At 31.6% G+C, this 42689-nt stretch carries 44 protein-coding genes (1 of these 44 only partly in view); 22 read left to right on the top strand and 22 right to left on the bottom strand.

Features of this window, described 5'->3' with window-relative positions; translation table 11 throughout:
- Positions 1-1112: 1112 nt before the first annotated feature.
- From IEV15_RS09595 to IEV15_RS09570, 6 genes are all read right to left on the bottom strand, one after another.
- On the bottom strand, positions 1113-1361 hold the full coding sequence (locus IEV15_RS09595) for a hypothetical protein (protein WP_188362307.1): 249 nt from the start codon (positions 1359-1361) through the stop codon (positions 1113-1115).
- A 25-nt stretch (positions 1362-1386) separates the two neighbouring features.
- Complete coding sequence (locus tag IEV15_RS09590; RefSeq protein ID WP_188362306.1) at positions 1387-1998, bottom strand: hypothetical protein; 612 nt, start codon at positions 1996-1998, stop codon at positions 1387-1389.
- Positions 1991-2485 (bottom strand): hypothetical protein, encoded by a 495-nt coding sequence (locus IEV15_RS09585; RefSeq protein ID WP_188362305.1) that lies wholly within the window; start codon positions 2483-2485, stop codon positions 1991-1993. The genes IEV15_RS09590 and IEV15_RS09585 overlap by 8 nt, the downstream gene beginning before the upstream one ends.
- A 5-nt stretch (positions 2486-2490) precedes the next feature.
- Positions 2491-2769 (bottom strand): helix-turn-helix domain-containing protein, encoded by a 279-nt coding sequence (locus tag IEV15_RS09580; protein ID WP_188362304.1) that lies wholly within the window; start codon positions 2767-2769, stop codon positions 2491-2493.
- Between the two features lie 73 nt (positions 2770-2842).
- Positions 2843-3439, bottom strand: coding sequence for a hypothetical protein (locus tag IEV15_RS09575; RefSeq protein ID WP_188362303.1), 597 nt, complete (start codon positions 3437-3439; stop codon positions 2843-2845).
- 11 nt (positions 3440-3450) lie between these two features.
- Positions 3451-4773: a tyrosine-type recombinase/integrase gene (locus IEV15_RS09570; RefSeq protein WP_188362302.1), complete on the bottom strand. Its 1323-nt coding sequence runs from the start codon at positions 4771-4773 to the stop codon at positions 3451-3453.
- 353 nt (positions 4774-5126) lie between these two features.
- Between IEV15_RS09570 and IEV15_RS09565 the strand changes: the two genes are divergently transcribed.
- The 11 genes from IEV15_RS09565 (at position 5127) to IEV15_RS09515 (ending at position 17905) form a co-directional block, all read left to right on the top strand.
- Positions 5127-6746 (top strand): OstA-like protein, encoded by a 1620-nt coding sequence (locus IEV15_RS09565; RefSeq protein WP_188362301.1) that lies wholly within the window; start codon positions 5127-5129, stop codon positions 6744-6746.
- 63 nt (positions 6747-6809) lie between these two features.
- On the top strand, positions 6810-7997 hold the full coding sequence (locus IEV15_RS09560; RefSeq protein WP_188362300.1) for an aspartate aminotransferase family protein: 1188 nt from the start codon (positions 6810-6812) through the stop codon (positions 7995-7997).
- A 184-nt stretch (positions 7998-8181) separates the two neighbouring features.
- Complete coding sequence (locus IEV15_RS09555) at positions 8182-9579, top strand: tetratricopeptide repeat protein (RefSeq protein ID WP_188362299.1); 1398 nt, start codon at positions 8182-8184, stop codon at positions 9577-9579.
- Between the two features lie 72 nt (positions 9580-9651).
- On the top strand, positions 9652-10617 hold the full coding sequence (locus IEV15_RS09550) for a DUF368 domain-containing protein (protein WP_188362298.1): 966 nt from the start codon (positions 9652-9654) through the stop codon (positions 10615-10617).
- Positions 10617-11630 carry a DUF368 domain-containing protein gene (locus IEV15_RS09545; RefSeq protein ID WP_188362297.1) on the top strand — a complete coding sequence of 338 codons (1014 nt, stop codon included), beginning with the start codon at positions 10617-10619 and terminating at the stop codon, positions 11628-11630. The genes IEV15_RS09550 and IEV15_RS09545 overlap by 1 nt, the downstream gene beginning before the upstream one ends.
- The gene (locus tag IEV15_RS09540) at positions 11605-12363 is read left to right on the top strand and encodes a shikimate dehydrogenase family protein (protein ID WP_188362296.1); all 759 of its coding nucleotides are present in this window, start codon (positions 11605-11607) and stop codon (positions 12361-12363) included. The genes IEV15_RS09545 and IEV15_RS09540 overlap by 26 nt, the downstream gene beginning before the upstream one ends.
- Before the next feature lie 156 nt (positions 12364-12519).
- Positions 12520-14673: a DUF349 domain-containing protein gene (locus IEV15_RS09535; protein ID WP_188362295.1), complete on the top strand. Its 2154-nt coding sequence runs from the start codon at positions 12520-12522 to the stop codon at positions 14671-14673.
- A gap of 98 nt (positions 14674-14771) precedes the next feature.
- Complete coding sequence (locus tag IEV15_RS09530; protein WP_188362294.1) at positions 14772-15116, top strand: hypothetical protein; 345 nt, start codon at positions 14772-14774, stop codon at positions 15114-15116.
- A 92-nt stretch (positions 15117-15208) separates the two neighbouring features.
- Positions 15209-15697, top strand: coding sequence for a hypothetical protein (locus IEV15_RS09525; RefSeq protein WP_188362293.1), 489 nt, complete (start codon positions 15209-15211; stop codon positions 15695-15697).
- Positions 15698-15866: 169 nt separating this feature from the next.
- On the top strand, positions 15867-17225 hold the full coding sequence (gene hemN / locus IEV15_RS09520) for an oxygen-independent coproporphyrinogen III oxidase (protein WP_229734129.1): 1359 nt from the start codon (positions 15867-15869) through the stop codon (positions 17223-17225).
- Between the two features lie 71 nt (positions 17226-17296).
- Complete coding sequence (locus tag IEV15_RS09515) at positions 17297-17905, top strand: hypothetical protein (RefSeq protein ID WP_188362291.1); 609 nt, start codon at positions 17297-17299, stop codon at positions 17903-17905.
- A gap of 57 nt (positions 17906-17962) precedes the next feature.
- Here the strand turns inward: IEV15_RS09515 and IEV15_RS09510 are convergent, their stop codons facing one another.
- The 9 genes from IEV15_RS09510 to IEV15_RS09470 form a co-directional block, all read right to left on the bottom strand.
- Positions 17963-20092: an elongation factor G gene (locus tag IEV15_RS09510; RefSeq protein WP_188362290.1), complete on the bottom strand. Its 2130-nt coding sequence runs from the start codon at positions 20090-20092 to the stop codon at positions 17963-17965.
- Between the two features lie 156 nt (positions 20093-20248).
- Complete coding sequence (locus IEV15_RS09505) at positions 20249-20953, bottom strand: sulfite exporter TauE/SafE family protein (protein ID WP_188362289.1); 705 nt, start codon at positions 20951-20953, stop codon at positions 20249-20251.
- A 76-nt stretch (positions 20954-21029) separates the two neighbouring features.
- Positions 21030-21476 (bottom strand): FixH family protein, encoded by a 447-nt coding sequence (locus IEV15_RS09500; protein ID WP_188362288.1) that lies wholly within the window; start codon positions 21474-21476, stop codon positions 21030-21032.
- A 19-nt stretch (positions 21477-21495) separates the two neighbouring features.
- A complete protein-coding gene (ccoG, locus tag IEV15_RS09495; protein ID WP_188362287.1) occupies positions 21496-22914 on the bottom strand; it encodes a cytochrome c oxidase accessory protein CcoG in 1419 nt (472 codons plus the stop codon).
- Between the two features lie 56 nt (positions 22915-22970).
- Complete coding sequence (locus IEV15_RS09490) at positions 22971-23906, bottom strand: cbb3-type cytochrome c oxidase N-terminal domain-containing protein (RefSeq protein WP_188362286.1); 936 nt, start codon at positions 23904-23906, stop codon at positions 22971-22973.
- A gap of 21 nt (positions 23907-23927) precedes the next feature.
- Positions 23928-24101 carry a CcoQ/FixQ family Cbb3-type cytochrome c oxidase assembly chaperone gene (locus IEV15_RS09485; protein ID WP_188362285.1) on the bottom strand — a complete coding sequence of 58 codons (174 nt, stop codon included), beginning with the start codon at positions 24099-24101 and terminating at the stop codon, positions 23928-23930.
- Between the two features lie 2 nt (positions 24102-24103).
- Entirely contained in the window at positions 24104-26296 is a 2193-nt protein-coding gene (gene ccoN / locus IEV15_RS09480; RefSeq protein ID WP_188362284.1) for a cytochrome-c oxidase, cbb3-type subunit I, read from the bottom strand.
- A gap of 2 nt (positions 26297-26298) precedes the next feature.
- The gene (gene ccoS, locus IEV15_RS09475; RefSeq protein ID WP_188362283.1) at positions 26299-26493 is read right to left on the bottom strand and encodes a cbb3-type cytochrome oxidase assembly protein CcoS; all 195 of its coding nucleotides are present in this window, start codon (positions 26491-26493) and stop codon (positions 26299-26301) included.
- A 58-nt stretch (positions 26494-26551) separates the two neighbouring features.
- On the bottom strand, positions 26552-28975 hold the full coding sequence (locus IEV15_RS09470; RefSeq protein WP_188362282.1) for a heavy metal translocating P-type ATPase: 2424 nt from the start codon (positions 28973-28975) through the stop codon (positions 26552-26554).
- Between the two features lie 105 nt (positions 28976-29080).
- On the opposite strand from IEV15_RS09470, the gene IEV15_RS09465 reads away from it, so the two are divergent.
- From IEV15_RS09465 to IEV15_RS09450, 4 genes are all read left to right on the top strand, one after another.
- Positions 29081-29761 (top strand): Crp/Fnr family transcriptional regulator, encoded by a 681-nt coding sequence (locus IEV15_RS09465; protein ID WP_188362281.1) that lies wholly within the window; start codon positions 29081-29083, stop codon positions 29759-29761.
- Positions 29762-29835: 74 nt separating this feature from the next.
- Positions 29836-30516 carry an ion channel gene (locus tag IEV15_RS09460; protein ID WP_188362280.1) on the top strand — a complete coding sequence of 227 codons (681 nt, stop codon included), beginning with the start codon at positions 29836-29838 and terminating at the stop codon, positions 30514-30516.
- Between the two features lie 3 nt (positions 30517-30519).
- Positions 30520-31506 (top strand): bestrophin family protein, encoded by a 987-nt coding sequence (locus tag IEV15_RS09455; RefSeq protein WP_188362279.1) that lies wholly within the window; start codon positions 30520-30522, stop codon positions 31504-31506.
- A 17-nt stretch (positions 31507-31523) separates the two neighbouring features.
- Positions 31524-32153 (top strand): carbonic anhydrase, encoded by a 630-nt coding sequence (locus IEV15_RS09450; RefSeq protein ID WP_188362278.1) that lies wholly within the window; start codon positions 31524-31526, stop codon positions 32151-32153.
- A 20-nt stretch (positions 32154-32173) separates the two neighbouring features.
- On the opposite strand, the gene mazG is transcribed toward IEV15_RS09450, so the two are convergent.
- The 5 genes from mazG to IEV15_RS09425 form a co-directional block, all read right to left on the bottom strand.
- Positions 32174-32953: a nucleoside triphosphate pyrophosphohydrolase gene (gene mazG / locus IEV15_RS09445; protein ID WP_188362277.1), complete on the bottom strand. Its 780-nt coding sequence runs from the start codon at positions 32951-32953 to the stop codon at positions 32174-32176.
- Between the two features lie 71 nt (positions 32954-33024).
- A complete protein-coding gene (locus IEV15_RS09440; RefSeq protein ID WP_188362276.1) occupies positions 33025-33447 on the bottom strand; it encodes a DUF5606 family protein in 423 nt (140 codons plus the stop codon).
- 53 nt (positions 33448-33500) lie between these two features.
- A complete protein-coding gene (gene def / locus IEV15_RS09435; RefSeq protein ID WP_188362275.1) occupies positions 33501-34088 on the bottom strand; it encodes a peptide deformylase in 588 nt (195 codons plus the stop codon).
- Between the two features lie 97 nt (positions 34089-34185).
- Entirely contained in the window at positions 34186-34602 is a 417-nt protein-coding gene (gene ruvX / locus IEV15_RS09430; protein WP_188362274.1) for a Holliday junction resolvase RuvX, read from the bottom strand.
- 77 nt (positions 34603-34679) lie between these two features.
- Complete coding sequence (locus IEV15_RS09425) at positions 34680-35528, bottom strand: copper resistance protein NlpE N-terminal domain-containing protein (protein ID WP_188362273.1); 849 nt, start codon at positions 35526-35528, stop codon at positions 34680-34682.
- Positions 35529-35653: 125 nt separating this feature from the next.
- Here IEV15_RS09425 and IEV15_RS09420 point away from each other — a divergent pair, with 125 nt between their 5' ends.
- On the top strand, positions 35654-36469 hold the full coding sequence (locus tag IEV15_RS09420) for a 2,3,4,5-tetrahydropyridine-2,6-dicarboxylate N-succinyltransferase (RefSeq protein ID WP_188362272.1): 816 nt from the start codon (positions 35654-35656) through the stop codon (positions 36467-36469).
- 51 nt (positions 36470-36520) lie between these two features.
- Here the strand turns inward: IEV15_RS09420 and IEV15_RS09415 are convergent, their stop codons facing one another.
- On the bottom strand, positions 36521-37333 hold the full coding sequence (locus IEV15_RS09415) for a glycosyltransferase family 2 protein (RefSeq protein ID WP_188362271.1): 813 nt from the start codon (positions 37331-37333) through the stop codon (positions 36521-36523).
- 197 nt (positions 37334-37530) lie between these two features.
- Between IEV15_RS09415 and IEV15_RS09410 the strand changes: the two genes are divergently transcribed.
- Positions 37531-38499 (top strand): stealth family protein, encoded by a 969-nt coding sequence (locus IEV15_RS09410; RefSeq protein ID WP_188362270.1) that lies wholly within the window; start codon positions 37531-37533, stop codon positions 38497-38499.
- 301 nt (positions 38500-38800) lie between these two features.
- Entirely contained in the window at positions 38801-39580 is a 780-nt protein-coding gene (locus IEV15_RS09405) for a glycosyltransferase family 2 protein (protein WP_188362269.1), read from the top strand.
- On the opposite strand, the gene IEV15_RS09400 is transcribed toward IEV15_RS09405, so the two are convergent.
- Positions 39577-40341 carry a lipopolysaccharide kinase InaA family protein gene (locus IEV15_RS09400; protein WP_188362268.1) on the bottom strand — a complete coding sequence of 255 codons (765 nt, stop codon included), beginning with the start codon at positions 40339-40341 and terminating at the stop codon, positions 39577-39579. The two genes, IEV15_RS09405 and IEV15_RS09400, sit on opposite strands and share 4 nt — an antisense overlap.
- 87 nt (positions 40342-40428) lie before the next feature.
- On the opposite strand from IEV15_RS09400, the gene IEV15_RS09395 reads away from it, so the two are divergent.
- The 4 genes from IEV15_RS09395 to IEV15_RS09380 form a co-directional block, all read left to right on the top strand.
- Entirely contained in the window at positions 40429-41298 is an 870-nt protein-coding gene (locus tag IEV15_RS09395; protein WP_229734128.1) for a glycosyltransferase, read from the top strand.
- A 23-nt stretch (positions 41299-41321) separates the two neighbouring features.
- Positions 41322-41888 carry an L-threonylcarbamoyladenylate synthase gene (locus IEV15_RS09390; protein ID WP_188362266.1) on the top strand — a complete coding sequence of 189 codons (567 nt, stop codon included), beginning with the start codon at positions 41322-41324 and terminating at the stop codon, positions 41886-41888.
- Positions 41889-41922: 34 nt separating this feature from the next.
- Positions 41923-42297: a GxxExxY protein gene (locus IEV15_RS09385; protein ID WP_188362265.1), complete on the top strand. Its 375-nt coding sequence runs from the start codon at positions 41923-41925 to the stop codon at positions 42295-42297.
- 66 nt (positions 42298-42363) lie between these two features.
- Positions 42364-42689, top strand: the beginning of a protein-coding gene (locus IEV15_RS09380) for a CCA tRNA nucleotidyltransferase (RefSeq protein ID WP_229734127.1). The gene runs 1129 nt beyond the window's last position; 326 of the gene's 1455 nt are visible here — the first part of the coding sequence; the start codon lies at positions 42364-42366; the stop codon falls past the right edge of the window.

The raw sequence follows: 42689 nt of genomic DNA, 5'->3' as shown, positions 1-42689 counted from the left end.
CTAAATAGTTGCCACTAATTATGATATTGGTTCCCGGCACACTCTCAATGAGCATGACTCTAAATAGTAGTAACTAATTGTGATATTGGTTCCCGGCACACTCTCAATGAGCATGACTCTAAATAGTTGCCACTAATTATGATATTGGTTCCTGGAACGATCTGAATGAGCATGACTCGAAATAGTTGCCACTAATTGTGATATCGGTTCCCGGCACACTCTCAATGAGCATGACTCGAAATAGTTGCCACTAATTATGATATTGGTTCCCGGCACACTCTCAATGAGCATGACTCTAAATAGTAGTAACTAATTGTGATATTGGTTCCCGGCACACTCTCAATGAGCATGACTCTAAATAGTTGTAACTAATTGTGATATTGGTTCCTGGAACGATCTGAATGAGCATGACTCGAAATAGTTGCCACTAATTATGATATTGGTTCCTGGAATATTCTGAATGAGCATGACTCGAAATAGTTGCCACTAATTGTGATATTGGTTCCTGGAACGATCTGAATGAGCATGACTCGAAATAGTAGTAACTAATTGTGATATTGGTTCCCGGCACACTCTCAATGAGCATGACTCGAAATAGTTGCCACTAATTGTGATATTGGTTCCTGGAACGATCTGAATGAGCATGACTCGAAATAGTTGCCACTAATTATAATATTGGTTCCTGGAATATTCTGAATGAGAATGACTCGAAATAGTTGCCACTAATTGTGATATTGGTACCCGGCACACTCTCAATGAAATTGACTTAAGAAATAAAACTTATACCATAGAAATATAATGCATACCCCCCCTACATTTTTATTCTCTGAGTAAAATCTTGACTAAACAGCGATGTACAACATTTAAAAGTTGTAGAGATTTTACCCCATATCCCCTTAATACTGACTGGAATTTTTTATCTTTGAAACGGTTTTAATCATTGCCAGTATTAAAACTATTTTGAACAAAAAAGAGAGAGCATTTTAAATACTCTCTCTTTTTATCTTCTATTTATTTTATATTCTAATATGTAGAAATAAACTTCATACCCCCTTAGAAATAAACTTCATACCCCCTTAGTAATTAATTTCTATGGTTGTCTATATTTTAACCTACATTGAATAGATAACCTTCAAAGTTTGTTTAAACTCTAAATAGTTACTAAATCGAGTTTCTCCAAAGTACTGAAGATATAATTCATTCACTTTAGAAAACGCATCTTCTTTAGTTGCACTACTTTTTAAATGACTAAAATAATATTGAATAAATCCTTTTGCGGTTGCAAGTTGTTTCATTAATTGAATTTCATTTTCTTTAATCTGAATTGATTTGATCAGGTTTGTAATTTCGTTTGTGTTCATAATTTTATTTATTTAATGTTAATATTTAGTGAGGCCTTCCTTTTAATTTATTTCTTTTACAAGTTTCTAAATACTTATAAAGACTACTTGCAACATCTTTTAAATTTTCGGTTCCGCTCCTATTTTCTTGAGCATCAAAAGAAGATACCCAAAGTTTAAATTCATTTTCATTTCCAAAATCATTTTCAATTGTTTGCCATAGATTTTTTTTAAATCTTTTTAATTTATCAATGATTGTGAAATTTTCATCAGTAATATTCCATCCATTTAAAATAAAATCATTAACCTTTAGATACCTACAATTTTTATTTTCGATATGCCTTTTCAACATTCCTAAACGTTCCAATTTATTAATCATATTTCCAATTTGCCGGGAACCAATTCTAAAAAAAATCAAATTATTTATTATAAAATTATTCATGATAAAAAAATATTGTTCATTGTCAATAAAAATTGATTTACAATAGTTTAACCTTGAAACATTTACAATAAAAGATATTAAACAAATTTCATTTTGATTAATTTCTTTAGTTGTTAATCCTATATTCAAAAGATACTCCAGTATAATTTTTTGATTTATTGAAAAGACAAATTGAAAATTCTTCACTTCATTATTATCAATTTTAATTTCATTCATGATCTTCAAATATTTTATTTGAATAATGTTTTTGAAAATGTTCATCAATAAAAATTTTCAATAACTTTTTATCATGAATGTAGAAATTTTTAAAAACATCAATAATCAACTTTTCAAAATCATTACTTTGATTTACAATAATTAAATGTTGCTCAGTTTCATAGTTTTTCCCTTTGAAATTTTTAACATGAAGATGTAATTCTTTTGAAATATTTCCCTCAAAAAAATCCTTCAAACTCGTTTTAGCTAGTCCGGTTTTACGACATCTTTTCCAATTTGTATCATTTCTAAAGTATAACCAATAGTCAAAATTTCTACTTCGATCATGAAAACCGTTATCCTTTTCAACTCTTATTTTATCATAGAAATATGAATTTTTAAACGTTGTTTTTAAAGATGTAATTTCATAATCAAAAATTACATCTTTTTCATTTTTTGAAATTCTGAAATATTCAGCTCTTTCAAATTTTACTTTGCCAGTTTCCATGATAACTACTTGTTTGAGTTATACATTTTTTCAGTCAATTCTTTTCTACTGAAATAAGTTCTATTACCCATCTTCATAGGTTTAATTATTCCAGTATTACTCCATTGGTGCAAAGTAACTAAAGAGATTTTCAAAAGTTTTGCGGTTTCATTCCGGCTCAAAAATTCCTCCGGCTCCTTAGGTGCAAAGTTTCTTTTTAAATCTTCTAATTGAATTTTAATTTTTTCATCAATCAAATTTGCCAAAGAATTTGGAGATGTTTCGATAAATTGAATTTTTTCCATAACTGAATGTTTTTAAGTTTTTAAATTACATTCAGCAAAATTCAATTATGAAAAACTCAAAATAAACTCAGTTCTACTCAATAGTATTAAGTTTTAAAAAATCGTTATACAATAAAGTTAATTCTTGTTCGTTTTTGATAAACTTTTCATTTCTATATTCTAAAAAATCCAGTCTAGAGAATTTTATTTTTAAGTTACAATATTCCTTTACAAACTTTAAATATTCTATTCTTGAACATGCTAACAATGTTTTATTATTTAAAAAATGAAATATAATTGTATATTTTGTAGTGGGTGCCTTTTCTTTATTAAATTCAGTATTCAAATAATCAAATAATTTGAGGCCTGGACTAAAGAATAATTTTTGATATTCATCTTTTTTAATCTTATTTTCAATACTTTTTTCAATCAATACTTTTAAATTTTCTAGATCATAGTAGTTAAATAATTGATAAGTATTTGAAGCTGCATATTCAAATGTTTCGTGTGGACAAGCTATTAATCTATTATTAACCGTACTTAAAATACTATATATTCGTTTACCAATATCAACTAATAATTCCCTTTTAGTAACATTATCAATTCTATTTAAACGTTCTGGTATTTCAAAAATAAGTTGTAAAGTTTTTTGTAATTCAAAATCACTCGTTTGTATATCTTTACTTGACATCTTCAATCGTTTTAATTATTTACAACATCATTTAAAATTACCTCCATTACTGGTGCCTTTTGATTTTTTAATTTGTCCTGGACTTGCCAAAAATCGTTTAAAACATCCGCATTATCTTTAGCAGTTTTCCCCACATATTTTAAAAATTGTGCCTCCGTTGTATGCCCGGTAACGGCCATTATTACCGGTGTAGGTAGTTTTCCATAGTGATTAGTCGCAAATGATCTTCTACAAATGTGAGTACTTACTAATTCATATTTTTTAAATTCTCCTTTTGTTTTTCTCCAAACTTTCTCTTTAATTTTGGTTTGTTTTGCACCTAGTACAACATTCTCAATTTTTGCATCTTGACAAACTAATTTAATATAATCATTAAACTTCTGGTTTGAAATTTGTTTTGGAAATTCTCCATTCAATCTTTCAAGTATTTCCTTTACTTGTGGGTGTAATGGTAAAACTATTTTTTGATTGGTTTTTATTGCGGTGTATTCAATAAATCCATTTGAAACATTCTTTTTTGTAAACTTCAATAAATCACTAACACGTGCCCCAGTCCAAACTCCAATTATTAACCAGTTTCTAGCATTTTCTAAATAAGGTGTTTTTTTAAAATCATGATTGAAAATAGTTTGAATTTCATCTTCATTCAAAGTGATAAAAGATACTTTTTCCTTTGTTGGCCTAAAGTCTTCTTTCTCAATATCTGGATTTATTTTTAATCCGTACTTTTTTGCATCTAAACAAATAGTTTTAACAAAAACTAAATATTTTCCAGTAGTGTTAAAATTTAATTGTTGAACATCATGTAAAAAATGAATGAAATCTTTATGAAATTTTAAACCTATATCAATAAGTTTTACTTTTTTCTTTTTGTACTTTTCAAAATCCTTTACTTTATTTATGATCGTTCTGTACTTTTTTTCGGTTGCAATAGTAACCCCAGTAACCCCAGTTTTTTGGACTTTGTTTTTTAAGTTTGTATGAAAGTATTCAGCATAATCAACAAAATAGTTAAAATCAACATCTTCACTTTGATTAAAAAACGATTTTATAGTATCATTTAACCATTCAGAATTTATTAAAACTCCATTTGCATAACAATTGTTGAAAGAATTTAAAACGTGGTTCGAAAGATCGTTTAAATCATTTTTTAAGTTTAATTTATTTTCAAATTCCGCAATTTGTCGAATTTCTCCTTTTTTATTATTCCAGTAATTAGAATTAATCAATAAAGAAGTTGATTTTTTTAAATCCACATTACGACCTTGCACCAGTCTTAAATAAATTGTAGAAATATTACTATTTCCTTTGATGAAATATTTTAAAGTTGCCATTTTATTATATTTTGAACATTCAAATATAATAATTTTATTTTACGGGTGCCGACCGGGTGCCGACATTTTGCTAATTTATTCTTATTTTATCTTACTTAGTCTTTCTATATTATTTTATTAAACATCTGAAAGTAGTAATAAAATAAGGCATTTAGCTATTAAAATACTGATTTAAAAAATTAACTAAATTAAATAGGTTCGATTCTCTCCGACTCCACAAAAAAGTCTGAAATTTATATAGTTTCAGACTTTTTTTATGCAAGGTTGTTTTAAATTAGAAGGTTTAGCCTAAATAATTCTTAACAAATCTTGTACTTCTTTCAATTTTAGTAATTTTGACAAAAATTTCACGTTTGAAAAAAATTGTAATACTGCTGCTTTTATTCGTTGTTCCGATAGTATCGGCTCAACAAGCAAAAAAGATTATCGTTGAATACTCCGAGTTTTTTAATGTCGATCAGGATGAAGTTCCTGATGCCGTACTATTATATGGTAATGTTAGAGTATCTCATGATGGTGTTTTGATGTATTGCAATAAAGCCTATTGGTTTCAAAAAGAAAATTATATCAAAGCCTTTGGTGATGTTCGAATGATTCAAGGAGATACGATCACGCTGACCAGCACTTATGCAGAATATAATGGCGAAAATAAACAAGCTTATGCTTCCGGAAATGTGATTATGACCTCACCAAGTTCTACATTAAGATCGGAAGTAGTTAATTTTGACCGTAATTCACAACAAGCTTTTTACAGAACGGGTGGAACTATCAACGACAAAGAAAATGTATTAGTCAGCCAAGCCGGGACTTATATTGTAGAGCGAAAAATGTACCAGTTCCGAAATGCCGTTACAATCACAAATCCTAAATATGTGATCAAAACCAACCATTTGGATTATTATGAAAATGTGGGTCACGCTTATCTCTTTGGACCATCAACCATTACGAGTGATGAAAACTTCATTTATACTGAAAAAGGGTTTTATGACACCAAGAGGAATTTTTCACATTTTGTAAAGAATTCATACATCAAATACAACAATCGTTTGATTGAAGGAGACAGTCTCTACTATGACCGTAACAGAGAGTTTGCCTCAGCTACACGAAATGTAAAAGTGACTGATTCTATTAACAAAAGTGTAGTAAAAGGACATTATGGCGAAGTATATCGCCTTAAAGATTCGCTAATGATGACCCATCGGGCAGTAGCGATGACTTTGGTTGAAAACGACACCTTATACATACACGGAAAAAAATTAATAGTTACCGGAAAACCGGAAGATCGTGTGGTACGAGCATTTCCTAATGTTCGATTTTATAAAACAGACATGAGTGGAAAATGTGATTCGTTGCACTCCTCAGAAAAAGTGGGCATTACTAAATTGATTGGACGTCCTGTAATGTGGAATTATGACAACCAAATGACCGGTGATGTGATGCACCTCATTTCAAATAAAGAAACCGAAAAGTTAGATTCATTAAAAGTATTGAACAATACTTTCATAGCTTCAAAAGACACCATAGGAACAGGATACAATCAAGTGAAAGGCCAAAATCTGTTCGGAAAATTTCGCGATAATAAATTATATGAAGTAGACGTGGTCAAAAACACCGAAGTGATTTATTACATGCGAAACGACGAACAGGAGTTGATTGGAATCAATAAAAGTGCCTGTAGTAGTATCAACATGATTTTAGACGGCAATCAAATTGAAACCATCACTTTTTTCACGCAAGTAGATGGTGATATTTATCCCGAAACTGAACTCCCCGAAAACGCAAGAAAATTGAGAGGTTTTATTTGGCGAGGCGATGAACGAATACAATCGAAAGACGATATTTTTCCCGAAGAAGAAAATGTTTATGATCTTAAAATGAAAAAAGAGACCGAAGAAGAGAAAAAGAAGGAAGACACACCTCTAGAGGTCAGAAAAGAAACTTTGGAAGTTGATGATAAAAAGAAAAGTAGTTAAAAGTACTATGTTTTTAATAAACCCTTTTACCTTTTACCCATCACCTTCCAGTAATCACCCACAATGAAACAAGATTTCCTTAAATACCAAGCTCAAACCTCACCTTATCCCCTTGCGATGGAAGTTTCCCATGCAAAGGGTTCTTATATTTTTGATACTAATGGTAAAAAATATTTGGATTTTGTGGCTGGAGTTTCCGCTTGTAGTTTAGGTCATCAACATCCCAGAGTGAATCAAGCCATTAAAGACCAACTGGATAAATATTCACATGTCATGGTTTATGGCGAATACGCCCAAGATCCTGCAGTTGCTTTTTGTCGTCTTTTGGCTGAATTAATGCCGGAACCTTTGAACAAAACCTATTTGGTGAATTCTGGAACTGAAGCAACTGAAGGAGCTTTAAAATTAGCCCGAAGAGTTACCGGAAGAAGTCAGTTTATATCGTGTCACAATGCCTATCACGGAAACACAATGGGTTCCATGAGCGTGATGGGATTTGAAGAGCGAAAACAAGTGTTTCGACCATTACTACCCGATGTTGATTTTATCACATTCAACAACGAAGAAGATATTGCAAAAATTACAACCCGAACAGCCGGAGTCATTTTAGAAAGTATTCAAGGCGGAGCTGGTTTCATTCAACCTGAAAACGGATTTTTAACAAAAGTAAAAAAGCGTTGCGAGGAAGTAGGAGCACTTTTACTAGTCGATGAAATTCAACCCGGCTTTGGCAGAACAGGAAAATTATTTGGTTTTGAAAACTATAATGTGGTTCCTGACGTAGTTATTATGGGAAAAGGAATGGGTGGCGGAATGCCGGTTGGAGCTTTTACAGCCAAATCGGATTATATGGATTTGTTGAGTGACAATCCGAAATTAGGACATATCACCACTTTTGGCGGACATCCTGTCATAGCGGCAGCCTGTTTGGCAACCCTGCGTGAAATAACAGAAACCGACCTGATTTTGCAGACTTTAGTCAAAGAAAAATTATTTCGAGAACTTTTGGTACATCCTTTGATTAAAGAAGTTAGAGGGAAAGGATTAATGTTGGCGGCCATGGTAGAAACACCGGAAATTACAAATGAAGTAATTTTTAAATGTCAAGATAAAGGTTTGATTTTATTTTGGCTTTTATTCGAAGGTAAAGCTATCCGAATTACACCACCACTAACCATTTCTGAAGAAGAAATTAAAGAAGGTTGTGCATTGATTATTGAGGCATTGGATGAAATTCATCTAAAGGGGTAATAGGTTAAAGGCAATGGGCAATAGGTAGTTGCCTTTACGAAAAATAGGTTACCCATCACCAATTACCCATCACCAATTACCAAAAAATTGTTAATTAAATTGTTCACAACATATCTTCTTTTTCCTATTTTCAATATAAACCTTGACTAATTTTAGAAAAGGATAATTTTAAAAAATACTGAGTATGCATTTAAGTCACGAAGAAGACGATTACAACGTATCCTTATCCAAATTTGAATCAATGTTGAAGACCAATAAAGTCCTCTTTTTTGATTCCGAGGAATTTGAAGAAATCATTCTTCATTATCTGGATATGGGCAAGGCATCTCTGGCAAAAAAGGCCTTAAAATTAGCTCTCGAACAACATCCCAAATCTACCGGTTTAAAATTGGTACACATTGAAATGTTGATTTATGACGACAAGCTTGATATAGCAGAAAAAATGCTTAATGAATTGTATGCTATCGAGCCTCACAATGAAGAAATCTACATTCAAAAAGCTAACATTTTCTCGAAGCGAGACCAACATGAGTTAGCCATACAAGAATTAGAAAAAGCATTAGAATTTACTGAAGATTTTGCCGATGTTTACAACTTGATAGGAATGGAATACCTATTTCTTGATAATTTAGAATTGGCAAAGAAACATTTCATTTTGTGTCTTGAAGATGATTTCGAAGACCAATCAGCATTATATAATGTTGTATATTGTTTTGAATTTTTAGACCAACACAAGGAAGCTATTGATTTTTTGAACAGTTACATCGACAAAAATCCCTACAGCGAAATTGCTTGGCACCAACAAGGTCGTTTGAGTTACATCATTAAAGATTACGAAAATGCATTGCGTAGTTTTGATTATGCAACGCTAATTGACGACTTTTTCATTGGAGCTCACATGGAAAAAGGAAAATCTTTAGAAAAATTAAAACGTTACAAAGAAGCCATAGAAAGTTATGAGCATACCATTTCTCTTGAAGATCCCACATCATACGCATTATTGCGAATTGGAAAGTGTCATGAGAAATTGGGCAATAAAGCAGAAGCAATAAAATATTATAACAAAACCGTACACGAAGATCCGCTTTTGGATAAAGGTTGGATTGCCATAACGGATTTTTATATTCGTTCCAAAAACTATCAAAAAGCCTTGTTTTATGTGAATAAAGCTTTAGCTATTGATAACGAAAATCAGCTGTACTGGAAGCGATATGCTACCATCAACCGTCAAATGAATTTCTATGAAGAAGCTGAATTTGGTTATAGAAAAGCAGTAGAATTTGGTGATTACGAATTAGACACTTGGTTATTTTGGGTCGATATCATGCAGTTTTTAGGCGAATTTGACAGTGCAATTCAAACCTTATTGCAAGCGTCAGAATATTTTCCTGATTCCTTTGAATTGGAATACCGATTAGCCGGAATTTATTACATGCTGAAAGACAACACCAAAGGTAAGTTTCATTTAATTAATGGCTTGCGATTAAGTCCGGATAATGTGACAGTTTTAGAAGAATTATTCCCGGTAGTTTGGAGCAGAAAAATAATCCAAAATGTAATAACAAAACATTTAAAAACTTAAGAACTATTTCTAAAATTTTTACAAATTTTTCCCTAATTTGCGTTCCGTTCTAACAACGGAACGCTTTTTTTTATGAGAAAATTATTTCCCGATTATTTTACAATTACCCTTAAGGGAATTGCAATGGGTGCTGCCGATGTTGTTCCGGGAGTTTCAGGAGGAACCATCGCTTTTATCTCCGGAATTTATCAAGAACTAATTGACACCATCAATAAAGTAGATTTTTCATTTTTTACATCTTGGAAAAAAAATGGCTTTAAAATAGCATGGCAACAAATTAACGGCAGCTTTTTAGTTGCATTGCTTACCGGAATTGCTTTAAGTATTTTAACGCTTTCAAAAGTCATTACTCATTTATTGGCCACACAACCCATTTTGGTTTGGTCGTTTTTCTTCGGATTGGTAGTTGCAAGTATTTATTTTATAGGAAAACAAATCACTTCATTCAAATTACCAATTATACTTAGTTTTGTGATTGGAACAATTGTTTCCTATTATATCACAATTGCCACACCTGTTTCAACACCTGAAAGTTATTTGTATTTGTTTCTTTCCGGATTTATTGCAATTATTGCTATGATTCTTCCGGGAGTATCGGGTGCATTTATTCTATTATTGATGGGTTCTTATGCAGTTGTTATTGGAACAATCAATCAGTTTCGGGAAGCCATTGTTACATTAAATTGGGTTGCTTTATGGCAAGTCATTCTGAAACTCGGAACTTTTGCACTAGGTGCACTTTTAGGATTAAAACTATTTTCAAAAGTTCTACATTGGATGTTTGACAACTACCGAAACTTAACTTTAGCCTTATTAACCGGTTTTATGTTGGGTTCATTAAACAAAGTTTGGCCTTGGAAAAAGGTTTTAGAAACCCGAATAGATTCGCATGGAAATGAAGTGCCCTTTCTTGAAAGAAGTATTTTACCTCATTATTTTGAAGGAGACAATTTACTTATCTCTGCAATAATATTGATGGTTATTGGATTTTTAACTATCTTTAGTATTGAAAAAATTGCCGTTAAATTTTCAAAATAATGCAAGTTCAAAGAAGTCTTTCCGATAAACTTTTTTTGGTTCTGAAAGGAATAGCAATGGGGCTTGCCAATAAAATCCCAGGTGTTTCGGGAGGTGTTGTTGCTTTTGTAGCCGGATTTTATGAAGAATTTATTCATTCTTTCAAACGGATAAATAAAACTGCCTTTAAATTTTTAATTACCGGAAGATTCAAAAGTTTGTACCGCTATATCAATGGTACTTTTTTGTTTTTGTTAATTCTTGGCATGGTGATTAGTTTTTTTAGTGTTTCCAAAATTCTTGATTTCCTTTTAGCTCGTTACGAAATTCAAGTTTGGGCCTGCTTTTTTGGAATGATTATAGGGTCAATTTATTACATCAACAAAGATTTTCAAGGCAATTGGAGTAAAACCTCAAAAACAGCATTAATCATTGGTACTTTACTGGGAATAGGCATTAGCTTCTTTGATCCAGCAACTGAAAATTCAAATTTACTTTTCGTATTTCTTTGTGGGATTATAAGTGTTTCAGGAATGACACTACCCGGACTTTCAGGTTCATTTATCATGATGTTAATGGGAAATTATGTGTTGTTATTGGTTGATTCCGTTAACTCACTTTATGACACAATTGCAGAATTAGTTACGGGAGATTTTAGCTTTGTAAATAACCCTTCAAGAATTCATCTTTTAAAAGTGTTATTCTTCTTCACTCTGGGTTCGCTAACCGGATTAGTTACTTTTTCTAATCTTTTGAGTTATCTGATTAAACACTATAAAAAAATTACCTATGCTTCAATTTTAGGTTTTATAATTGGATCGTTAGGAGTAGTTTGGCCATGGAAACACAAAGTATTTTTAAAAGTAGGCGACAATTTTGTTTTAGACCGAAATGGTAATCAAATAGTGGCTACATATAAACGCTATCTTCCTGAATTTACAATAGATACACTTTGGGCTGTTTTTTATATAATCATAGGAGTTTTAATAGTTTTAAGTTTAGAATGGTATGGAAATAGAACCACAAAAAAATAGATTATTCGGATTAATTGGTAAATCTATTGCCTATTCTTTTTCAAAAAAATACTTCTCAGAAAAATTTGAAAAAGAAGGATATACCAATTGCCGTTTTGAAAATTTTGATCTGACAACAATTGCTCAATTTCCTAAGCTAATTCGTGAAAATCCAAGCATTAGTGGGCTGAATGTAACAATTCCGTACAAAGAAAAAATAATCCCTTATTTGGATAAATTATCTAAAAAAGCAACGAAAATTGGTGCTGTAAACTGTATTAAAATCACGAAATCAGGTAAATTAAAAGGCTACAATACCGATTATTATGGTTTTAAAAAAGCGTTAAAACCTTTATTACAAGCACACCATCAAAAAGCATTAATTTTAGGAACCGGTGGAGCTTCAAAAGCTGTGGCCTTTGCATTGGATGAATTAGGAATTTTATATTCTTTTGTGTCGCGAAGTAAAAAAGAAAATGCATTAGATTATAAATTCATTAATAGTACCACATTTGATAATTATCAGATAATCATCAATTGTACACCGCTTGGAACCTTTCCCAATATTGATGAATGCCCTCCTATTCCCTATGATTTTTTCACAAAAGACCACATTGCTTTTGATTTAATTTACAACCCGGAAGAAACCACTTTTTTGAAAAAAGCCAAAGCTAAAGGAAGTACCATCAAAAACGGCTATGAAATGTTGCTACTTCAAGCAGAAAAAGGTTGGAAAACTTGGAATAATTTATAACCGTTAATCGTTATTCCATAAAATTCAATAGTTTAAATTGTTAAAAACAAATGTCATTTAAACGATTTTTTACGTTTATATAACACTATTCCTTTGAATTTTGCTAGGTGTTTACTATCTTTCGCTCCTATTTTATAAACCTTAAACATTAATACAATGTTAGAAGAAAAGAATGATAACCTGACTCCAATGGAAAATGAGTCAGATGGAAACTCCAAGGACGTTGCAGCAAACGAAATTAAAAATGAAACGGAAGAACTAACAGAAACGTCTGAAATAGTTGAAACGCCTTCTGAGGCTACTCCTGTTGAAGAAACTGATGCCGTTGATGAAGCAATTTCAGAACCTGAGACTGAAATTGTAACTGATGAAATTGTTGAAGAAACTACAGAAAAAACAACTGAGGAAGTTGTAGAAGTTATTTCAGAAACGACTAGTGAAGAAGCAACCAATGAAGAAAATGAAGAAGTTTCACAAGAAGAAACACCTATTGCTGTCAATGAAAATCAAGCTGCTTTAAATGCAATTGAACAGACAAATGCCGAAGAAAGTGAAGATGCTACTTTGAAAGATCGTCACGATGTTCCAATGCTTGATTATGCCGAATTATCAATGGAAGCATTGGTGGATGAGTTGGAAAAGTTAGCTGAGGTTGAAAAAGTAATGTCAGTTAAAGAACATGTTGATGAAGCAAGAAAAGAGTTCTTATCAAAATACAATCATTTTATTGAAGAAAAAAGAGATGAATTTTTAGCTGAAAATCCGGAAAGTACTGAAGAATTTGAATACCATCTTCCGCTAAAGTCAAAATTTGATTCACTTGACAAACAAATAAAATCAAAACAAAATGCTCATTATAAAAGTTTGCAAAACAATTTAAAAGCAAACCTTGATAGAAGATTAGCAATTGTTGAAGAAATAAAAAACTTGATCAATCCACAGGAAAACATCAAAGATACATTGAAACACTTCAATGAATTAAGAGACGAGTGGAAAAATATTGGTCCGATTCCAAGAGATAAATACAACCATGTTTGGAACAATTATCACTTTCATGTAGAAAATTTTTATGATTATTTACACCTGGATCGTGAAGCCAGAGATATTGATTTTAAACACAATTTAGAGCAAAAACAAAAAATTATTGCTCGTGTTGAAGAATTGGTTAATGAAACTGATGTAACCAAAGCTTTCAGAGAATTACAAGATTTACACCGCATTTGGAAAGAAGACATTGGTCCGGTTGATCGTGAGCATCGTGAAGAAATTTGGAACAAATTCAGTGCTTTAACCAAAGAAATGCATGACAAACGCGAACAATTGTTTGCCGCTCAACGAGGTAAAGAAACTGAAAATCTTGAGGTAAAAAAACAAATTATTGCCGCAATTGAAGCTCTTAGCACCGAAAATGTAACCAACCATTCGCAATGGCAAGGACTTATAGATCAGGTTGAAAATTTGAGAAATGCTTTTTTCTCAGCAGGAAAAGTACCAAGTGATGTAAACGAAGATACTTGGGCATCTTTCAAAACAGCAGTTAGAAATTTTAATGCTCACAAGAACAATTTCTATAAAGAAATTAAAAAAGAGCAAAATGAAAATTTGACTCTAAAACAAGCTTTAGTTGACAAAGCAAATGCATTAAAAGATTCTGAAGATTTTGAAGCTACCACTCCTATAATGAAACAGATTCAAGATGAGTGGAAACAAGTAGGTCATGTTCCGAGAAAATATTCTGATAAAATTTGGAAAGAATTCAAAACGGCATGTAACCACTATTTTGACAGAATGAAAGCCCAACGCAATGATGCGAATTCTGAAGAAGTTGTAGCTTTTGATAAGAAAAAAGAATTTTTAGAAACACTAAAAACTTTTGAATTAGTTGGTGATCACAAAACTGATTTGGCCGCTATAAAAGCTCATATCGAACAATGGAAATCATTTGGAAAAGTGCCTTTTAACCGTAGACATATCGAAGGTAAATTCAATAAAATTCTAGATGCTTTGTTTGAAAAACTAAGCTTAAGCAAGAAAGACACTGATATGATGCGTTTTTCTAACCGTCTTGAAAATTTAGCTGATGGAGACGATAGCAGAAAAATTGAAAATGAAAAAATATTCATCATCAGAAAAATTGATGAAGTGCAATCTGAAATTTTTCAGTTAGAAAACAATATTCAGTTTTTTACTCATGCTAAAAAAGACAATCCTTTGGTAAAAGAAGTTTTCAAAAACATTGAAAAACATAAAGACGAACTAAAAACCTGGAAAGATAAATTAAAGCAATTAAGAAATCTTACTCAGGAATAACAATCCGCTTAAACTATTAAAAACCATGTTATTACAACATGGTTTTTTTTTATGAATAGTATAACATATCAATTCAAATTATTGAATACATTTGCACTGTGAAATACATTAAAAACAGTGTTCTATTTGCAATTGTAGTATTGCTCTTTGTTTTGGGAAATCAAACCCAAGCTGTTGCTAATGTTGTCAATGAAGAAGCATCAAAACAATTTCACCAAACCGAAATCCAACAATCTGTTGGTACTTTACAATTACTCTCTGAAACTTTTTCTTTTCAATTTGTAAAAGAAAATAAGAATCAAACAAGTAGTTTATTCTTTTTTTATCCTGAAGAAACTATTACTTTTTTCAAAAGTAATTTTCCAAACTTTCTTTCAAGACAAGACCACAACCGTTGTGAGAAAGTTTCAATACTGCTTTTCCCCTATCATTTTTTCTGGTAAATCATTACGTTTTAATTTGAACAATTAAGTTACTATATCCTTTACATAGTAACCCATCTCACTTTTATATACTTAAAAAAAAATCAAAAAAAATGGAAACATCAACCACCTATATAGGATTGTTTTTAATCCTTTTAACAATTTTCCCAATCATTCTTTTGTTACGTAGTCAACACATTAATAAATCAAAAATTGAAACTATTTTAAAACAGCATAATCAAGGAAACTCAAAAGGATTCGACATCAGAGATCAAATAAATAACAAAATTGTTGCTTTTTCAAGTCAAAATAAAAGACTTGTTTTAATTGATTTAAACACAAAACCCGAGCAAGTGACTTTCAAAGATTTAAATGAAATCAATCATTGTGAAATCATCAGAGCATCGGAGCTTATTGAAAATGCAGCAACCCGAAAAGAACGAATAACTAAAGTGGAATTGATTTTAGAAAACACCAAAGAAAAATCAAAAACACCTTTTAAATTCTATGATTTTGATTATGAAAAACCCATTCAAATCAATTACTACCGTGACAATCAATTAGCTGAAAAATGGATGGATATTATTAAAAAAGCCATCTAATAATTAAAAAAGTGATTCTTAAAACGAGTCACTTTTTTTTGTCATGATAATTATCATTTTTTAATTGATAGTCCCCTTTTATCTTTGTTTTGTATTTTACTTCAAGGTGAAAAGTTAAGCGGAAATGAAAACATTGATTCTTAACTTTTTGCTATTTAAAATAAAAGAAATGTCTTTAATTCAAAAATATAATGTTCCGGGTCCGAGATACACTAGCTATCCAACAGTTCCTTATTGGAATGAGGCAATGTTTTCGGTTGCAGAATGGAAAGAAACACTAGAAAAATCATTTTTAGAAAGCAATACCTCTGAGGGAATTAGCTTGTATATTCATTTACCATTTTGCGAAAGTTTGTGCACTTTTTGCGGTTGCAACAAACGAATAACCAAACGTCATGATGTGGAACATCCTTACATTGAAGCGGTTTTAAAAGAATGGGAACTATATTGTGAACTATTACCTAAAAAACCAAGTATAAGAGAAATCCATTTAGGTGGTGGAACACCAACTTTTTTTTCACCTGAAAATTTAGAACAATTGATAAATGGTTTGTTTGAAAACGCAGTAAAACACGACGATTATGAATTTAGTTTTGAGGGACATCCGAACAATACATCGCGAACACATCTTCAAAAGTTGTATGATTTAGGCTTTCGTAGAGTGAGTTTTGGTGTACAGGATTATTCTGAAACAGTTCAAAAAGCCATTCATCGCATTCAATCGTTTCACAATGTTGCCAAAGTTACTTTTTGGGCACGAGAAATTGGTTATACTTCCATAGGTCATGATTTAATTTATGGTTTGCCATTTCAAACTGTTCAAGATGTGATAGATACCATCGATAAAACCAATTCGTTGCAACCTGATAGACTGGCTTTTTACAGTTATGCACATGTTCCTTGGATAAAAGGAAATGGTCAACGGGGTTTTAAAGACGAAGACATTCCAAAAGATGAAGAGAAACGTCAGTTGTATGAAATGGGAAAAAAACGACTTTCAGAAAATGGCTATCACGAAATTGGAATGGATCATTTTGCTTTAGCATCTGATAGCTTGTATCAATCATTTAAAAATGAAAAACTGCATCGCAATTTTATGGGATATACCTCTTCTAAAACACAAGTAATGATTGGGTTAGGTGTTTCTTCTATCAGCGATAGTTGGTATAGTTTTGCTCAAAATGCAAAAACCTTAGAAGACTATTATGATGCTTTAAATCTAAATCAATTGCCTGTTTTCAGAGGTCACATTTTAACTTCTGAAGATTTAATTATCAGAAAACACATTCTCAATTTAATGTGTCAATTTAAAACTTCTTGGACAGAATATGGTACTTACTTTTCTGAATTGCCTAGTGTTTTAGAACGATTACACGAAATGCAAATTGACGGTTTATTAGAAATAAATGACTCTTCAATTACTGTTACCGAATTAGGAAAAGCATTTGTTAGAAACATTTGCATGGCATTTGATTTAAGAATGACACGCAACAAACCGGAAACGGAATTGTTTTCTATGACGGTTTAATAAAATAGTGACTCTCTCCAAAATGTAACTTTTTTTGTAGTATTACGTAAAACTACTGATAAAAAAATTTTATGGGAAATTTTGGAAGTGCTCAAGCAATGATAACTGTTTTGAAGAACAACAAAGCATTGCTTGGTAATAGAAAATCATTGTTTCGCTCAAAAAAAGATTATATTTCTTCTAAAAGAACGTATGATTCCATTTCGGGTAAATTTTTTGATTATAAAACAGCTTCACCTGAATTATTAGAAGAAATAAGACAAAAGTTTATAAAAGAACGTAGAAAAGAGGCCATAAAAAATGGTTTACTACTCACTTTTATTATTTGTGTTTGTAGCTTTTTAACTTATCTATTTTTCATTTCTGAAACTAATTCTTTAAATAAAATTTCATATGAAATAGCACCTAAAGAAACAAAACAATTTCGTTTAATCATTAAAGACGGAGATGAATGGATTGATGCCGGAAAGTTTGAAAATGCTATTATTCAATATACTAGAGCGGCAAAATTATTTCCAAACCAATTTGAGGTGGAATACAGAATTTGCTTAGGATATAGTTATTTATGCAGATATGATCAAAAAGAATGTCAAAAGGGGAAAGAAATAGTATTACAAGCAATTGAAAAATATCCCAATGAAAATAAATTAAAAGAATTACTACAATTCTTTAGCGATTAATTCACAAAATAGAAAAGCCCGACAACTAATCGGGCTTTTTGCTTATAATTGAAACATTTAAATTTCTTGTAATTCGCTTTTAAAAGATTGGATTAATCTTTCTTGAATCTCATAAGGTACGCTTTCATAATGATCAAATGCCATTGTAATCTTAGCTCTACCTTGAGATAGCGAACGCAAATCGGAGGTAAACTCATGCATTTCAGCAATAGGAATTAAAGCTTTAATTTGTGTAAAATGTCCTTCAGCGTCTAAACCTTCAACCATGGAACGATGCGATTGAATAGCACTCATGATAGAACCGGTTATTTCTTCAGGTGCCGTAATCATTACTTTGTAAATTGGCTCTAATAATTTTGGACTGGCATTTATAAAATTTTCTTTAAAAGCCATCATTCCCGCTATTTTAAATGACAAATCATTGCTATCAACTGCGTGCATTTTTCCATCATAAACTATAACCCGAACGTCCTGAACATGCGAACCGGTGAGCGGACCTTCATGCATTTTTTCCATAATTCCTTTCAAAATGGAAGGATGAAAACGAGTATCGATAGCTCCACCAACAATACAATTATAATACACTAATTTTCCACCCCAAGGTAAATCAATTTCTTCTTTCCCTCTGATAGAAAAACCGGTAGGCTCAGGAATTCCTTCATACCAAGGTTCAATCTTCATCGCAATTTCTCCAAACTGTCCTGCTCCACCTGATTGTTTTTTGTGTCGATAAACGGTGTCGGCATCAGATTGAATTGTTTCTCGATAAGCTACTTTTGGTTTTTGAAAGCGAACTGATAATTTGTGTGAATTCTCTAATTTCCATTTGACAACCGCCAAATGGAGTTCGCCCTGACAATGAATCAATGTTTGATGTAACTCAGCAGAAACCTCCACTTTAATACTTGGATCTTCTTCAACTAATTGATGTAAAGCGGAAGATAATTTTTCTTCTTCCCCTTTTTTTGTTCCTTCAACTGCAATAGTAAAAGTTGGATTGGGAAACTGAATCGGTTTAATTTCAACCGGAAATCCGCGTTCGTGTAACGTATTGTTAGTATGCGTATTCTTAAGTTTCAGAGTAGCTCCAATATCGCCAGCAACTAATTCGTCAACAGGAATTCGTTTATTGCCTTCCATTTCAAAAAGTTGTGAAATTTTTTCAACTTGACCGGTATTTTCATTAGTCAATTCGTCGCCATTTTTTATTTTACCTGACAAAACTTTAAAGAAACTCAAATCGCCAATGTGAGGTTCTGTAATCGTTTTATAAACAAACAACGCTGTTTTTTCTTTTTCAGAACAGTTGATTTCTTTACCATCCACAGTGACTTGTTTAGGCATTTCAAAAGCTGATGGACAAACGTTATCAATGAATCCCATCAATCGACCTGCACCCATATTTAATTTTGCTGAAACACAAAAAACCGGAAATAATTCATGATTAATCAACGACTGATGCAAACCTAATTTCATTTCATCTTCATCTAACTCCCCTTTTTCAAAATAGTGTTCCATCAAGTTTTCATCATTTCCGGCAATTGTTTCAATCAATTCTTTGTGTAAACGATTTGCTTTTTCTTTTTCTGAATCAGGAATTGGTAATTTTTCCGGTTTACCACCTTGGTTAGAATAGCGATACATTACCATATTCAACACATCAATAACTGAATCAAAAGCAGCACCTTGGTTAACAGGATATTGCACTAGAACAATTTGATTCCCAAAATGTTCTTTGGCTTCAGCCACTGTTCTATCAAAATCTGATTTTTCATTATCCAATTGATTAACCGCAATAATTACAGGCAGTTTGTATTCATTGGTATACTGCCAAATGATATCGGTTCCTACCTCAACTCCCATTCTGGAATTTAAAACCATCAAACCACAATCGGCTACTCGCATGGCTGAAATTATTTCACCGGATAAATCATCATACCCCGGAGTGTCTAAAATATTGATTTTAAAACCTCTCCATTTTGAATTCATTAATTTTGAAAAAAGTGTCTTTCCCTTTTCATGTTCGATATCAGAATAATCGCCTATTGTATTTTGATCTTCAATGGTACCTCTTCGGTTGATAATTCCTGCTTCAAAAAGCATCGATTCAGCCAAAGTGGTTTTACCGCTTCCTGTATGTCCCAACAGTACTACATTTTTTACGTGATTGCTATCGAAATTTGCCATAATATTAATTTATTTAAAGGTTATATCATTATCAAATTTCATTAAATATAACGAAAAAAAATATGATATAAATCATTTTAAACCAGATAATTAAACCTAGTAAACCAATTCTTATAACTATAATTTTGTGAAATAAAAAAAATATTTTTTCAGAAATTAATTACTACAATCCGGATTGGCTTGTACAATCAAACTAGTAGTTTTTGGAGAAATATATGGAATGTCTAAACCCATTCCTCGAATGATGAATAAACTTCCGATAACGAACACCATAACGGGTATTAGTTTTTGAATTCGATTTCGAACAGGAACTGTAATAAAATTGGAAACCAAAACCACAGCACTCATCATGGGAATAGTGCCAATTCCAAAGAGAACCATATAGCTCACTCCCAACCATTCGTTTTGCATGGCAATAGCACCAAAAAGTGCAGCATAGACCATTCCGCAAGGTAAAAATCCATTTAACAAACCCATAGTAAATAAAGCGTCAAATGATTTTCTTTTAAATTGATTTCCTAAATGACTTTTTACTTTTGAAATCAATTTGAATATAGGTTTTGAAAAATTGTATTGTGCCATTTTCTTTTCAGGAACTACTACCAGTATTATCATTAAAATACCAACTGCAATAGAAATTTGCTGTTGCAATCCGGCTAAGAATAACCCTTTTCCTAAGATCCCAAAAAACAAGCCTAGTAAGCCATATGAAGTTAACCTTCCCAGATGATAAAGAAGTAGTTGAAACACTCTTTTAGATGGATTATTTCGATCAACAGGAAGCATCATCGCAATCGGACCACACATGCCGATGCAATGAAAACTACTTATTAAACCAAAAAGAAGAGCGGTGTATAGCATGTCTGTTCTCGGTTATCTGTTGTCTGATGTCTGTTGTCTGTTGTCTGATAACTATCAACAGACAATGGAATCACTTTTAAAGAAAAATTGTTTTTTTAGTTAAATATTCCATTCCTTCATATTTCCAATCAACAGAAATGTCCCAACGACCGCCTACCAAGTTACTTTTAGGTATGAGCAAATGTGAACCGGAAAGAGAAATCGGAATTTCAAAATCCAGCTTTTGGTTAGACGGTCGATAAAAGGACACTTTTCCTGTAATATTTTGATAATTTAACGTATCGGGAAAATAGATTTTCACTCCTTCTTCAAAGGTTTCTAAAGTTACTTTTTCTTTTAGATTGAGAGCATTTAACTCTTTTTCCATTTGTTTTTCAAAAACCAGTTCTTGTTTGTAATATTCATCAACAACCAATTCATGATCATAGGTTGTGTCAATCTGTACTTTGATAACAAAATACAATATAAATGAGATAAATAACACTATTGCAATTACTATTCCTGTTCCCCAATTGATTTTCATTTTTTTAAGTTTTACTGTGTTAGTTAAAGCTTCTTGGTCCCATGAAATTTGTTGTAGCGGTTTCAATTAAATTTTCACCATCAAAAACTTCAATTTTCAATTTTATTTTATCGCCTTCTAAATAGGCCGGATTAATTTCTATAAATAAGGTTCCTTTGGCAATGCCATCAGCTTTTACCTTCACTTTTGTTGCACCAACCACTTGAATTGTTCCTTTTGGTTCAAGTAACTTAAAGGTTATATTTTCAAATGTCTTGTTGGTTTTGTTGATAATCTTATAGGTATAAACATTACTAATATTTTCACCTTTATGTTCAAAAAGTTGTCCAGGTAAACGAAGAATAGTTGCCTCAACATCATTTCTTAAGAACAACATTCCTATTAATACACCAATCAATATGGTTAAAACTGCAGCATAACCTTTCATTCTATTGGTAAAAACAAATCTTTCTTTTTTTACGATTTCGTCTTCACTTGCATAGCGTATTAAACCTTTAGGAAGTCCGACACTTTCCATAATTGTATCACATTCATCTATACAGGCTGTACAGTTGATGCATTCTAATTGTGTTCCGTTGCGGATATCAATTCCGGTAGGACAAACGTGAACACATTGTTTACAATCTATACAATCACCTTTTCCAGTTGAAGCTCTGTCTTCCTGTTTATTGAATTTGGCTCGACCAATTTCTTTTTCACCTCGCACATAATCATAGGCTACATTTATGGATTTGTTATCCAATAAAACACCTTGCATTCTCCCGTAAGGACAAGCGATTATACACACTTGTTCTCTAAACCAAGCAAAAATGAAATAAAAAACAGCTGTAAAAATAAGCAACGCTATCAAAGTACCGGAGTGCAAAGCAGGTCCTTCTTTAATCATGAGTAACAATCTATCACTACTTACCAAATAGGCTAAAAAAACATTAGCAATCAAAAATGAAAAAATGAAAAACAAAATCCATTTGGATACCCTTTTTCTAATTTTTTCAGCATTCCATTCTTGTTTTTTTAATCTGATTTGTGCACCTCTATCACCATCAATCCAATACTCGATTCTACGAAAAACCATCTCCATAAATATTGTTTGCGGACAAAACCAGCCGCAAAAAATACGTCCAAATGCAACAGTAAATAAAGCCAACCCAACTACGCCAATAATCATTGAGATTACAAACAAGTGAAAATCTTGTGGCCAAAATGGAAAGCTGAAGATATTAAACCTTCGTTCCATTACATTAAACATCAAAAACTGGTGACCGTTTATCTTTATAAAAGGAGCCGCAAGTAAAAAGACAAGCAAAAAATAACTTAGTATTTTTCGTTTATCATAAAATGGGCCTTTGGGTTTTTTGGGAAAAATCCATGCTCTGTTACCTTCTTTATTGATGGTTCCTATAGTATCTCTAAAACTCTCGTCTTGAACTTTTGACATGGCTTTGGTAATATGTGACCAAATCCCGATTGCTCGGGATTTGGATTTAGTTTACTTTATTTTACTTCAACAGTTATTACCGTTGAGTCAGTTACAGTTTCTGCTTTGGGTGCACTTTCGTCAACCCAAATTTCCCCTTCAGGAGCTTTGGCATCTGGAGGATTGGTTCCTTGAAGTGACAAAATATAACTTGACACTTTTTGAATATCTGATGGTTTTATTTCAGCTTTCCAAGAAATCATTCCTTTTCCTTCTCTACCACCTTCCATGATGGTGTTAAAAACCTCTTTAATTCCGCCTCCCAAAATCCAATGTGCATCTGTTAAATTTGGTCCTATTGAGCCACCACCATCTGCTTTGTGACAAGCAACACACTTGGCGTCATAAATTGCTTTACCTTGTGCTAAAGATGTGGCATCGGTTAACAAGGTTACTTTATCTTTGTCCATTAAGTCAGGTGCCGTTAATTTGTATTTTTCAATTTCAGCTCGGGCAATTTCCATTTCCGTTTGAAATTCTTCTTCTTGCGTATAATCACCAATAACATGAAAACGAATCATATATACAAAAGCAAATAAAATAGTGATATAGAATAAATTTACCCACCATGGTGGTAATACATTATCTAATTCTTTGATGCCATCATAATCATGATCAAGCAAAACGTCGTGCTCTTCTTCTATTTCTTTTGAACGGGTTAATTTTTTCATTAAACCTTGATAAAACTTACCTTCAGTAAAGGGAATCTCTTGAGCTTCTTTTAGCTGTTTTTTCTGTTCCTCGGTTAATAGATGATAAGTAACATTATCAACGGCACTAACCACAATTTCAATGGCAATTAATAAAAATAGAAATACCACTAAAAAGAGACCTACCATTGGAAACTTTATAAATGCAGGTTGTTCACCTGAATCGATGAAATATTCCATTGCCCCCAATACGATGGCAAAAAGCAACGGAACTCTAACATATGATGGAATTATTTTTTTCATTTTCTTAAAATATAAAAATTACTATTTGTCTTCGTTTAATGGAATATCGCTCAATTCTTTAATTCTGTCTTTACTGTAGCTGAAAACCCAAATCAACAACATAACAAAGAATAAAAAGAAGATACTCAAAGAGATTATTGGATATATTTCTATCCCGGAAATGGAATCCATATGGTGTTTAATAAACTTGAGCATAACTATTTGTTTTGAACGGTTTCTTTTACTTTAATATCAGTTCCTAAACGCTGTAAATAGGCGATTAAGGCTACAATCTCTCTGTCTTTCATTGGAACAAATTCATCTCCTCTGGTTGCAGCATTCTTTTTACTTTCTTCATATGATTTTACAAAATCAGGATCTGAATGTAAATTTTTCTCAATTTCAGCTGACTGAATTTCAATCGATTGACGTGCATTTTTAATGTCCTCATCAGAATATGGAACTCCAAGAGATGCCATCACTTCCATTTTCTTTTCAATTAAAGAATGATCCATCGCTTCGTTATCATACATCCATTTGTAACCCGGCATAATTGATCCCGGCGAAGTGCTTTGTGGATCCCACATGTGATTGAAATGCCAACTATCGTTATATTTTGCTCCAATTCTATGTAAATCCGGACCCGTACGTTTTGAACCCCACAAGAAAGGATGATCATAAACATATTCACCAGCTTTTGAATGATCACCATAACGCACTACTTCAGAACGGAACGGACGAATCATTTGAGAGTGACATCCTACACAACCTTCACGGATATATAAATCTCTACCTTGTAATTCTAATGGAGAGTAAGGCTTAACAGAAGCAATAGTTGGAATGTTTGATTTCACTACTATAGTTGGAATAATTTGAATAATACCACCAATTAAAATCGCTACTAAAGATAAAACGGTAAATTGGATTGGTCTTCTTTCTAACCAAGCATGCCATTTTTCACCTTTCACTCTTTTTGGAGAAATTACAGCTAAGGCTGGTGCTTCAGCTAATTCATCTTCTACTTTTGAACCGGCAGAAACTGTTCTAACTATGTTATAAACTAATACTAGTAAACCAGCAACATATAAAGTTCCACCAATGGCACGCATCCAATACATTGGCATAATTTGCGTAACCGTTTCCAGGAAATTTCCATAAACTAAAGTTCCGTCCGGATTAAATTGTTTCCACATTGAAGCTTGAGTAAATCCGGCAACATACAGTGGTAATGCATATAATATAATTCCCAAAGTTCCAATCCAGAAATGGAAATTGGCTAATTTTTCAGAATATAATTTGGTTTTGGTCATTCGAGGAATCAACCAATAAATCATACCAAAAGTCATAAATCCATTCCAAGCTAAAGCTCCAACGTGAACGTGAGCAATAATCCAATCGGTAAAGTGAGCTATAGCGTTTACATTTTTTAAAGAAAGCATCGGGCCTTCAAAAGTTGCCATACCATAACCTGTGATTGCAACTACAAAAAATTTCAATACAGCATCCGTTCTAACTTTATCCCACACACCTCTTAGAGTAAGAAGTCCGTTAATCATACCACCCCAAGATGGAGCAATCAACATCACAGAGAAAACAACTCCCAAATTTTGAGCCCAGTCCGGTAAAGCTGTATATAATAAATGGTGAGGTCCGGCCCAGATATAGATAAAAATCAATGACCAAAAGTGAATGATAGATAATCGGTAGGAATATACCGGACGATTAGCCACTTTAGGAACAAAATAATACATTAATCCCAAAAATGGTGTCGTTAAGAAGAAGGCAACGGCATTATGACCATACCACCATTGCACCAAAGCATCTTGAACACCTGCATAAACCGAATAACTTTTTAAAGCGGAAACCGGAAGTGCTAAACTGTTAAAAATATGAAGAATAGCAACCGTTACAAACGTGGCAATGTAAAACCAAATGGCCACATAAATATGACGCTCTCTACGTTTTAGAATGGTCATAATCATATTAATACCAAATACCACCCAAATTAAAGCAATTGCAATATCGATTGGCCATTCTAATTCGGCATATTCCTTTGAAGATGTGATTCCTAATGGTAAAGTTATGGCTGCAGCAACAATAATAAATTGCCATCCCCAAAAGTTAATGTTACTCAATAAATCACTATACATCCTTGTTTTCAGCAATCGTTGCATTGAGTAATATACTCCGGCAAAAATGGCATTTCCAACGAAAGCAAAAATTACAGCGTTGGTATGTAAAGGTCTTAATCTACCAAAACTCAACCAAGAAATTCCATCGGTTAAGTTGGGAAATAAAAACATAATGGCCAATATGAGGCCTACTAACATTCCTACTACACCAAACAGGATACAGGCGTAGAGGAACTTCTTTACAATTTTGTTGTCGTAATAAAATTGTTGCATCTCCATAATTATACTTGTTTTTCTTTAATTGTTTGTATTGGTTTTTTGTTTGATTTAATTTTGAGTTCATCGTCAAAAAGCATTCTGACAGATGGTGTGTAGTCATCATCATATTGCCCGCTTCTTACCGCTCTGATAAAAGCATAGAGAAAAAAAACGGCCACAATAATACTGATGGTGATTAAAATATAAATGACGCCCATACCTTAAATTTATGTTAACAAAATTAGACTTACTCGATTTTATAAAATATGATAATTATCATGCAGGATTATTTTTTGTTGCGGGTTGAAAGTTACGGGTTGCGGGTTGCGAGTTTCGTGCATAAAAATTTGTCATAATCGTTACAAAACTTACTATAGTAATGGTACTCAATGGCATAATGATCGCTGCAACTAATGGTGATAAATTACCAGAAACTGCATAAGTCAATCCAACCACATTGTACGCTAAGGAAAGTCCGAAACTCATAAAAATCGTTTTCATAGCTTTTTTAGAATAATTCATAAAGAATCCAATTTTTTGAAACTGAGAAGCATCTAAAATTCCATCACAAGCGGGAGAAAAGACATTGACATTTTCGGAAATAGAAATTCCGATATTACTTTGTGCTAATGCTCCGGCATCATTTAAACCATCACCAATCATCATCACATTTTTGCCTTGCTTTTGAAGTTCTTCTATGTATTCTAGTTTTTGTTCCGGCTTTTGATTAAATACCAATTTTGTAGTGGATGGAAGCATTTTCTCCAATATTTTTCGTTCACCATCATTATCACCTGATAAAATAATAAGGTTGTACTTTTTTGATAATTGAAGAAATAACTGCTCTAAACCTTCTCGGTATTGGTTATTAAACACATAACTTCCTTTATAAACACCATTAATTTCTACATGCACTTTGGTTTTCTTATGCGTGTTTTCAGTCATAGTTTTTAAAAACTGTGAAGAACCCAATTTGATGGTATTGCCATCGATTTCGGCATAAATTCCTTTTCCAATTATTTCTTCAAAATGAGTTGGAATAAGTTTAATTTGGTTGGGAATAAATTCATACAACCGCCTGCTCAACGGATGATTGGAACCTCGAAGAGCATTGTTCAATAACTTTAAATCAAAATCATTTAAAGGAGTTCCTTCATAAGTGATAGCCGTTTTTTTATTGGTTGTAATAGTTCCTGTTTTATCAAAAACGATACTATCTACTTTGGCTAATTGTTCAATTACGATGGCATTTTTTAAATAGAATTTTCGTTTGCCTAAAATTCGCAACACATTTCCCAACGTAAAAGGGGCGGTTAATGCCAACGCACACGGACAAGCCACGATCAAAATTGCAGTAAACACATTGAAAGCCGTATTGGTATCGATAAAAATCCAATACAAAAAGGAAATAATTGCCAAACCAAGTAAAGCCGGCGTGAAATAACGACTGATTTTATCGGTGACTGTTTTGTGTTTTATATCAATTTTCTTTTGAAAAACATCGTTGCTCCACAATTGCGTAAGATAACTTTGGGAAACCGAAAAGAGCACTTCCATTTCGATGACTTTACCTATTTGTTTTCCGCCTGCGAAAATTTTATCACCTGATTTTTTTTCAATGGTAACTGCTTCGCCTGTGACGAAACTATAATCAATAGATGCTTTTTCGGAAATTAAAATGCCATCCACCGGAATTAATTCTTGGTTTCTAATTAAAAGTCGATCACCTTTCTGAATATCATAAACCTGAACAGAAGTTTCTGAACCATCTGCTAAAATCTTTGTTATTGCAATGGGAAAGTACGATTTGTAATCCCTTTCAAACGAAAGAAAATCGTATGTTTTTTGCTGAAATAATTTTCCTAAAAGCATAAAGAAAATCAGTCCGGTCATACTATCAAAAAAACCTTGACCGTAATCAAAAACGATATCAACCGTACTTCTGATAAACATCACCACAATTCCCAACGCGATCGGAATGTCGATGTTAAGCATTCCCGATTTGATGCTTTTATATGCCGAAACATAGTATCCGCTTGCCGAATAAAAAAAAGCCGGAAGCGAAATGGCAAATATCAACCAACGAAAAAATCCTCGGTATTCATTTATCCAATATTCTTCTACTTCAAAATATTCCGGAAAGGAAAGCAACATAATATTTCCGAAACAGAAAAAAGCAACGCCAATTTTATAAATCAAACTTCGGTCGATGACTTTTTTACCTTCATCAAAATTTTCTAAACTGATGTAAGGTTCATAACCAATGGAACAAAGAAGTTCAACAATTTTCTTGAGTGAAATTTCTTCGGGATTGAACGTAATTCTAACTTTCTTCTCCGGAAAATTTACTTGCGAAGTGTTTATTCCCTGCTGAAGTTTTTGTAGATTTTCCAAAATCCAAATACACGAACTACAGTGTATATGAGGAATATAGAGTGAAACAATATGAGTTGTATCCTCTTGAAACTCGAGAAGTTTTGTAACAATACTTTCATTGTCTAAAAAATCATATTTACCTTGAATATCTTGTGGAGTTGCACCCGGAGATGCTTGAAAATCGTAATAACACGTTAAATCATTTTGACTGAAAATTTCATAAACCGTTTTGCAACCGTTGCAACAGAAACTTTTTTCATCATAAATAATTTCTTCTTTTTTATTGATTTCAATACCACAATGGAAACAATTTCCAGTGTTCATAATTTGCTCATTTTACCTTTGACAAAGGTTAAAAATGGTTTAAATTTAAAATATGATATTTGTCATACATTGACTATCTTTGTTAGACCAATAAATTAGTTTATTATGAGTAAGTGTGAGCAATGCATCGTTAGAGAGTTTAGTTCGTTAAAAGCACTAAACAAAGATGAATTGATAAAAATGGCCAACTGCAAAACTTCCTACACCATTAAAAAAGGTGAAAACATTTTTGAAGAAGGTGAAACAGTAAATGGCATTTATTGCATCAAAGATGGCATCTGTAAACTCTCAAAACTCAGTGCCAACGGCAAAGACCAAATTGTTAAGTTAGTCAAATCAGGTGAATTGTTAGGACAACGTTCGATGATTAGTGATGAAGTTACTAATTTAAGTGCTGTTGCTTTGGAAGATATGGAGGTTTGCTTTATCCCGAAAAAAGAAATTCTTGGATTTTTTAATGAAAATAATCAGTTTTCGATGAATGTGATGAAAACGATTTGTGGTGATTTAAGAGAATCAGATGATCATATGGTTTCGATGGCACAGAAATCGGTAAAAGAACGATTAGCTGAAACCTTACTTTACTTAGAAGACACATTTGGCAAAAACGAAGATGGTTCACTTTACATTCAACTATCGCGTGAAGAATTGGCAGGAATGATTGGAACAGCTACTGAAAGTTGTATTCGATTATTATCTGAATTTAATAAAACGGGGTTGATTGATATAACCGGTAAAAAAATTACTATTCTTGATAGGAATAAATTGAAAAGAATGGCGGAGTAATTTTTTGGATAAAGTATATTTTAAAACTGTTTTTTTAAACAGTTTTTTTTTATTTTTAACCTTATTTTATTAAAATGAGTAAAATTCTACCTCCTATTTTCCACAAAAGAAAATACGAAATTCTTCTTTTTGCAATTTTATTACATTTATTCATCGGAATAGGTTGTAGTGATTTAGCTTTTTATGCCGATGTACTTTGGCCAATTAACATGTTTTTGCTGGGAGTTTCAAGTTTTGCTGTTTTTTACGAAAAAAATAAAACCAAACGATTTCTCAAAAATATACTTTCAGTTTTAGTCGTTTTACTTCCCATTTATTTAGTTTTTGTAACGCCAAATACTACAATTTTAGACTTAATCAGTTTGGTTCATATTGCTTTTTTTACAATCATCTTTATTGAAATTCTGCAATTTTTATTAAAACCGAGTTATATCAATGCAGATGTGGTGACTGCTTCGGCTTGTGGTTATTTGTTATTAATTGAAATTGGCATATTTTGTATGTTCTTTTTATACAATTTTATTCCGAATTCATTTAAAGGAATTGACGAGACAAATTTTACAACGGTTTATTTAGACATCGTTTATTTTTGTAGTGTATGTATTACCAGCATTGGTTTTGGGGACATCACTCCCAATAATCATTATGCAAAATTAGGTACATCGATGATGGGAATTGCAGGGCAATTTTACTCTGTTGTTTTGGTTGGAATTATGATTAGCAAATATGTTTCACATTCAGAAATAAAAAAATAATTTATGCACTCAGGAAGACATTATTCACTCAAAGAATTTTTATTTTGGACAAGAAGAGACATTTATGTGCTACTTCTTTTAGCCATAATCCCTACCCTACTTTTTCAGTTGTTTGAATGCAAATGGATGTCCATCCCGTGGGTTCCGATTGCTTTGGTTGGTACAGCTGCAGCCTTTATAATTGGTTTTAAAAATACGCAAACCTATAATCGCTTGTGGGAAGCTCGTCAAATTTGGGGAGCAATCGTCAATTCGAGTCGCTCTTGGGGAATAATGACAAAAGATTTTGTTATAGCGGATAAAACCATTCATCAGGAATTAATTTATCGTCATTGTGCTTGGTTGACTGCTTTGCGTTATCAATTGAGAGAACCCAGGAATTGGGAAAATATGACCAAAAGTTATAACGTTGAATACAGCCGTTTGTTTACTATTTTAGAAAAATCAATTCCGTTGGAGGAAGAATTAAAAAAATATTTATCCGAAGAAGAACAAAAGTACATCTTATCAAAAAAGAACAGAGCTACGCAACTCATTGCTTTTCAATCCAAGCGAATAGCCGAATTATATCAACAAGGAAAAATCGAAAATTTTCAATATGTTGAAATGGAAAAACGTTTAGCCGATTTATACGATCAACAAGGAAAATGCGAGCGAATTAAAAACTTTCCTTATCCACGGCAATTTGCCAGCATCAATTTATTCTTTATTTGGTTGTTTGTGATTTTATTACCGTTTGGTATGTTAAACGAATTTCAAAAATTGGGAGAGCATTATGTTTGGTTAACAATTCCTTTTAGCATAGTAGTTTCGTGGGTTTTTGTATCGATGGAAAAAGTAGGCGAAAGCACCGAAAATCCATTTGAAGGAAGTGCGAACGATGTTCCAATAACAGCGTTAAGCCGAACAATTGAAATCGATTTAAGAGATATGTTAGATGAAGAAAATCTTCCTTCGCCAATAACTGCAGAAAATAAAATTTTAATGTAAATCTAAAAAAACCAGTTATGGAAATTGAAAAAGTATTTAAAAACAACGAAAAATGGATTGCTGAAAAACTAGCGGTAGATGGCAATTATTTTGAAAATTTATCAAAAGGACAAAGCCCTGAAATTCTCTACATTGGTTGTTCCGATAGTCGGGTTACAGCCGAAGATTTAATGGGTGTGCAACCCGGAGAAGTTTTTGTGCACCGAAATATTGCCAATATGGTGATTAGTATCGATTTAAATGTAATGTCGGTTTTAAATTATGCCGTGGATCATTTGAAAGTAAATCACGTTGTGGTTTGCGGACATTATTTTTGCGGTGGCGTTAAAGCTGCAATGGAAGCCAAGGATCTAGGAATTTTAAATCCGTGGTTACGTAACATTCGCGATGTGTATCGTCTTCATAAAAAAGAATTGAATGCTATTACTGATGAAAACGCACGATATAATCGTTTAGTTGAATTGAATGTTCAGGAACAATGTGTCAATTTAATTAAAACTGCCGCCGTTCAAAAAGCGTATCGCGAAAGAAATTTGCAAGTTCACGGATGGGTTTTTGACATTCATTCCGGAAAATTAATCGATTTGAAAATTGACTTTAAAGAGGTTTTAAAAGATATTATGGAGATTTATAATTTGGGAGAGTAAATAAATATTTAAAATACAAATTATTTTGGCAACTTTTTTGCTTCTTCCCAAAACACATCCATTTCAGCTAAAGTCATATCTGAAAGGGGTTTTCCTAATTCACCTGCTTTACTTTCGAGGTACATAAACCGTTTCATGAATTTTTTGTTGGTTCGCTCCAAAGCATCTTCGGGATTGATTTTTAAAAACCGTGCATAATTGATCATCGAAAACAAAACATCGCCAAATTCGGCTTCCATTTTTTCAAAATTTCCTGATTTTACTTCTTCCTGAAATTCTGAAATTTCTTCCTGAACTTTATCCAAAACTTGATGTGGTTCTTCCCAATCAAAACCAACGCCTTTCACTTTGTCTTGAATTCGGCTTGCTTTAACAAGTGCTGGCAAGCTTTTCGGTACACCTTCCAAAACTGATTTTTTACCTTCTTTTAATTTTAGTTTTTCCCAATTTTGTTTCACTTCTTCTTCATTGGCAACAACCACATCTCCGTAAATGTGTGGATGACGATCTATTAATTTATCACAAATACTATTGGCTACATCTGCAATGTCAAAATCATTGGTTTCGCTACCGATTTTGGCATAAAAAACAATATGTAACAATAAATCACCCAATTCCTTTTTGATTTCCTGCAAATCGTTATCCAAAATGGCATCTCCTAATTCGTAGGTTTCTTCGATGGTAAGATGGCGTAAACTTTCTAAGGTTTGCTTTTTATCCCACGGACATTTTTCACGCAAATCGTCCATGATATCAAGTAATCTGCTAAAAGCTTGCAATTGTTGTTGTCTAGAATTCATAAATAAGGATTTGTGTAAAAATAAAAAATCCTGCTCGAAAGCAGGATTCAACTTCAATTAATTTATAAACATTATTCAGCCGGTTGTTCTTTCAATGCTTCCTCTAAAACTTCAAGAGTGATTAAACCTTTTGGTTGAAGTAAGTTATACCAATTGATAATTTTTTTAATATCTGATACATACACTCGCTCTTCATCAAAATCAGGTAATACTTCTCTGAAATAAGTGGTTAAAACGGCATTATCTTCTTTGTGAGAAATTGAAGGACCTTCATTTTCTTTGGTTGCGATTGCTTTAAAAACTTGAGCTAATTTTATCTCTTCATCATAAGTATAAACTGCAATTTCAGAAAGTAAACTTACGTTGCTACGCATTCCTACAGTTATTCTTTTTCCGTCTAATAGTGATTCTGCAACAAAACCTGTGCGAGTTTGTACTTTTAATTCAAATAATCCCGGTTTTCCTGAAATAGCTAATATTTTTTGTAAACTCATTTTTATTATTTTATATAATTTTTAATCGTTTTATTTTTTTAAATTGAAAAAAGTTATCTGCCTTTTTTGTTGAAAAATTTCATTTTATAGTCGGCTCTAATTTTACCTTCCATAATGTTTTGTAATCTTTTTTTAATTAATGTTTTCTTTAACGTAGAAAGTTTGTCTGTAAACAAAATCCCTTCAATATGATCGTATTCATGCTGAATAACTCTGGCGATTAACCCGTCAAATACTTCAGTTTTTGTGATAAAATCTTCTTCGCAGTATTCAATTGTAATTTTTCCTTTTCGGTAAACATCCTCCCTTACATCAGGAATACTCAAACAACCTTCATTAAATCCCCATTCTTCACCTTCTTCTTTCAGAATTTTAGCATTTATAAACGTTTTTTTGAATGACTTTAATTGTTCTTTTTCCAATTCATTCAAATCATCACTTTCACTGAAAGGTTCTGTATCTACTATAAATAACCTGATTGCTAAACCAATTTGTGGAGCAGCCAAACCAACGCCATAAGCATTGTGCATGGTTTCATACATGGTTTCAATTAATTCTTTAAGTTTTGGATAATCCGAAGCAATTGGTTCGCCAACTTTTCGCAATACCGGATCTCCGTAGCCTACAATGGGTAAAATCATTAATGAGAATTTAAAAGTATTCAAAAACTTTTTTGTAAATCAGGATGCAAAAGTAATAAAAGATTTCTTTTTTAAGTGGTTTGAATTAAAATGAAAATTAAAACATTTTGCGAGTCAAATAATCTTGGAGCAAAATAGTGGCCGCAATTTCATCAACCAATCCTTTGTTTTGTCTTTGTTTTTTACTCAAACCACTGTCAATCATAGTTTGAAACGCCATTTTAGAAGTGAATCGTTCATCCACACGAACTACTTTCATTTCCGGAAATTCTGTAGCAAAAGTTGCTACAAATTTTTCGATGATTGGTGCACTTTCCGATGGTAAACCATTCATTTGTTTGGGTTCGCCTATTAAAACTACCGCCACTTTTTCTTTAGAAAAATAATCTTTCAAAAAGGAAATCAACGTTTCAGAGGGAATCGTTGTTAAACCCGATGCAATAATTTGTAGTTCATCGGTAACAGCAATTCCGGTTCGTTTGATTCCGTAATCTATAGCGAGAATTCGAGGCATTATTTTTTTTTTTGTAAAGATATGTTTTTGGTAGGTAGAAAATAAAACAATCCTCTTTTTCAAGAGGATTTATCAATTTATTTTATTGCTTTAAATCTAGCTAGTGGTGCCATTCTCGCTTTATTAAGTGACATGTTTTCACCATTCAAACTATAATTGTCGACCAATTCTAAAACTGCTGCAAACTCTTGTTCTGTTAACAAATCCGGACAAGCCATCATGGTAGATGCTCCTTTTGAAAATTTAATTCGCAAAGCATCTTCTTTTAATTCATAGCCTCCCATCATGTTATTACAACCCGCAAAAGCCGCATAACGATTTTCCGCATTTAACTGTAAAAACATTTCTTTTGTTGACTTATTTTTATTTTCAACCGGTTTTCCATTCAATTCAATCAATTGCCATTTTGTATCGCGAATTGAATATGATTTAGTTGTTGATTTTTCAGAAGTATTTTGAGCTACAGGAGCTTCGCCTTTGGTTAAAACATACTTATCAGCCAAATTACCTTCAATTTTATTTCCTTCTAAATCTAGTTGAGTTAACGTATTTTCTCCAACAAAATAGTGAGTTGGTCCATTCTCGATACCTTCTAAAATAATAGTATTACCAGCTTCGTTCCAAGAATAAACACCTCTTTGCTCATAAACTTTAGCATCTTTTTTACCTAAATATTTCGTTTTCAAAACATAATTTTTTTCATCTTCTAATGAAATTGAAGTTTCAATACCTTCACAATCTGCACATGGTGTTACTCCGGAATAATGGCCCATATAATCCAATGAAGTTTTAGCTGTATGCATATCCGGTTTTACAACTTCCATAGAATCTGATACTTCTTCTGCACTATCTTGTGCTTTTTCTTTTTTAGCACAACTAATCATAATAACCACTAGAGTTGCAATAAAATAAAATTTTGTTTTCATGATTTTAAGATTTTAGTAATTCTAACAAATTTAATAAAAAATGTTTTTGATTTTCCTCTCTTTTACAAAAACCAAACCACTTTATATTTTAAAAGATTTTATCTTTGTTGAAATTTTAAAAAAAGATGACCGAATTAAGAGACATTATAGAAAAAGCTTGGGAAAACAGAGCTTTATTGCAAGAAGAAACCACAACAACTGCAATTAGAAAAGTTATTGATTTGTTGGATTCCGGAAGTCTTCGTGTTGCTGAACCAACAACTGATGGGTGGCAAGTGAACGAATGGGTAAAAAAAGCTGTAGTTATGTATTTCCCTATTCAAAAAATGGAAACATTGGAAGCAGGCATTTTTGAATACCACGATAAAATTCCGTTGAAACACGGTTATGCCGAAAAAGGAATTCGTGTAGTTCCAAATGCTGTAGCCAGACATGGAGCTTATATTTCTAAAGGTGTAATTCTAATGCCAAGCTATGTGAATATTGGAGCTTATGTGGACGAAGGAACTATGGTTGACACCTGGGCTACCGTTGGAAGTTGTGCTCAAATTGGTAAAGACGTACATTTAAGTGGTGGTGTTGGAATTGGTGGTGTTTTAGAACCCCTTCAAGCGGCTCCTGTTATTATTGAAGACGGTGCATTTATTGGCTCAAGATGTATCGTTGTTGAAGGTGTTAGAGTTGAAAAAGAAGCCGTACTTGGTGCAAATGTTGTTTTGACAGGTTCCACTAAAATTATTGATGTAACTGGAGCAACTCCTATTGAATATAAAGGTATTGTTCCCGCAAGATCAGTAGTGATTCCGGGAAGTTATACAAAAAAGTTTCCTGCCGGAGATTTTCAAGTTCCGTGTGCTTTGATTATTGGAACACGTAAACCATCAACTGATTTGAAGACAAGTTTGAATGATGCTTTGAGAGAATATAACGTTGCAGTTTAATTATATATAAAAATGTCTTAGTAAATTTTAAATAGTACTAAGACATTTTTTTTAATTCTTTTTTATCCCAAAAGGAGTCCATTTAATTTTTTTATCACGAACTTCTTTTCTGATTGCAAGATTAGCCGCTAAGGATTCCGGAGTTTTATAACCTCTTGCATGATCAAGATGTAAAACAATTGCTTTATGTCTGATTTGTTTTCCTCTTATACCATAGTTTTCCAGTCGTTCACCAAATTCTCTATCAGGTCCTCCATATTTCATACGTTCATCGTAACCATTGATGGCAATCATATCTTCTTTAAATCCTGAAGAATTACAATTATTAAACGAAGGTGTTGTGGGTGAAATTACATCTAAAATGGTTGCAAGAAAATTGTTTGCACCCAATTTTAATTTATTTGATAAATTCAATTTTTCAATTGAAGATAGCCATTTTACATTAAAACAAATGTTTGATAAAATATCGTCTTTAGTGATTTTTTTACTGGCTTTCATTCCTAATTTGCAATATCCTCCTGACAAAAACCTTCCCTTTTCAGCATATTTAACATGAACTTCAACAAAATCTTTTCTAGGAATGCAATCACCGTCAGTCATGATAATGTATTCATGCTTTGCATCAGGAATAGCAACATTCAAAATTTCTTGTCTACGATAACCTAAATCTTCATGCCACAAATGACGCAGTGGAACCGGATAATTAGCGGCATAAGTATCAATTAATTCTTTTGTTAATTCTCTTGAACCATCATCAGCAATAATAACTTCAAAATTTTTATAGGTTTGATTACTATAGCCAATTAATACTTTTTCTAACCATTCTTCGGCATTGTAGGTACTAACTATTACAGATACTTGCATTTATGATAATTTAATTGGGACAAAATTACATTTATTTTTACTGTCAACCCATAATCATTTTGAATTAAATTAAAAATTAATGTTTAAAATTGAATCAGAGATTGTTAAATGAAATATAGTAAACCAGGTAGTTTTACTTATATTTGAACACAAATAAAAGAACTTATCTAATAGCTTTTGATAAATTTGCAACCATAATGATTAATAAGAATAGTATGGGTTTTGATATTGATGCAGTGATAACTTGGGTTGATGGAAATGATGAAAAGCATATTGAAAAACTAGCTCAATATGTAGAAAATAAATCGTCACTTCAATCAAAAGGATTTCTAACTCGTTTTTATCAAGTTAATGAAATTGAATTTTGTATTAAATCAATTCAAAAATACGCTCCTTATGTTCGAAATATTTATGTTGTTACCGATAACCAAACGCCACCTTTTTTAATTAATAGTAATGATTTTCAAAATGTTATTGTAGTAGATCATAAAACTATTTTTAAAGGTTATGAAAATTATTTACCTGTTTTTAATAGCAATTCAATTGAAACAATGATTAGTAGAATTCCTGATTTAGCAGAACATTTTATCTATTTTAATGATGATATGCTGCTAATAAATGAAACGAAGCCGTCTGATTTTTTTTCTGAAAAAAGAGAGCCGGTTCTCAGAGGACGTTGGAATAATTATGAATCAGACCAACTGAAAAAAATTTTAGAATCTATCGGTCTCAAGAAAAAAAGAATTTCAAAATTAGGTTATAAAAAAGCTCAAGAAAACATTGCCAAAATTCTGAATTTTAAAAAATATTTAAAAGTAAATCACACCCCTTTTCCAATGAGAAAATCAATAATTAATGATTTTCTTGATAAAAATGAAACTATTTTGGTTAACAATATAAAGCATCGATTTAGAGATGCTTCCTATTTTATGATCCAAGCTTTAGCTGCTCATTTAGAAATTCAGAATAAAAGTTATACGTTAAAGAACGATTTTCAGTTAGTCCATTTTGGCTCATCAGATAAACCTTTATTTTGGTTAAAACTAAAATTGAATTCAATTGAAAATAATACTAACAAGTTGTTTTTAAATATTCAAAGTTTGGACTTATATCCTCAAAAAAAACTAGATTACATTTTAAAATGGTTAAAAAAGCATATGTCATAAATCAATCAAAAAATTTAAAAAAACTTAAGTTTAATTTTACTACTTTGCGATATCATTTCAAATTTGTTTAGTGTAATTTAAAAATTTAAAAAAATAAAAAATTTTGAATACTAACTATTTGTTTATTAAGTATAAAAAAAATTAGAACAAAACTTATAAATTAAACTAAACTAATTATTCATGCAATTAGCAATGAGAAATTAAACAACTCAATGAAGAACTTTTTTAATTCAGACTCCTTTTTTGAAAGTTTCCTCCCAAAAACAGTAACAAAAAACAGTTGCTTTATATTTAGTATTTAATGACATCAAATTTAAAAAATAAAATATCTGTATTAATTATTACATTAAATGAAGAAACTCATATGCATGAGCTTTTGAGTGATTTAACTTTTGCTGATGAAGTAATAGTGGTTGATTCATTTAGTATAGACAAAACAAAAGATATTTGCCTTTCTTTTGAAAACGTTAAATTCATTGAACATAAATTTGAAAATTATACAGCACAAAGAAATATTGCATTAGATCTAGCCAAAAATTCATGGGTGTTATTTTTGGATGCTGATGAAAGAATTACTCCAAAGTTAAAAGAGGAAATTCTAAATACTATATCTTTAGAAAATACAGCTGATGCTTATTTTTTCTTAAGAAAATTTATGTTTCAAAACAAACCCTTGCATTTTAGCGGATGGCAAACTGATAAAAACATTCGTTTATTCAAAAAAGATAAAGCCCGATATATTGAAGGTAGATTGGTTCATGAAAAACTTAAAGTGAACGGAACTGTTGCTGTTTTGAAAAACAAACTAATTCATTATTCTTATTTGAATTATGATAGTTATAAAGCCAAAATGGTAAGTTACGGCAAATTAAAAGCTAAAGAACTTTATGCAAAGAATGTAAAGCCTAATTTTTTTCACTTTTATATCAAACCAGCTTATAAATTTTTTAGCAGTTATTTTATTCGCTTAGGAATTTTAGATGGAAAAAAAGGAATTATAATTTGTTACTTAAATGCGTTGAGCATATATGTTAGGTATCCGGAATTAGCCAAATTAATTAAAGAAAAAAGAGCTAATTAATTCCTGTAAAACAATAATTTGTTTTTCAATTGCTTTTTAAACTCATTTTTTGAAGTAAATTGATTAACAAAAGAAGACATTGAAGAATAAACTTTATCAAAAGTTACATCATTAAGTTTTGCATATTCGCTACTTATATGTTTTAATACATCATCTTCTAAAGACAATCTTGAAAAGTTTTTCATCCTTTGTTTAAATGTCAAAATAGAGTGAAATTTCATTCTATTTAAATCTACAAGATAAAAGTCATAAGCCCCATTTTCATTGACCTTGATCAAAGTGTTTCCTGGCGAGTGATCTAAAAACTCAACTCCAACTTCATGAAGTTTGAATGTAAACTGAGTGAATTGAATAATAATTTCTTTTCTATTAGGAAAATTTTTATCCATAAAAACTTCTCTTATAGAAAAATCATAATTTAAATAATCCGATACATAATAAGACTTTCTAATTCCAAAAAAAGTTAATTCTTCAAAATAAGCAATTGGTTTTGGTGTATTTATTCCTTTTTGCAATAAAATTTTTGCATGTTCAAATGATCGTCTGGCTTTTGATTTTCTGAAAAATTTATAAACCACTTTATTAATTAAATTGGGGACTTTAAACGACTTGATAGTAAGTTGTAAACCATTATAGTCTAAAACTTTTAAAGTATTTCTTGAACCACGAACTAAAACTTCACCTAAATCTTGCGATTTATCAATGATTTCCAACAAAGAAGTTTTATCTAAATCAGAACTATGTTCAAAATTATACATCATTACGTTATTCATTTCATAACAAAAGTAAATATTCACAAGTAATACTTAAAATAATTAATTTATTTTTACAAAAAAATTATGAGAAACATGAATTTCAAACATTATCTCGTTACCAGATTCAATTTAAAAAATAAAAAATGGGATGTAACAAAAAATAATGAATCTTTGTTGACAGATCAATGGATGGAACATCGAATGGAATTGTTTGAAAATTATTGTTTACCTAGTGTTGTGAGTCAAACAAACAACAACTTTAAATGGTTATTATTTTTTGACATTTCTACTTCAACTATTTTCCAAAAAAGGATACTTGATATTGCTCAAGAAAATAAGTTCATAAAATGTTTTTTTATAGACGGAATGGAAAATTTTCAAGATGCAATTAAAGAATTTATTGCAAAAGATGCTAAAGAAATTCCATACATTATAACTTCCAGAATTGATAATGACGATTGTGTTAGTAAATTCTACATTGACGAAATACAAAAACAATTTAATTTTCAAAAATACCTTGCTGTCGATTTTGTTTCAGGTTACACTTTAAGTTTAAATCCGGTTATGCTCGGCAAAAAAGAGCAGATATATAACCCTTTTATTAGTTTGATTGAAGAAAACAACAATCCGAAAACAGTATGGCATAACGACCACAATCAATGGAAAAAAGAAAAATCAATTATAAATATTGAAAATAAACGGGTTTGGTTGTCAATCATTCACGATAAAAATAAAGTTAATGAATTTTATGGATTTGGAAACATTTTTTGGGATTCTCTTGAAAATGAATTTATTATTTCCGATAAAATTAATGAAGAAATAAAATCTAAAATTATACCCCAAAAAAAATGGTTACTATTAAGTCTAAAAAATGAATGGCATGTAAGGTTTAAACTTTTAAGTAAGAAAATAAAAAAAATAATTGGACTTTATAAATTAAAAAAAATCTTAAATCTTAAATAATCTTTTAAGATAAAAATTAAAATATGGATAGTAATCAAGAAATACACAACGCATACGAAGTAATCAAAAACGGAGGCATCATCCTCTACCCGACCGATACCGTTTGGGGAATTGGCTGTGATGCTACGAATCCCGAAGCCGTAAAAAAAATCTACGCTCTTAAAAAAAGAGAAGAATCAAAAAGCATGATTGTGTTAATGAATGGCGAGAAAATGATGTATAATGTTTTCAAAGACATTCCCGAAGTAGCTTGGCAAATTCTCGATTTATCTGAGAAACCAACAACTTTAATTTTAGATAAACCTCGAAATGTGGCTCCAAATATCATTGCTGAAGACCAATCATTAGCCGTTCGGATCGTGAAAGAACCATTCTGTTTCAAATTGATGGAACGCATGAAAAGACCGCTGGTTTCAACTTCGGCCAACATATCCGGTCAACCCACTCCAAAATCATTCAAAGAAATCAGTCCCGAAATTATTAAAGGTGTAGACTATGTTGTAAATTTGCACCGCGAAAAAATTTGCGATAAGCCATCCACGATTATCAAATTAACCTTGGATAGTAAAGTTCAGATTATTCGGAAATAAAGTTATACGCCACGAATTCACAAATTAAATTTTAATGACAGATATTTTATATAAAACAGAAAGTTATCAATTGGTAGGTATTTTATTTGAAGTACATAATAATTTAGGAAAAGGTTTTTCTGAAATTGTATATAAAGATGCTCTCGAATATGAATTTAAAAATTCATCAATACAATTTGAAAGAGAAAAAGAGTATTCAGTCAATTATAAGAATATTATTTTGAAACATAAATTTTATGCCGATTTTGTCATATTTGATAAAATAATTTTAGAAATAAAATCATGTAAATCTTTAAATGACGAGCACATAGCTCAATGCTTAAATTATTTAAAAGTTTCAAATAATAAACTAGCAATACTGGTAAATTTTAATACAGATTCATTAGAACACAAAAGAATTATTCTTTAGATAGAATTCGTGAAAAAATATTTTTTATTCGATTAAAATTGTTATTATGAATTCAAAGTATTATTTGTGAATTCGTGGCAAAAAAACAAAAAAGTGGTTGTAAATTATAATAAAGCATTAGAAAATCCCATCTTCAAAATAATATCCAAAGCAGCTCAAGAACTTGGTATAGAAACCTTCGTTATTGGTGGTTTTGTACGTGATTTTTTGTTAGAACGCGATTTTAAAAAAGACATCGACATTGTTGCCATTGGTAGCGGTATTGAATTAGCTCTCAAAGTTTCAGAATTACTCCCAAACAAACCCAAAGTACAAATTTTTAAAACTTATGGCACAGCAATGCTTCGTTTTCAAGAAATTGATATAGAATTTGTGGGTGCTCGAAAAGAAAG

The organism is Flavobacterium orientale, assembly GCF_014638005.1.
Lineage (GTDB): Bacteria > Bacteroidota > Bacteroidia > Flavobacteriales > Flavobacteriaceae > Flavobacterium > Flavobacterium orientale.
This window is presented reverse-complemented; position numbering and strand designations above follow the sequence as displayed.

Coding starts and splice junctions, on each gene's coding strand:
- IEV15_RS09595 (WP_188362307.1), bottom strand. CDS start 1,361: ATGAACACAAACGAAATTACAAACCTGATCAAATCAATTCAGATTAAA.
- IEV15_RS09590 (WP_188362306.1), bottom strand. CDS start 1,998: ATGAATGAAATTAAAATTGATAATAATGAAGTGAAGAATTTTCAATTT.
- IEV15_RS09585 (WP_188362305.1), bottom strand. CDS start 2,485: ATGGAAACTGGCAAAGTAAAATTTGAAAGAGCTGAATATTTCAGAATT.
- IEV15_RS09580 (WP_188362304.1), bottom strand. CDS start 2,769: ATGGAAAAAATTCAATTTATCGAAACATCTCCAAATTCTTTGGCAAAT.
- IEV15_RS09575 (WP_188362303.1), bottom strand. CDS start 3,439: ATGTCAAGTAAAGATATACAAACGAGTGATTTTGAATTACAAAAAACT.
- IEV15_RS09570 (WP_188362302.1), bottom strand. CDS start 4,773: ATGGCAACTTTAAAATATTTCATCAAAGGAAATAGTAATATTTCTACA.
- IEV15_RS09560 (WP_188362300.1), top strand. CDS start 6,810: ATGAAACAAGATTTCCTTAAATACCAAGCTCAAACCTCACCTTATCCC.
- IEV15_RS09555 (WP_188362299.1), top strand. CDS start 8,182: ATGCATTTAAGTCACGAAGAAGACGATTACAACGTATCCTTATCCAAA.
- IEV15_RS09550 (WP_188362298.1), top strand. CDS start 9,652: ATGAGAAAATTATTTCCCGATTATTTTACAATTACCCTTAAGGGAATT.
- IEV15_RS09545 (WP_188362297.1), top strand. CDS start 10,617: ATGCAAGTTCAAAGAAGTCTTTCCGATAAACTTTTTTTGGTTCTGAAA.
- IEV15_RS09540 (WP_188362296.1), top strand. CDS start 11,605: ATGGAAATAGAACCACAAAAAAATAGATTATTCGGATTAATTGGTAAA.
- IEV15_RS09535 (WP_188362295.1), top strand. CDS start 12,520: ATGTTAGAAGAAAAGAATGATAACCTGACTCCAATGGAAAATGAGTCA.
- IEV15_RS09525 (WP_188362293.1), top strand. CDS start 15,209: ATGGAAACATCAACCACCTATATAGGATTGTTTTTAATCCTTTTAACA.
- hemN (WP_229734129.1), top strand. CDS start 15,867: ATGTCTTTAATTCAAAAATATAATGTTCCGGGTCCGAGATACACTAGC.
- IEV15_RS09515 (WP_188362291.1), top strand. CDS start 17,297: ATGGGAAATTTTGGAAGTGCTCAAGCAATGATAACTGTTTTGAAGAAC.
- IEV15_RS09510 (WP_188362290.1), bottom strand. CDS start 20,092: ATGGCAAATTTCGATAGCAATCACGTAAAAAATGTAGTACTGTTGGGA.
- IEV15_RS09505 (WP_188362289.1), bottom strand. CDS start 20,953: ATGCTATACACCGCTCTTCTTTTTGGTTTAATAAGTAGTTTTCATTGC.
- IEV15_RS09500 (WP_188362288.1), bottom strand. CDS start 21,476: ATGAAAATCAATTGGGGAACAGGAATAGTAATTGCAATAGTGTTATTT.
- ccoG (WP_188362287.1), bottom strand. CDS start 22,914: ATGTCAAAAGTTCAAGACGAGAGTTTTAGAGATACTATAGGAACCATC.
- IEV15_RS09490 (WP_188362286.1), bottom strand. CDS start 23,906: ATGAAAAAAATAATTCCATCATATGTTAGAGTTCCGTTGCTTTTTGCC.
- IEV15_RS09485 (WP_188362285.1), bottom strand. CDS start 24,101: ATGCTCAAGTTTATTAAACACCATATGGATTCCATTTCCGGGATAGAA.
- ccoN (WP_188362284.1), bottom strand. CDS start 26,296: ATGGAGATGCAACAATTTTATTACGACAACAAAATTGTAAAGAAGTTC.
- ccoS (WP_188362283.1), bottom strand. CDS start 26,493: ATGGGCGTCATTTATATTTTAATCACCATCAGTATTATTGTGGCCGTT.
- IEV15_RS09470 (WP_188362282.1), bottom strand. CDS start 28,975: ATGAACACTGGAAATTGTTTCCATTGTGGTATTGAAATCAATAAAAAA.
- IEV15_RS09465 (WP_188362281.1), top strand. CDS start 29,081: ATGAGTAAGTGTGAGCAATGCATCGTTAGAGAGTTTAGTTCGTTAAAA.
- IEV15_RS09460 (WP_188362280.1), top strand. CDS start 29,836: ATGAGTAAAATTCTACCTCCTATTTTCCACAAAAGAAAATACGAAATT.
- IEV15_RS09455 (WP_188362279.1), top strand. CDS start 30,520: ATGCACTCAGGAAGACATTATTCACTCAAAGAATTTTTATTTTGGACA.
- IEV15_RS09450 (WP_188362278.1), top strand. CDS start 31,524: ATGGAAATTGAAAAAGTATTTAAAAACAACGAAAAATGGATTGCTGAA.
- mazG (WP_188362277.1), bottom strand. CDS start 32,953: ATGAATTCTAGACAACAACAATTGCAAGCTTTTAGCAGATTACTTGAT.
- IEV15_RS09440 (WP_188362276.1), bottom strand. CDS start 33,447: ATGAGTTTACAAAAAATATTAGCTATTTCAGGAAAACCGGGATTATTT.
- def (WP_188362275.1), bottom strand. CDS start 34,088: ATGATTTTACCCATTGTAGGCTACGGAGATCCGGTATTGCGAAAAGTT.
- ruvX (WP_188362274.1), bottom strand. CDS start 34,602: ATGCCTCGAATTCTCGCTATAGATTACGGAATCAAACGAACCGGAATT.
- IEV15_RS09425 (WP_188362273.1), bottom strand. CDS start 35,528: ATGAAAACAAAATTTTATTTTATTGCAACTCTAGTGGTTATTATGATT.
- IEV15_RS09420 (WP_188362272.1), top strand. CDS start 35,654: ATGACCGAATTAAGAGACATTATAGAAAAAGCTTGGGAAAACAGAGCT.
- IEV15_RS09415 (WP_188362271.1), bottom strand. CDS start 37,333: ATGCAAGTATCTGTAATAGTTAGTACCTACAATGCCGAAGAATGGTTA.
- IEV15_RS09410 (WP_188362270.1), top strand. CDS start 37,531: ATGATTAATAAGAATAGTATGGGTTTTGATATTGATGCAGTGATAACT.
- IEV15_RS09405 (WP_188362269.1), top strand. CDS start 38,801: ATGACATCAAATTTAAAAAATAAAATATCTGTATTAATTATTACATTA.
- IEV15_RS09400 (WP_188362268.1), bottom strand. CDS start 40,341: ATGATGTATAATTTTGAACATAGTTCTGATTTAGATAAAACTTCTTTG.
- IEV15_RS09395 (WP_229734128.1), top strand. CDS start 40,429: ATGAATTTCAAACATTATCTCGTTACCAGATTCAATTTAAAAAATAAA.
- IEV15_RS09390 (WP_188362266.1), top strand. CDS start 41,322: ATGGATAGTAATCAAGAAATACACAACGCATACGAAGTAATCAAAAAC.
- IEV15_RS09385 (WP_188362265.1), top strand. CDS start 41,923: ATGACAGATATTTTATATAAAACAGAAAGTTATCAATTGGTAGGTATT.